This is a genomic window from Streptomyces sp. NPDC029956 (assembly GCF_055574655.1).
Map to the genome: position 1 here is coordinate 1 of NZ_JBVHZJ010000036.1, position 54,981 is coordinate 54,981.

The window sequence follows — 54,981 nt, forward strand, 5'->3', positions numbered from 1 at the left end:
TGCAGGGGGGACCCTGTGGGAGAGTAGGACGCCGCCGAACAATTTTTAGCCTCAACCCCCGGACCTTGTCCGGGGGTTGAGGCATTTTTGCGTTCTAAGCTGGGTTCATGCGCTACGACCTGGTCATCTTCGACAACGACGGTGTGCTCGTGGACAGCGAGCCGATTTCCAACACGCTGCTGGCCGGCTATCTGACGGAGCTCGGGCATCCCACCACGTACGAGGAATCCGTGCGCGACTACATGGGATCCGCCATGCACCGCATTCACGAGCTCGTCGAAGAGCGGAGCGGTCAGCGGCTGCCGGCCGGGTTCGACGAGACGTTCCACGCGCGGGTCTTCGCCGCCTTCCAGGCCGAACTCGAGGCCGTGCCCGGGGCCGGGGAGGTGCTCAAGCAGCTGGTCGAGGCGGGAGTTCCGTACTGTGTGGCCTCGTCGGGAAGCCATGAGCGGATCAGGGTGGGGCACCGGAAGACCGGGCTCGACGCCTGGTTCCCGGACGAGCTCGTCTTCAGTGCCGAGGACGTCGGCCGGGGAAAGCCGGCACCCGATCTGTTCCTCCACGCCGCGTCGCGGATGGGGGTGTCGCCCGAGCGGTGCGTCGTCGTCGAGGACAGCCGGCTCGGAGTGGAGGCGGCCGTGGCTGCAGGGATGGACGTGTACGGGTTCACCGCGATGACCCCCGAGGAGAAGCTCGCAGGCGCCAAGGGGTTCTTCGGGGCCATGGACGAGCTGCCGGCGATATTGGGACTGTGATCCATCTACCCCCGGGTAGGTTCCGGCCGTACGCTGTGCCGCCATGACGGATGCGCGGTTGCGGCGTGGGCGGGGATCCCTGGCGGTCAGCTTCTTTGTGCAGGGGGTGACCTTCGCCCTGCTCGTGACCCGGATACCGGCGATCCAGGACCGGTACGGGATCTCGGACGCGCTGCTGCCGGCCTTCCTCGCGGCCGTGCCGATCCTGGCCGGTGTCGCGAGCGTGATGACGGAGAAGGTCGTCGCGCGGGTGGGGCCCGCGGTGGTGCTGCGATGGGCCCAGCCGTTCGTGCTCCTCGCGCTGCTTGCCGTGGGAGTGGGCGACCAGCTGTGGCACGCGGCCCTGGCCCTCGGGCTCTTCGGGCTCGCGGTCGGCGCGCTCGACGCGTCCATGAACATGCTGGGGGTGAGCCTCCAGCGGGCGTACGGGCGGAGCATCATGCTCGGCTTCCACGCCTCGTACAGCCTCGGCGGGATCGTGGGGGCCTCGCTGGCCTGGGTGGGGGCCCACTGGGATCTGTCGCTCTTCGTGTCCTACCTGCCGGTGGTGGCGGTGCTGCTGCCCCTCGCCTTCGTCGGGAGCCGGTGGTACGTGGCCGGGGGCGACGGGACCGACGCCGCGGCTGAGGCGGGAGAGGCCAAGGGGAGCGGTGTCGCCTTCAAGCTGCTGCTGCCGCTCTGCCTGGTGATGACCTTCGCGTACATCGGGGACTCGACGGTCTCCAACTGGAGTGCCAAGTACCTCCAGGACGTGCTGGGCAGCTCGGAGGAGCTGGCGACCGTGCCGTACAACGCGTACATGGTGACGACGCTGCTCGGGCGGGCCGTGGGGGACTTCGGGGTGCGGCGGTTCGGGGCCGCGACGGTCGTGCGGGCCGGCGCCGTGCTGGGGGCGCTGGGGTTCGCGGTGGTGGCGGTGTCGCCGGGGGCGTGGGCGGGGATCTTCGGGTTCACGGTGCTGGGGCTCGGGCTGAGCGTGATCGTGCCGCAGACCTTCGCGGCGGCCGGACGGCTGGCCTTCGAACGCCACGGTCCCGGGGCGAGCGACGCGGCTGTGGCGCGGCTCAACGTCTTCAACTACGTCGGGTTCCTGATCGGGTCCCCGCTGGTCGGGGCGCTGGGGGACGCCTGGAGCTACCGGGGGGCCATGCTGGTGCCGATGGTGCTGGTCCTGGTGACGGTGGTGTATGCCACGTCGTTCGGTTCGCGACCGGCCCGATACGGTGGCGGGCATGAGCGGCCGCGCACTGTTGATGTGGGATGAAGCTGTCACGCAGTACGACTTCGGGTCCGAGCATCCGATGGATCCGGTACGGCTCGCGCTGACGATGTCGTTGGTACGGGCGTACGGGCTCGACCGGGCCGTGGACGTGGTCGCGGCGAAGCCGGCCGGGGACTCGACGCTGCGTCTCGTCCACCGTGAGGACTATGTGGCGGCGGTGCGGGCGGCGTCGGCCGACCCGCGGCACGCCGACCAGTCGTACGGGCTCGGCACGGTCGACGATCCGGCGTTCGCCGGGATGCACGAGGCGTCGGCGCTGATCGCCGGGCAGTCGGTGGGTGCGGCGGAGGCGGTGTGGCGCGGGGAGGCCGCGCACGCGGTGAACTTCGCGGGCGGCCTGCACCACGCGATGCCGGGGGGCGCGTCGGGGTTCTGCATCTACAACGACGCGTCCCTGGCGATCGCGCGGCTCCTCGAGCTGGGCGCGGAGCGGGTCGCGTACGTGGATGTGGACGTGCATCACGGGGACGGGGTGCAGGCGGCGTTCTGGGAGGACCCCCGGGTGCTGACCGTTTCGCTGCACGAGCATCCCCGGACGCTGTTCCCGCAGACGGGCTGGCCGGAGGAGACAGGGGCGGCCGGGCCCGGTGAGGGTGGGGCCGTGAACGTGGCGCTGCCGGCCGGGACGGGGGACGCGGGGTGGCTGCGGGCGTTCCACGCGGTCGTACCGGAGCTGCTCGCGGACTTCCGGCCGCAGGTCCTCGTCACCCAGCACGGGGCGGACACCCACTTCGAGGACCCGCTGGCCCATCTCGCGGTGTCGCTCGACGCGCAGCGGGCGGTGCAGGAGGCCTGTCACGAGCTGGCGCACGAGTACGCCGAGGGGCGCTGGCTGGCCCTGGGCGGTGGCGGATACGCGGTCGTCGACGTCGTCCCGCGGTCGTGGACGCATCTGGTGGGGATCGCCGCGCACGCCCCGGTGGATCCGGAGTCGGTGATCCCGTCGTCCTGGCGGGACGAGGTGTACGCGCGGACCCGGCAGCCGGGGCCCGGGCGGATGACGGACGGGCTGTGGCCGGTGGGCTTCCGGGACTGGTCCGAGGGATACGACCCGGCGGACCGGCTGGACCAGGCGGTCCTCGCGACCCGGAAGGCGGCTTTCCCGCTGCGGGGGATGCTCGCGTAGGCGTCGCCTACGGAACGTTCTGGCGGGCGTTACGCCGACTGTGGGGTGTCCCGGGGGTTTCGGCTCTGGGGAGGGGGCGTTCCGGCAGCATCGGGAGGGTGTTGAGTACCGGGGCGCTGCGGGCGCATCTGTTGGCGGCGGGGTTGGCGGGAACGGTGGCGACGTCGCGGGAGGAGAGCCTGCGGAGCTATCGGCTCTTCGCGGCGCGGGACCCGCGGGTGCTCCTGGGGCTGGATCCCGCCTGGGGGTGGGGTGAGGCCGATCTGCTGCGGCTGATGGCCGACAAGTGCGGGGTGTCCGGCGATCCGGCGCACCGGTCGGGGCCCGACGTCATCGATCCCGAGCGGACGCTGCGGGGGCTCGACGCGTTCGCGGCGCGGTTGGGTGCGGCGGCCGCGCGGCGGGTTCCGGTGCTCCTCGGGACGGGTCATCCGCACCGGCTGCTTGGTTTCTACGTCGCTCTCGCAGACGCCTTGTCGGCGGCGGGATGTCTTGTTCTCACACCGGCGCAGGGGCGATGTGTCGACATAACGACCCGGTTCGGCGTACGCACGTACCTCCTCGACTACGTACGGGGGGTCGCATTGGTGCGAGAACCGGGGCCGTCGGGCGGCGGGCGCGAGCCGGGGGCGCACTCCCACTCTCCGCTGCCGGTTAGGGCCGCTCTGGAGAGTGCGGCCGAGGCCGGCGGGCCGCTGCCCGAGCTCGTCGTCGGCGACCACGGCTGGGTCTGCGGGGCTGGTCAGCTGGGTATCGAGGCCATCGGTCTCGCCGATACGGATGATCCGGCGTTGTTCGTCGGTGAGGCCGAGGGGCAGGTGTCGGTGGCCGTTCCGCTTGATGACGGCGTGCGCTCCGACTACTACCGTCCACTGACGCGCTATGTACTCAATCGAGCGTGTCTGTCACGGTAAACGGCAGGTGGTAGCTCCTCTTCCCCACTCGTACCACCCGCCCCTAGTCTGTTCCGTGAGCGCTCGGCGACGAAGAGTCACCGGAGGGGAAGCCGGTGGGCGTCGCGGCGGAAGGTACAGGTGGGTCATGGCTGCTGGCGAACGACCTCTCAACGAGGTCAAGTTTCTGACCGTGGCGGAAGTCGCCTCGGTGATGCGCGTGTCCAAGATGACCGTGTACCGCTTGGTGCACAGTGGTCATCTGCCGGCGATCCGGGTGGGCAGGTCCTTCCGGGTGCCGGAACAGGCGGTTCACGAGTACCTGCGGGAGTCCTTCGTGGGGGTGGGGACCGCGTAGCGCGAGCGCGGCGACGACGCCGGGAAAGCTCCGTATGTCCCTCGGATTACAAGCGCGGTGCTCGGGACGGTAGGCTAGGCCGACGTAGGTCGTGTGGGCCCAGACGCCCCGCACCGATCCCCGCCGGGAGGCGGGGATGTTCCGAGAAGTGAGCGAGGGTAGTCGTGGGCTCTGTTATCAAGAAGCGGCGTAAGCGGATGGCCAAGAAGAAGCACCGCAAGCTGCTCAAGCGCACGCGCGTTCAGCGTCGCAACAAGAAGTAAGGCGACAGCTGCTTCGCAGCGTCATGTGCGTCAGACGTGGCCCTTCACCGTTCGCGGTGGAGGGCCACGTCTTATTTGCGCGGAAATCTTGAGGCGCTACGGTGGCGACCAACGGAAGACGGACGGAAGGCGCTGATCTTGGGCAAGGTCGTGCTCGTCACCGGTGCCGCCCGGCATCTCGGGGGCCGCTTCGTGCGGCGGATCCAGCGGGACCCGGAGGTGGACCGGGTGATCGCGGTGGACGCGGTCGACCCGGCGCACCAGCTCGGCGCCGCCGAGTTCGTACGGGCGGACATCCGCCGGCCGGAGATCGCGAAGGTTCTCGCCGAGCACGACGTCGACACGGTGGTCCATCTGGACGTCACCGGTACGGCGCTCGGCGGCGGTGGCCGTACGTCGGTCAAGGAGACCAACGTCATCGGCACGATGCAGCTGCTCGGCGCCTGCCAGAAGTCGCCGCGGATCGCCCGCCTCGTGATCAAGTCCAGTACCAGTGTCTACGGCTCCGCTCCCCGCGACCCGGCCGTCTTCACCGAGACGACGGCAGCGAAGTCACTGCCCAGCGGGGGCTTCGCCAAGGACGCCGTCGAGGTCGAGGGATACGTGCGGGGGTTCGCCCGGCGCCGTCCGGACGTGGCCGTGTGCGTGCTGCGGTTCGCGAACATCCTCGGACCCCGGATCGACTCGCCGCTCGCCGAGTACCTCGCGCTGCCGGTGCTGCCGACCGTCCTCGGCTACGACCCGCGGCTGCAGTTCGTCCATGAGGACGACGTCGTCGACGTGCTGCGCCTGGCGGCGCACGAGCCCCGCAGGGCCACCCAGAACAGCGGCACCTTCAACGTCGCCGGCGACGGGGTGCTCCTGCTCTCCCAGTGCGCGCGGCGGCTCGGGCGGCCCACCGTGCCGGTGCTGCTGCCGGCCGTCACCTGGGTGGGGACGGCGCTGCGGACCGTCGGGATCACCGACTTCGCTCCCGAGCAGATCCGGCTGCTCACCCACGGCCGGGTCGTGTCGACGGTGCAGACGCGTGAGGTCCTCGGGTTCTCGCCGCGCTACACCACGGCGGAGGCCCTCGCGGACTTCGCGCGGGGCCGGGGGCCGGGGCTGCTGCCGCCGGAGATGCTGGCGGGGGCGGTGGACCGGATCGCGGGGCGGCTGGGCCCGCCGGCCGCGCGGCCGGGCGACCCCGTTCCCGCCGTACCCCCTGCGCACGAGGTGCGCTCTGTTCACTCTGTTCACGACGGCGCCTGAGGAGACCGGACAGCGATGGCGGACGCCAAGGTCATTCCGTTCGACGACGACCGGTCGCGGGCCCGGCGGCGGCCCGCCGGCCGCGCCGACGGCGAGGCGGCGGCCGTACGGGCCCTGCCGGGGCCGCAGCAGGCCCCCCAGGAGCCGGAGGGGAGCGAGGAGGGCCCGGCTCCCGATACGGCCGGAGAGGCCTCTGGCGACGACACAGGGGCCCACGGTGAGGCCGGTGCCGGTGCCGGTGCCGGTGCCGGTGCCGACGCCGGTGGCTGGGAGCGGCGGCTCGCGGGCGGGCTCGCGTTCCTGCGGCGCCGGATCACCGGCGACTACGAGGTCGACGAGTTCGGCTACGACGAGGAGCTCACCGACCAGGTCCTGATGTCGCTGCTCCGCCCGCTGTACGAGAAGTACTTCCGGGTCGAGGTGAAGGGCGTCGAGAACATCCCGGCCGAGGGCGGGGCGCTCATCGTCGCCAACCACTCGGGAACCCTGCCGCTGGACGGGCTGATGATGCAGGTCGCCGTTCACGACCACCATCCCGCCGGGCGGCATCTGCGACTGCTCGCCGCCGATCTGGTCTTCGTGCTGCCGGTCGTCAACGAGCTGGCCCGCAAGGCGGGGCACACCCTGGCCTGCGCGGAGGACGCGGAGCGGCTGCTGCGCTCCGGCGAGATCGTCGGTGTGATGCCGGAGGGCTTCAAGGGGATCGGGAAGCCCTTCGGGGAGCGGTACAAGCTCCAGCGGTTCGGGCGGGGCGGCTTCGTGTCGACGGCGCTGCGGGCCGGGGTGCCGATCGTGCCCTGCTCGATCGTCGGTGCCGAGGAGATATACCCGATGATCGGGAACGCCAAGACGCTGGCGAGGGTGCTCGGCTTCCCGTACTTCCCGCTCACCCCGACCTTCCCCTGGCTGGGGCCTCTCGGGGCGCTGCCGCTGCCGACGAAGTGGACGATCCAGTTCGGTGAACCGATCCCGACGGACTCGTACGCGCCGGAGGCGGCGGAGGACCCGATGCTGATGTTCAACCTGACGGATCAGGTCCGGGAGCAGATCCAGCACACGCTCTACAAGCTGCTGGTGCAGCGGCGGTCGGTCTTCTTCTGACCCCGGGACGTACGCCGATCCCGGGGTCGTCCGCCCCGCCAGGTTGTCAGTCCGGAGCAAGGAAGAAGGGGCGCCCCCCGTCCGTGGGGGCGCCCCTTCTTCTTGTTAGCGAGCGTCCTCGCTGTCGATGCCGAGGCCTGGAAGCAGGCCCGGCAGGATGGGCGGAATGGTGACGTCCGGCATCTCGGACGGCGCCTGGCCGTCCGTGGGGGCGGTCGGTGTGCCGGTCGGGGAGGCGGGAGGCTTGAGCAGCCCGCCGGTGCCGCCGCCGAGGAGACCGTCGTCCTCCGGCGATTCGGTGCCGGTGTCCGCGCTCGGGCTGGTGCCCGTGCTGGGGCCCGACGGCCGGGGCGATGCGGAGTGGCTGCCCGAGGGCGGGGCCTCCTGGGTGGACGGCGGACGCTGGGTGTCCGTGCCCTGGGAGGTCTGCGGAGTGCTCGGGCGGCCGCTGGGGCTCTCCGTGCCGATCGCGCCCTTCTCCGGGGTGCGGGGGAGCACCGACTGGAGCGGCTCGACCTCTTCGTCCATCGCGTCGAAGACGTGCGTGACCTCGCTGCCCACGTCCGACAACTGGACGGGGAGTCGGTCGCGGATGCCGTTCCAGGTGTCCCGGTGGGCCTGGGCGAAGGAGTTGAGCCGGGCCATCGGGGCGATCTCGCCGTCCCGCTCGTACGCCTGGCGGAGCAGGCGGTGGCCCTCGGTGGCGTCGTGCTTCATCCCGCCCAGGACCCGCCGGATCTCGGTGAGCGACTCGTGGTCGAGGTCGCCCACGCGGCCGCGCTCCATGAGTCTGCGGGCCTCGCTGAGCCGGGTGGACGCCTGGTCGAGGTAGATGCCGCCGCGGTCCGCGTCGTCGTCCGCCATGCCCAGCTTGATGTCTTCCATGCCTCGCTTGAGCCCGTAGAGCGAGTCACCGGGGAGCGCGTCGGAGCTGGCAGCGGCGACGCCGCCGAAGGCACCCGCCGCCACGCCGACCGTGAGGCCGCCGGCGGCGAGGCCCTTGGACCAGCGGGAGCGGGGCCGTAGCTTCCGCAGTGGGGACGCCCGGTGGGCGCCCTTGCCGCCGGCGGTGCGCTGCTCGGGGACCGTGGGGGCCCCTGCCGCGCTCCCTTCCATGAGCATCGCTTCCATGGCGGCGACGAGCTGGGCTCGCTGCACCACCTTGACCTCGGGATCCAGCTGTGGCTTGGGCAGTTCGCCGAGGCCGTTCGCCACGGCCAACAGCCGCCCCTGTTCGGCCGGTTCTACCGGAGTCTCCGGCTGATCGGCCGCCGCGCCCTCGGACTCCCGGTCGTCCAGGGCCTGGGCGAAGGCGTTCGTCCGCCGGTGCGCCGATACGTTCGCGATCACTGGCGGCACCTCCTCTCGTCATGACGGTCGACTCCCCGAGGTGTCCGGAAGGTTGCACACCTTGAGCGCATCCACACGAAAGAGTGAGTGGCTGCGGACATGGCGTGTCCACAGGGAGCCTGCATCCCGCACAACGAGCGGCGCGGCACTTGGGTTACGCGCGAAAGATGATCGGACCAGTGCGTCATCGAGGCGTCACCGACTGTGAGTTGGGCGGGGGCCGTGGGGATGTGGGGGGAACTGCGGGGGTGGGGGCGCGGTCCGGTCCGCGGGGGCGTGTGTGGGGGGAGCGGACCGGTCAGCGGGCGTCGTCCGGGAGGAGGCGGGCCAGGGTGCGGACGGCCCGGTACTGGAGCGTCTTGATCGCTCCCTCGTTCTTCCCCATGACGCGGGCGGTCTCGGCGACCGAGAGGCCCTGGAGGAAGCGCAGGGTGACGCACTCCTGCTGCTGGGGGTTGAGGCGGCGGACCGCGTCGAGGAGTGCGGCGTTGGAGAGTGACTCCAGGACGGAGTCCTCAGGGCTGCGCTCGACCTCGTTGGCGTCGAGCATCTCGCCGGTGGTCACTTCCAGGCGGAAGCGGCTGGACTTGAAGTGGTCGGCGACCAGGTTCCTGGCGATGGTGACGAGCCAGGCGCCGAAGTCGCGGCCCTGCCAGGTGAAGGTGGAGATCCGGCGCAGGGCGCGCAGGAACGTCTCACTTGTGAGGTCCTCCGCCGTCGCCTTCCCGCCGACGCGGTAGTAGATGTAGCGGTAGACGGTGTCGCTGTACTGGTCGTACAGCCGCCCGAAGGCCTCGGCCTCGCCCGCCTGGGCGCGCTCGACCAGGTCCATCATGCGGGCGCTGTCGCTGTCGGCGGTGGGGCGGCGGGGGGTGGTGGTCGAGGTTCCGGACCGGGCTCCGCGTCTGCCCACGGCGGCGCTGCCGTCGGCCAGGGCATAGCAAGGGCCGGCGGGTGCCGGTGCGGCGAAGGCGAAGGCGGGGACAGGGCCGGCGTACGCGGTGGGGACGAAGCCGCGCAAACGGTCGAGGACCGTTGCGCGCAGCGTAGCCAGGCCCGAGGTGTCAACCCCGACGTGTGGGTACACGGGACTCCCAGAGGCAGAGCTTCCATCACGTGCAGTGCGGGACCGTTCACCCGTCGTAGCGACGTGAGGGGTCCTTTGTGCGTCCCAGGAGAATAACGCTTCGTACAGGCAGCGCTACACCCAGTTGCTCAAATCACCGGTTCCGTCGGTTCCGTTACTGCTTGCAGTCGGATTGGGGTGCTATTGGTGACCGATTGTTGATCGATTTGCTTCCGAGTGTGACTGCGCGGGAGTTGCGTTGTGCTCAAGTGCGGGACCGGTGAGTGATCGAGGCCGCTGCGGGGTAAGGAGCCCCGAATGCCTGGGAGTCGACCTGTGCGGTGGTGTTCGACCACGGACGGGTGAGGGCGCCTGGTCCGGGGTTGTCGCAGATGATCGCAGCCGAAACGTATCGGCAGACCGTTCCGGCGTACCGGAGGAGAAGGCGTACCGGGGGAGCCGGCGTACCGGGGGAGAAGGGCGGAGCCGGGCCTCAGTGGCGGCGGCGGTGCAGGGCGACCGCGGCCGCCGTGCCGCCGGCCAGGGCGCCCAGGCCCGCGGCGGCGGGGATGCCGACCTTGGCGGCCTTGCGGCCGGTCCGGTAGTCGCGCAGTCGCCAGTCCCGGGCCTTCGCGTACTTGCGGAGCTTGGTGTCCGGGTTGATCGCGTACGGGTGGCCGACGAGCGAGAGCATCGGGATGTCGTTGTGCGAGTCGCTGTACGCGGCGCAGCGGCTCAGGTCGAGGGCTTCGGCGGCGGCGAGGGCCCGCACCGCCTCGGCCTTCGCCGGGCCGTGCAGGGGCTCGCCGACCAGCCTGCCCGTGTAGACGCCGTCGATGGACTCGGCGACCGTGCCGAGCGCGCCGGTCAGGCCGAGCCTGCGGGCGATGATCGTGGCCGTCTCGACCGGGGCGGCCGTGACCAGCCAGACCTTCTGGCCCGCGTCCAGGTGCGCCTGGGCGAGGTCGCGGGTGCCGGGCCAGATGCGGTCGGCCATGTACTCGTCGTAGATCTCCTCGCCGATCGACATCAGTTCGGAGACGCGGTGGCCCTTGACGATGGACAGGGCGCTGTCGCGGGCCTCCTGGATGTGCTCGGGGTCCTCTACGCCGGCGATCCGGAACCAGGCCTGCGCCCAGGCGAAGCGGGCGAGTTCGCGGCGCTGGAAGAACTTCCGCTTGTAGAGGCCGCGGCCGAAGTGGAAGATCGACGCGCCCTGCATCACGGTGTTGTCGAGATCGAAGAACGCGGCCGCGCGCACGTCTCCGACGACCGGGAACTCGGGCTCGGCCGGGGTCTCGGCCTCCGCGGGTTCCTGGGCCGCCGCCTCCTCCCGCTCCCGTTCCAGCTGGAGCGAGGACTTCCGCGCTGCCTCGGCAGCGGCCTCGCCTGCGAGCACGCTGCGCGCGGTGGCGGAGCGCCTACGGGGGGTGAGCCATCCCAGAGCGGCCATGCGGTGAGCATAGCCAGTCTGTTCGGTACTTCCCGACTTGTGACGATGCCGCGGCGTGAACACTGTGGGGCTCCCCTGTTAATCAGGGACAGAATGGACGTCATGTTCGGACGGACGAAGAAGAAGGCGGACGCCGGGTCGCGCACCGTGACGCTGATCGGCAAGCCCGGCTGTCATCTCTGCGACGACGCCCGCGCGGTGATCGAGGCCGTGTGCGCGGAGACGGGGGCCCGCTGGGAGGAGAAGGACATCACCCAGGACGAGGAGCTCCACCGGGCGTACTGGGAGCAGATTCCCGTCGTCCTGGTCGACGGCGAGCAGCACACCTTCTGGCGCGTCGACGCCTCGCGGCTCCGGCGCGAACTGGGTGGGTGACCGAAAGGCGGCTACCATCGTGGACGTTTTGTTGGGCTTCGGGGGCGGTGTCGTGAGGAGTGTGTGCGGTTTTGCCCCCTTCGGGTTCTCAACGCGCTGACACGCCGCGCGGTTCCGTGACGATACGAACCAGCCGCGTGACCCCGGTCACTTTGGCCGGACAAAACGGACACCATCTTTGTGCACGCGTTCACAAAGACATAGCCTGCATTCGACGGGGCGGTCTTGGGACATATGGCCGCCTGCAGCCCCGCTCATCCCGCAGGAGCACCGTGGCAACTGGCCGAACTCACCGACCGGCGACCCGTAGCCGAGGAATTCCCGAGGCCACCGTCGCCCGGCTTCCGCTGTATCTGCGCGCACTCACCGCGCTCTCGGAGCGCTCCGTACCCACGGTCTCCTCCGAAGAGCTCGCCGCCGCAGCGGGGGTCAACTCCGCGAAGCTGCGCAAGGACTTCAGCTACCTGGGCTCCTACGGCACCCGCGGGGTCGGCTACGACGTCGAGTACCTCGTCTACCAGATCTCCCGTGAGCTGGGGCTCACCCAGGACTGGCCGGTCGTCATCGTCGGCATCGGCAACCTCGGTGCCGCGCTCGCCGGCTACGGCGGGTTCGCCTCCCGTGGCTTCCGGGTCGCCGCGCTGATCGACGCCGACCCCGCGATGACCGGCAAGCCGGTCGCCGGGATCCCCGTCCAGCACAGCGACGAACTCGAGAAGATCATCGAGGAGGACGGCGTCTCCATCGGCGTCATCGCGACCCCGGCCGGCGTCGCCCAGCAGGTCTGCGACCGGCTCGTGGCCGCCGGAGTCACCTCCATCCTGAACTTCGCCCCGACCGTGCTCTCCGTGCCCGACGGCGTGGACGTACGCAAGGTCGACCTCTCCATCGAGCTGCAGATCCTCGCCTTCCACGAGCAGCGCAAGGCCGGCGAGGAGTCGAACGCCGAGGCCGACGCCGAGGCGGAGACCGCCGCGGCCGTCGCGCCGCCGGCCCCCCGTGGCGCCACGGGCGGCAGCCGCAAGGGACCCGACGGGGACGTCCCCGCCGTGATGCCGGCATGAGCCTCCTCGTCGTCGGCCTCAGCCACCGCAGCGCCCCCGTCTCCATCCTGGAGCGGGCGGCACTCGCGGCGGACACCCAGGCCAAGCTCCTCCAGGACACCCTCGCCGCCGAACCGGCCGCCGAGGGCACCGTCCTGGCCACCTGCAACCGCATCGAGCTCTACGCCGACGTGGACAAGTTCCACGCCGGTGTCGCCGAGCTGTCCACGCTCCTCGCGCAGCACAGCGGTGTCGGCCTCGACGAGCTCACCCCCTACCTCTACGTGCACTACGAGGACCGGGCCGTCCACCACCTCTTCTCGGTGGCCTGCGGGCTCGACTCGATGGTCGTCGGAGAGGGCCAGATCCTCGGCCAGATCAAGGACGCCCTCGCCCTCGGCCAAGAGCTGCACACCGCCGGCCGCCTCCTCAACGACCTGTTCCAGCAGGCCCTGAGGGTCGGCAAGCGCGCCCACAGCGAGACCGGGATCGACCGGGCCGGGCAGTCGCTCGTCACCTTCGGCCTCGAGCAGCTCGCCGACGGCACCGACATCGACACCTGGGCCAAGGGCAAGAAGGCGCTCGTCATCGGCGCCGGTTCGATGTCCTCGCTCGCCGCCGCCACGCTCGCGCGTTCCGGCGTCTCCGAGATCGTCATCGCCAACCGCACCCTGGCCCGTGCCGAGCGGCTCGCGCAGATCCTGAACGAGCCCGGGGGCACGGGGGTGGCCGCGCACGCGGTCGAGATGGTTGCCGTCGGCGACGAACTGACACGTGCCGACGTCGTCGTCTCCTGCACCGGCGCCACCGGACTCGTCCTCACCGGCGACGACATCGAGACCGCCGTCCAGGGCCGCCGCACCCCGCTCGCCCTGCTCGACCTCGCCATGCCCCGCGACATCGACGCCGCCGCCCACCGCATCCCCGGTGTCCGGCTCGTCGACATCGAGTCGCTCGCCGAGGCCTCCGCCGACGCGCCGATGGCCGCCGACGTCGACCAGGTGCGCGGCATCGTCTCCGACGAGGTCGCCGCCTTCGGCGCCGCCCAGCGCGCCGCCCACATCACCCCCACCGTCGTCGCCCTGCGCACCATGGCCGCCGACGTGGTGGCCGGCGAGGTCGCCCGGCTCGAGGGCCGGCTGCCCGGCCTCGACGACAAGCAGCGCGCCGAGATCACCCAGACCGTGCGCCGCGTGGTCGACAAGCTCCTGCACGCGCCGACCGTGCGGGTCAAGCAGCTGGCCAGCGAGCCCGGCGGCGCCGGGTACGCGGACGCGCTGCGGACACTCTTCGACCTCGACCCGGAGACGGTGGCTTCTGTCAGCCGGGCCGACCTGAATGACGCCGACGTCAAGAACCGAGGGCGAGTATGACCGAGAGGGCACTGAGGCTCGGGACCAGGCGCAGCAAGCTCGCCATGGCCCAGTCCGGGCACGTGGCCGACGCCGTCCGGCGGCTGACCGGCCGGCCCGTCGAGCTCGTGGAGATCACGACGTACGGGGACACCTCCCGTGAGCACCTCGCGCAGATCGGCGGCACCGGCGTGTTCGTCGCCGCCCTGCGTGACGCGCTGCTCGCGGACGAGGTGGACTTCGCCGTCCACTCCCTGAAGGACCTGCCGACCACGCAGCATCCGGACCTGGTGCTGGCCGCGATCCCGGAGCGCGAGGACCCGCGCGACGTGCTGATCGCCCGCGACGGACTGACGCTGGACCGGCTGCCCAAGGGCGCCCGGGTCGGCACCGGCTCGCCGCGGCGCATGGCCCAGCTCCACGCGTACGCGCGCAACCACGGCCTGGAGATCACCTGCGTCCCGATCCGGGGCAACATCGACACCCGGGTCGGTTACGTACGCAGCGGGGAACTGGACGCGGTGGTTCTCGCCGCGGCAGGCCTCAACCGCATCGGCGGGACGGAGGAGCTCACCGGCTCCCTGTCGCTCGACCGCCTGTCGGTCGACTCCGTCCTGCCCGCCCCCGGCCAGGGGGCCCTGGCGATCGAGTGCCTGGCGTCGAACGCCGAACTCGTCACCGCGCTCGCCGAGCTCGACGACCCGCTCACCCGGGCCGCCGTGACCGCCGAGCGATCCCTGCTCGCCGCCCTGGAGGCCGGCTGTTCCGCACCCGTGGGTGCGCTGGCCGACCTGCTGGCCGACGACCCCGGTCACGGGCAGGTTGTCACCGAGATGCGCCTGCGTGGCGTCGTCGGCACCACCGACGGCTCGACGCTGGTGCAGCTGTCCACCACCGGACCCGTACCCACCTCGCACGACGAGGCCATGGCGCTCGGACGCGAACTCGCGGACGAGATGCTCGCCAAGGGTGCGGCCGGTCTTATGGGGGAGCGAGCACTTTGAACCCCACCAGCCCGACCACCAGCCCGCTGTCCCCGGCCTTCGCGGGCCATGGACACGTCACATTCCTCGGCGCAGGCCCCGGTGACCCCGGACTCCTGACCCTCAGGGCCGTGGAGGCCCTCGCCGGAGCGGATGTCCTGATCGCCGAGCCGGAGGTGCTCGAGGTCGTTCGCGGCCACGCGCGCGCGGGGGTGAGCACGCCGGAGCTGACGATTGTTGACGAGGCGTCAACAACCGCCGGTGTCCCCGTGTTGAGGGACGCGGCCAATCTTGTCATGGAGGCCGCGAGGGGCGGCAGGCGGGTCGTCCGTGCGGTGACCGGCGACCCCGGCCTCGACGGCAACGCGGGAGCGGAGATGCTCGTCTGCGCCGCCGAGGGCATCCCCTTCGAGGTCGTCCCCGGTGTCGCCACGGCCGTCGGCGTACCCGCGTACGCCGGTGTCCCGCTCCGCGACGCCCAGGGCACCGACGTGCGTTTCGTCGACGCCCGCACCGCCGACGAGCGGTGCTGGACCGAGGTCGGCGCCTCCGACGGCACCGTCGTCGTGTCCACCTCGCTCGACTCGGTGGCCGCGGCCGCCGGTGAACTGGTGGCGGCAGGCCGTAAGCCGGACACCCCGCTCACCGTCACCATCGCCGGTACGACCACCCGGCAGCGGACCTGGAACGCCACCCTCGGCACCATCGCCCAGGTCTTCAAGCAGGGCAAGGTCCTCCCCTCGCCCGAGGGCCACCGGCCGGTCATAGCCGTGGTCGGCGAGCGCAGCGCCCCGGCGCAGCGGGACCAGCTGTCGTGGTTCGAGTCGAAGCCGCTCTTCGGGTGGCGGGTGCTCGTGCCGCGCACCAAGGAGCAGGCCGCCTCGCTCTCCGACCAGCTGCGTTCGTACGGTGCGGTGCCGCACGAGGTGCCGACCATCGCCGTCGAGCCGCCGCGCACGCCCCAGCAGATGGAGCGTGCGGTCAAGGGGCTCGTGACCGGGCGCTACGAGTGGATCGCCTTCACCTCGGTCAACGCGGTGAAGGCCGTACGGGAGAAGTTCGAGGAGTACGGGCTCGACGCGCGTGCCTTCGCCGGGATCAAGGTCGCGGCGGTGGGCGAGCAGACGGCCGCGGCGCTGGTCGACTTCGGTGTGAAGCCGGACCTGGTGCCCAGCGGAGAGCAGTCCGCGGCTGGTCTCCTCGAGGACTGGCCGCCGTACGACCCGGTCTTCGACCCGATCGACCGTGTCTTCCTGCCGCGGGCCGACATCGCGACGGAGACGCTGGTCGCGGGCCTGATCGAACTCGGGTGGGAGGTCGACGACGTCACCGCCTACCGGACCGTACGGGCTTCGCCGCCGCCGGCGGACACGCGTGAGGCGATCAAGGGCGGCGGGTTCGACGCCGTGCTCTTCACGTCGTCGTCGACGGTGCGGAACCTGGTCGGCATCGCCGGCAAGCCGCACAACGTGACCGTCATCGCATGCATCGGTCCCGCCACCGCGAAGACCGCCGAGGAGCACGGGCTGCGGGTGGACGTGCTGTCGCCCGAGCCGTCGGTGCACAAGCTGGCGGAGGCGCTGGCGGACTTCGGGCTGCGGCGACGCGAGGCCGCGCTGGAGGCGGGCGATCCTGTGACGCGGCCGAGCGAGCGGCGCCCGGGCGCCAGGCGACGGCGGACCACGTAGCGGGTGCGGTCGGTGCTTCGGGGCGGGGCCTTTCACCGGGCCCCGCCCCTTCTGCTCTGCCGTGCGGGGCGGATCGGGGCGGGCCCTCCACGGGGACCCGCCCCTTCCGCTGTGCGGTGCGGGGCGGATCGCATGCCCACAAGTGGTCGGTAAAAGCACTCTTTGGGCGGGCGTAGCCTCGGGGCTATGAACTCGTACGGATCCTTTCCCGGGGCGCGGCCGCGGCGGCTGCGGACGACGCCCGCCATGCGGCGGATGGTGGCCGAGACGCGGCTGCATCCCGCCGATCTGATCCTTCCCGCGTTCGTGCGCGAGGGGATCACCGAGCCCGTGCCGATCCAGGCCATGCCCGGCGTCGTCCAGCACACCCGCGACACCCTGCGGAAGGCCGCGGCCGAGGCGGTGGAGGCCGGGGTCTCCGGGATCATGCTCTTCGGCGTGCCCGAGGACGAGAAGAAGGACGCGGCCGGGACGGCCGGGACCGACCCCGACGGGATCCTTCAGGTCGCCATCCGGGACGTCCGCGCCGAGATCGGCGACGAACTCGTGATCATGTCGGACCTCTGTCTCGACGAGTACACCGACCACGGCCACTGCGGCGTCCTCGACGCCGACGGCCGCGTCGACAACGACGCCACGCTGGAACGTTACGCCGAGATGGCCCAGGTCCAGGCGGACGCCGGCGTCCACGTCGTCGGCCCCTCCGGGATGATGGACGGCCAGGTCGGCGTCGTCCGGGACGCCCTGGACACCATCGGCAAGGAGGACGTGTCGATCCTCGCGTACACCGCGAAGTACTCCTCCGCCTTCTACGGCCCCTTCCGCGAGGCCGTCGGCTCGTCCCTCCGGGGCGACCGCAAGACCTACCAGCAGGACCCCGCCAACCTCCGCGAGTCGATGCGCGAGCTCGCCCTCGACCTGGAGGAGGGCGCCGACATGGTGATGGTCAAGCCCGCCGGGCCGTACCTCGACGTGCTCGCGAAGGTCGCCGCATCCGTGGACGTGCCCGTCGCCGCGTACCAGATCAGTGGCGAGTACGCGATGGTCGAGGCCGCCGCCGAGAAGGGCTGGATCGACCGCGACCGGGCGATCTTCGAGACCCTCACCGGCATCCGACGGGCCGGCGCGCAGATGATCCTCACCTACTGGGCCACCGAGGTCGCCCAGAAGCTGGCCGACGCCCGCCGGTAGATCCGGTGGGAGCCGGGTCCTAGTCCCACCAGAAGGTCCAGACGGGGCTGTCCAGCAGCCCCGTCCTGGCGTACCCACGCAACCCCCCGCGGCTGCCCTGGTCGACGGTGTCCGGGCAGAACGCGAAGTGCTCCGCCGCCAGCGCCTCGGCCTCCTCCGGTGTCCCGGGCGGGGACGCGACCGAGACCACCAGCTGGTCGAAGGTGAGCGCGACGACACGGGCCCCGAAACGGTCCTCCCAGGACCGCAGCACCGCACACAGCCGGGCCACGTCGTTCTCGTGGTTCAGCGGACCGGTCCAGCCGATCACCGCCGGAATGTCCGCGCTGCGCCGCGCCGGAACCAGGGCCGGGCGGGCGTCCTCCAGCCAGAACCCCGGCTCCGTCAGCATCTCGGCCACGGCGGCCGCCGCCTTGTCCGGGTCCACGTCGCACGGCTGCGCCGGGGCCATGCCGGGCCAGTCGGCGCTGCCGGGTATCTCGTCGGACGCGTTCGCGTCCCAGAACCCGGCGAGGACCTCCTCGGCCTCGTGATCGGCCGGGTCACTCATCCTCTCCGGCATGAGCTCCCACCGGTCCAGGTCCCACGCGCCGCCGAGCAGCACCGGCAGCAGCCCGGCCGTGCGGGCCGCCGGGCGCAGCGCGCTCCAGGCGGAAGGGCCCGCCGCACCGTGCCCCGACCAGATGTACGGGGCGTCCGCCGGGCCGGTGAGGGCGCCGGGCGGCAGATCGAGGCCCAGGGAACGGCCGGTCGGATCGGCTGCGAGCCGGGGCAGCTGGTTCGGGATCATCGCCATGCGGAGAACGTACGGGGCGCCACTGACATCGCCGCGCGGAGAACGCAGGGCGCCACTGACAACGGAGCGAGTGGTGATGCGGCACGCGTCGGCGCACCCTGGAGAGGTAGCCGACAGGTACCTCGCTGGAGGTGGTCCTCATGATGCACACGCTTGTCGGATGGCATGTGGAGATGGAGTTCCAGGAGGAGGGTGACCGGACGCGGGCCGCGGCCATGGTGCGGCTCAGCGACGGCACCGAGTTCCGGGCCCACGGCACGGCCAACCGTCACCCCTCCGACCCGGAACAGCTCAGAGTGGGGGAGGAGATCGCCGGCGCACGCGCGCTGATGGACCTCGCCTCCCAGCTGCTCCAGAAGGCCCATACGGAGATCGACCAGGTCTCGGGCCGGACCTCGCACACCATCCGTTGACGACGGAACCCCCGGCACGGTGATCCGTACCGGGGGCTCCGTGGGCGGATGTCGCTCCGGGACCGTCAGAGGCGCTCGGGCGTCCTGATGCCGAGCAGCGCCATGCCCTGGTGCAGGGTGCGGGCGGTCAGGTCGGAGAGGAAGAGGCGGTTCTCCGCGACGTCCTGCGCCGGCGCCGGCTTGATGACCGGGCACTCCGAGTAGAACGTCGTGAACAGCGACGCCAGCTGGTACAGGTACGCGGCCAGCTTGTGCGGGGCGTGCTCCGCGGCCGTCTCGGAGATCACCTCGCCGAACTGGTCCAGGTGCAGACCGAGCGCGCGCTCGGCCGGGGCCAGCTCCAGCTCCGGGTGGGCGAGCGGGGTGCGGTCGCCGGCCTTCCCGAAGATCGACCTGACCCGCGCGTACGCGTACTGCAGGTACACCGAGGTGTCGCCGTTCAGCGAGACCATCTGGTCCAGGTCGAACTTGTAGTCACGCGCGGCCGACGTCGACAGGTCGGCGTACTTCACCGCGCCGATGCCCACGTACTGGCCGTTCTCGACGATCTCCGACTCGGTCAGGAGCGTCTCGCCGGTCTTCGCGAGGTAGTCGTCCGCCTTCTCGCGCACGACCGACGTCGCCCGGTCCACCGCCTCGTCCAGCAGGTCCACCAGCCTGACCGTCTCGCCCTCACGGGTCTTGAACGGCTTGCCGTCCTTGCCGAGGACCGTGCCGAAGGCCAGCTGGACGGCCTTCACGTCCTCGTTCAGCCAGCCGGCCCGGCGGGCCGTCTCGAAGACCATCTTGAAGTGCAGCGACTGACGGGCGTCGACCACGTACAGCAGGGTCGTCGCCTTCAGGTTCTGCACGCGGTCGCGGATCGCGGACAGGTCCGTCGCCGCGTACCCGAAGCCGCCGTCGGACTTCTGGACGATCAGCGGGGTCGGGTTGCCGTCCGGACCCTTCACGTCGTCGAAGAACACGCACAGCGCGCCCTCGGAGCGGACGGCGACGCCCGAGTCCTCGAGGATGCGGCAGGTCTCCACCAGCATGTCGTTGTAGCCGGACTCGCCGACGACGTCGCCGTCCCGGATGTCCATGTCGAGCTTGTCGAAGACCGAGTAGAAGTAGATCTTCGACTCGTCGACGAACCGCTGCCAGAGGGCGAGGGTCTGCTCGTCGCCGGCCTGCAGGTCGACGACGCGCGCGCGGGCCCTCGTCTTGAACTCCTCGTCGGAGTCGAAGAGCGCACGCGAGGCCTTGTACAGCCGGTTCAGGTTCGACATGGCCTCCTCACCGGAGACCTCGGCGCCGTCCTCGGCCTTGTGGTCCAGCTCGTGCGGGTGCTCGATCAGGTACTGGATGAGCATGCCGAACTGGGTGCCCCAGTCGCCGATGTGGTGACGACGGACCACGGTCTCGCCCGTGAACTCGAGGATCTCGACCATCGCGGCGCCGATCACGGCGGAGCGCAGGTGACCGACGTGCATCTCCTTCGCCACGTTCGGCTGGGCGTAGTCGATGACCGTCGTGCCCGCCGACTCGTTGAACGGCACGCCGAGCCTGGCGTCGGCGGCGCGGGCCGCGAGGGTCCGCACGATCGCCGCGTCCGTGACCGTGATGTTCAGGAAGCCGGGGCCCGAGACCTCGATCTCCTTCAGGACGTCGTTCTCCGGGATCGCGGCGACGACCCGGGTGGCCAGCTCACGCGGGTTGCCCTTGAGCTGCTTGGCGAGCGCCAGGATGCCGTTGGCCTGGAAGTCGGCCCGGTCGCTTCGTCGCAGCAGCGGGTCGGCGGACGCGGCGTCCGGCAGAGCTGCCGAGAGGCCGTCCGCGAGGCGCTGCTGCACGGTCGAAGCGAGGGAAGGGACCGAGGCCATGAGCTTCCGTTCCTGTTGAGTTCGGGGAGTTCTGTGCGTCTAAATCGCTTGTCAAGTGTCCCATGGGAGCGCAACGTGATTTCCCCGCCTGTGGACAACCACGGGACGCGGCCCGTGTCCGCCTGTGGACAACCTCGAGGAGCACTCTTCCGTCTGGGAGAATGGCTCACGTAGCGCCCTCAGGCAGAACCCCACCCAGGAAGAAGGACGTACCGACCGTGGCTCAGAGCAGCACCGAGACCGACTGGGTCTCCCGTTTCGCGGACGAGGTCATCGCCGAGTCGGAGCGACGTGCGCCTGGCAAACCGGTCGTCGTCGCCTCCGGCCTCTCCCCCTCCGGCCCGATCCACCTGGGCAACCTCCGCGAGGTCATGACCCCGCACCTGGTCGCCGACGAGATCCGCCGCCGCGGGCACGAGGTCAGGCACCTGATCTCCTGGGACGACTACGACCGCTACCGCAAGGTGCCGAACGGCATCGAGGGCATCGACGCGTCCTGGGCCGAACACATCGGCAAGCCCCTGACCTCGGTCCCCGCCCCCGCCGGCTCGCCGCACCCCAACTGGGCCGAGCACTTCAAGGCGGCCATGGTCGAGTCGCTGGCCGAGCTCGGCGTCGAGTACGACCCGATCAGCCAGACCGAGCAGTACACCGCGGGCACCTACCGCGAGCAGATCCTGCACGCCATGAAGCACCGCGGCGACATCGACGCCATCCTCGACCAGTACCGGACGAAGAAGGCCCCGAAGAAGCAGTCGCAGAAGGCCCTCGACGAGGCCGAGCTGGAGGCCGAGGAGGGCTCCGGCGCGGCGAGCGAGGACGACGGCTCCGGCGGCTCCTCGGGCTACTTCCCGTACAAGCCGTACTGCGGGCAGTGCGAGAAGGACCTGACCACGGTCACCTCGTACGACGACGACACCACCGAGCTCGCCTACACCTGCACCAACTGCGGCTTCGCCGAGACGGTGAAGCTCAGCGAGTTCAACCGCGGCAAGCTGGTCTGGAAGGTCGACTGGCCGATGCGCTGGGCCTACGAGGGCGTCATCTTCGAGCCCTCCGGCGTCGACCACTCCTCGCCCGGCTCGTCCTTCGTCGTCGGCGGCCAGATCGTCCGCGACATCTTCGACGGCGTCCAGCCCATCGGACCGATGTACGCCTTCGTCGGCATCAGCGGCATGGCCAAGATGTCCTCCTCGCGCGGTGGCGTCCCGACCGCCGCCGACGCGCTGAAGATCATGGAAGCTCCGCTGCTGCGCTGGCTGTACGCCCGCCGCCGCCCCAACCAGTCCTTCAAGATCGCCTTCGACCAGGAGATCCAGCGGCTCTACGACGAGTGGGACAAGCTGGAGGCCAAGGTCGCCGACGGCAGCGTGCTGCCCGCAGACGCCGCCGCCCACACCCGCGCCGCCCGCACGGCCGCCGGTGAGCTCCCGCGCACCCCGCGCCCGCTCCCGTACCGCACGCTCGCCTCGGTCATGGACATCACCGCCGGCCACGACGAGCAGACCCTGCGGATCCTGACCGAACTCGACCCCGAGAACCCGGTCGCCTCCCTCGACGAGGTCCGGCCGCGCCTCGACCGCGCCGAGAACTGGATCACCAACCAGGTCCCCGCCGACCAGCGCACCATCGTCCGCGAGGAGCCCGACACCGAGCTCCTCGGCTCCCTGGACGACGAGGGCCGCGAGTCGCTCCGCCTGCTCCTGGAGGGCCTCGACAGCCACTGGTCGCTCGACGGGCTCACCACCCTCGTCTACGGCGTCCCGAAGGTCATGGCCGGTCTCGACGCCGAGGCCAAGCCGACGCCCGAGCTGAAGCTCGCGCAGCGCGCGTTCTTCGCCCTGCTCTACAAGCTCCTCGTCAGCCGCGAGACCGGGCCGCGACTGCCCACGCTGCTGCTCGCCGTGGGCGCGGACCGGGTGAGGAAGCTGCTCGGCGCGTGAGCACGCCGGTGAGCTGAGTACGGGGAAGGGCCGCCACCCGGATGCCGGGTGGCGGCCCTTTCACGTACTCCCGTGCGGTCAGGGATCGGTCTCCCGAACGGTCTCCCGTCTCCGGTGCCGTCAGGGAGTGCGGTACTCCTGCATGTCCTGCTGGATCTGCTGCTGGACCTCGGGGATCATCCGGTGGAGCAGCTCGGGATTGCGGAGCTGCTCGACGCCGTAGTGATCGGCCACCAGCCGTTCGAGCTCCTGGGTCTCCGGGAAGCGGTCGTTCTCCACCGCATACGCCCAGGTCTGCTTGTAGACGACCTCGCGGAACTCCTCGACCTCCTGCGGTTCCGGCTGCTCCTCCACGTACTCCGGGTACTCGACGAACTCCTCCGGCCCCGGCGCGGGAACGTCCTCCGGGCCGAGCGGCACCGGCACCGGGATCGGCTCGAGGCCGTCGACGATCTGGGGGTTGTACGAGCCCTGGTAGCCGTCCGGCCGCGCCTGGCCCGCGAACCACGGGCTGCCCTCGGCATCCTCCGCCGCGTCCGGAAGCGGCTGCGGCGCGGGCGCGAGCTGCACCGGCTGGGACTGCTGGGCCGCCTGAAGCGGCTGAGGCTGCTGAGGCAGCAGCGGCGACGTGCCCTGCGGCTGCGGCGGCAGCACGGCCGGCTCGATGCCGGCCGCCGCGAGACCCGCGGCCGCCGTCTCCGCGAGCGGCACCCCGTACCGCGCCAGACGCAGCGGCATCAGCGCCTCCACCGGCGCCTTGCGGCGCCAGCTCCGGCCGAAACGGGCCTGAAGACGCGCCTGGTAGATCAGCCGCTCCTGCTCCAGCTTGATCACCTGCTCGTAGGAGCGGAGCTCCCACAGCTTCATCCGGCGCCACAGCCGGAACGTCGGCACCGGGGAGAGCAGCCAGCGGGTCAGCCGCACGCCCTCCATGTGCTTGTCCGCGGTGATGTCCGCGATCCGGCCCACCGCGTGCCGCGCGGCCTCGACCGCCACGACGAACAGGATCGGGATCACGGCGTGCATCCCGACACCCAGCGGGTCGGGCCAGGCGGCCGCGCCGTTGAACGCGATCGTCGCCGCCGTCAGCACCCACGCGGTCTGCCGCAGCAGCGGGAACGGGATCCGCAGCCATGTCAGCAGCAGATCCAGAGCGAGCAGCACACAGATGCCCGCGTCGATGCCGATCGGGAAGAAGTACGAGAAGGTGCCGAAGCCCTTCTGCACGGCGAGCTCGCGCACGGCGGCGTACGAACCCGCGAAGCCGATCCCCGCGATGATCAGCGCACCGGCGATGACGAGGCCGATGAGTATCCGGTGTGTGCGTGTCAGCTGCATCGCGGCCACCCGCGATCCCCTCCCCGTCAATCGACATCTCGCGCGCACAGACTGGCACATGTGCACGAAGCCCGGCCCCCGGGGGAGGGACGGGCTCCGCATCGACACGCCACTCTGCGCCGTTTTGCGCCTAGTTGTCGGCCTTCATTCGCGTCTACTTGTTGGCGGCGGCGACCGCGGCGACAGCCTCCTTGGCCGCCTTCACCGCGCCACTCATGATCGTCTTGTCCGACGGGGTGTCCGCACCCGCGTACCCGGCGCCGTTGTACGAGAGCAGCACCAGCACATTGCCCGTACGCGCCACGACGGAGCCGTAGACGAAGTCCTCGTTCGTCTTGCGCAGCCGGTACGCGACGGACTTCGCCTCGTCGCCGATGCCCGTGGCCGTATTGGTGCTGAGCTTCTTCGCGCCCGGAGTCTCCTCGATCTTGGCGAGCTCCTTCGCCAGGTTCTCCTGCGCGCGCTCCTGGCCGCTGCCGAGCGCGGCGTCCGACTCGTACCGGTAGAAGGACACGTCCAGCCAGCGGTACTGCGAGCCCTTCACGCCCTTGTCGTCCAGGCCGTTCCACGAGCAGCCGGTGCGGCTCCCGAGGTCACTGGAGACGGCCGGCGTGCCGTTCTTCGTCTTCGCCTTCGGCACGAGCGAGGACGTCGTCTTCGCGACGACCGCCTTGCACGCCTCCGGCAGCTTCGCGAACTTCGCCGGCTCGACCGTCTTCGTCGTCTGCGACGGCGAGGGAGTGGCGGAGGCCGACGGGGCCCCCTTGTCCTTCGAGCCCGACGCCCCCGAGCCACTGCCGCCGGAGTCCGAGGAGCAGCCTGCGACGACGAGCATCACCGGGACGGCGGCGCAGGCGAGTATGCGGGTGAGTCGCGGGGCTGTTCGCTGCATGGTTCCTTCAGTCGCTTGTCGTACGGTCCGGCCGGTACGCCGACACGTTACGTGGTGTCCCTCCGCTCACGGAGCGGATGCGAGCGGCTACTCCTCCAGGCGCTCGGCGAGCAGCCGGGCCAGGTTCCGGGCCTTTTCCTGCAGTTCCATGCTGTCGGGGGCCTCGGCGGAGCCGGTCGTCTGCTCCCGGTAGGAGACGGTCACGATGACGTTGGATGTGCGGAACACCACGCTGACGGCACGCTGATGACCGTTAGCGCCGACCGTGCTCAGGGCGTCGTCGAGATACGCGACGTTCCCGAGACCGTCGAGCACGCGGGGTTCGAGGCCGGTCGGGGAAGGGCCCGAGGCGGTGGCTCCGGAGGAGGGCGGGGTGGTGCCGGCAGGCGGCTTGCCCGACGGGGCGTCGGCCGCGTCGCCGGCCTGGGTGGCACCCGCCGTCGTGGCGCCCGCGCTCGTGCCGTCCGGCGACGCCGCGCCCTGGGTCGTCCCCGGGGGCCGGTCCGTCGAGGGGGTGCCCGGGGGCGGCGCCGTGACCGACGGCGTCGTCGTCGCGGGCGGGGCGGTGGTCGGCGGCGCGGTCGGCGGCAGCGGAATGCCCGCCGCGAGCTGCTTGCGGACGTACACCTCCTGCGCCCGGTCGTCGTCGCTGACGGCGGTGTCGTACGAGACCACCCGCTCGATGTCGAGCGTCAGCCGGTGCGAGATGTCCGGGGTGTCGGCCTTCCACGTGCAGCCGACCCGCCGGTCGGTGTCGTACGTCACGGACGCGACGCCGCGGTACGCCTTGTCGCGCTCGGCGTCGGCGAGGGCGGCGGCGCCCGGGAGCAGGTCCTTGAGCGTCGCCTGGGGGACGGCACCGCAGGGCTCGAAGAGCGTGCGGTAGCGGCCCGGCGGTGCGGCGGGCACGGCGGGGCCGGCCTTGGCGTCGACGGCGATGTCGTCGGCCGGGGTGCCGGACGAGCAGCCGGTGAGGCCGATTCCGAGGCCGAGGCCGAGTGTGAGGACGACGGCGGTGCGTGCCGTGGACCCGGTGCGGCCGGGGGTGTACCTCTTTCGCTGCACGCTCCCAGGCTCCCTTCTCCCGAGGTCTTTCCCGAAAACTGTTTGCCGCGCGAACCCGGCCGATGGACACAATGTCTATCGCACACGCAGCTGTTGATGCCGGTCCGCTGTCACCTGTACGGGCTTTGGCGCCGGTTTTTGCGTTATCAGACTTTTCGGGGGAATCGAGGGAGTATGTCGTACGTAGAGGTGCCCGGGGCGAAAGTGCCCATTCGGATGTGGGCCGACCCCGCCACGGTGGAGGGCGGTGCCATGCAGCAGCTGCAGAACGTGGCGACGCTGCCGTGGATCAAGGGCCTCGCCGTGATGCCGGACGTGCATTACGGCAAGGGTGCGACGGTCGGTTCGGTGATCGCGATGCAGGGCGCGGTCTGCCCCGCGGCGGTCGGTGTGGACATCGGCTGCGGCATGTCGGCGGTCAAGTCCTCGCTGACGGCGAACGACCTGCCGGGTGACCTGTCGAGGCTCCGCTCGAAGATCGAGCAGGCGATTCCGGTGGGCCGGGGTCTGCACCGGTCGGAGGTGGACCCGGGGCGGCTCTACCAGTTCCCGACGTCGGGCTGGGACGACTTCTGGTCGCGGTTCGACGGGGTGGCCGACGCCGTCAAGTTCCGTCGCGAGCGGGCTGCTCTGCAGATGGGGACGCTCGGCGGAGGGAATCATTATGCAGAAGTATGCATAGATATGCAGGGCGGGGTGTGGCTCGTTCTTCACTCCGGATCGCGCAACATCGGCAAGGAGCTTGCCGAGTACCACATCGGCGAGGCGCAGAAGCTGCCGCACAATCAGGGCTTGGTGGACAGGGACCTCGCGGTATTCGTCGCTGACACCCCACAGATGGCGGCCTATCGGAACGACCTCCACTGGGCTCAGGAGTACGCGAAGTACAACCGGGCCGTCATGATGGCGCTCTTTCAAGAGGTCCTTCGTCGGGAGTTCCGCAAGGCGAAGGTGACCTTCGACCAGGTGATCTCCTGCCATCACAACTACGTGGCGGAGGAGCGATACGAGGGCATGGACCTGCTGGTCACGCGGAAGGGTGCGATCCGGGCCGGCTCCGGGGAACTCGGAATCATCCCGGGTTCCATGGGCACCAGCTCGTTCATCGTGAAGGGGCTCGGCAACGAGGCGGCCTTCAACTCGGCGTCGCACGGTGCCGGCCGGCGGATGAGCCGGAGTGAGGCGAAGCGGCGCTTCTCGACGCGCGACCTGGAGGAGCAGACTCGGGGCGTGGAGTGCCGTAAGGACTCCGGCGTCGTGGATGAGATCCCGGGCGCGTACAAGTCGATCGAGCGGGTGATGGAGCAGCAGCGGGACCTGGTCGAGGTGGTCGCGCAGCTGAAGCAGGTCGTCTGTGTGAAGGGCTGAGAGCGCAACCGGAACGGGGTGCCGCAACTGCGGCACCCCGTCTGTGCTCCCCTGTGCTCGGCTACTGGGCAGGCGTCGAGGTCCGACCGGTACGCAGCCGCCACAGGCGCATCGAGCAGCTCTGCTCGGTACGGTCGAGTGCGATGGCTGCGGCGGCGGGGTCGTTGAGCCGCAGCAGTTCGCGGTCGTCGGTCTCGGTCCAGCGCCGACGAGGGGGTGCGAACCTCATGTCTGCTGGGCGCACCCACGTCTGGATCGATGCCGCGTTGGCTTTCTTGTGGTCCAAGGCGAGGCAGCCGGGGTAGTAGAGGTGCTCGGCGAGCCGCTGGGCCTGCTCCTTGTAGTACGTGATGACGTAGACCTGGTCACGGGCATTGCGCCGGGCGATGCGCTCGGCGCCCGTGACCTTCTTCGCGTAGTGGCACAGGTACACGGCCAGGGCCGTGCTGGCTGATGTGAAGGAGAGGAAGGGGATGCCCTCGGCGGTCCAGCCGAGCGATCCGTCGGCATCGATGACGCCGCGGAGATAGTCCGGCCGGGAGAATTCGAAGCGGGGTGGCCGGATGACTCGCGACTTCTTGCCGTAGGGGATTCCGAGGTCGTTGATGATGGTCCTGGCCTCGAGTGCGCACAGGGTCCATGTGGCCGAGTGGGCCTGCTCGGCGAAGTTGGTGGTGCGTACCCGCTCCCTCACGGAGCTGTAGTACGGGGTCAAGCGCTGGAACTCGCGGAGGATCTGGATGTCCCGCACGTTGATCTCGGCGGTCAGCTTGCCTTTCTGGCCGGTCCCGCGAGCCAGGTGCCCGTCGGCCTGCAGGAAGCCGAACATGTAGGCGTACTCGGGGTCCTGGAGGTCCATGAACCTCGGCGTGAGGGCGCTCAAGTCGAAGAGAGCCTGCGCGGTAGGGTCCTGTTCAGCCATGGGAAGTCGTCTCTTCCTTCTGGTGAGGCCCTCGGTCGGGACTGCAATCCCGGCCGAGGGCCGTTCTGTATGGAGTTGTCTTCGACGCTAGAGCGGGAGTGCGGGCGTCGTGCGGGTGATCCAGGTGGTTCACCCGCACGTGTCGCCGTGTTGTCAGAGCTCGCGGTGGACCTTGGTGTTGGAGGCCTGGGCGCGGGGGCGGACGACCAGGAGGTCGATGTTGACGTGCGGGGGGCGGGTGCAGGCCCAGGTGATGGTGTCGGCCACGTCGTCCGCGGTGAGGGGTTCGGCCACGCCGGCGTAGACCTTGGCGGCCTTCTCGGTGTCGCCGCGGAAGCGGGTGGTGGCGAACTCGTCCGTCTTGACCATGCCGGGGGCGATCTCGATGACGCGGACCGGGGTGCCGACGATCTCCAGGCGGAGGGTCTCGGCGAGGACGCGGGCGCCGTTCTTCGCGACGACGTAGCCGGCGCCGCCCTCGTAGGTGGAGTGGCCGGCGGTCGAGGAGAGGACGACGACGGTGCCGTCGCCGCTCGCGGTGAGGGCCGGGAGCAGGGCCTGGGTCATGTTCAGGGTGCCGATGACGTTGACCTCGTACATCTGGCGCCAGTCGGCCGGGTCGCCGGTGGCGACGGGGTCGGCGCCGAGGGCGCCGCCGGCGTTGTTGATCAGGACGGCGAGGGTCTGGAAGGCCGTGGCGAACTCGTCGACGGCGGCGCGGTCGGTGACGTCGAGGGCGTAGGCGGCGGCCTGGTGGCCGGCCTCGTTGATCTCGGCGGCCAGTTCTTCGATGCGGTCCTTGCGCCGGGCGGTGAGGACCACGCGGTAGCCGGCGGCGGCGAGCTGCCTGGCCGTGGCGGCGCCGATTCCGCTGCTCGCTCCGGTGATGACGGCGATGGGGGTACCGGGGGCAGTCATGACGTCGTGCTCCTCGCGCAGATGGTCGATTACGTCGATCGCCCGGCCAGGATAGGCGGCGCCGATCTCGGAGGGCGCGGTGCGTGTGGGGGGTGGCCTGTGCGGGAGGGACACGCTGACTGATGAGTTGTCAGAGGATCGGATGATCTGTGGTTATTTTGGCCTTATGTATGGATTGCGAAAGGGTGTGCTCGGGGTCGCTCTCGCGGCCGCGGTGGTGATGGGTGCGGGCGCGAGTGCCGGTGCCGTGGGGCCGGTGGTGGGGCCCGAGGCGGATCTGTCCCATCACGGTCATGTCTCTCTCTGGGACGGGAGGGTCGGGGTCTGGCTGGTCAGTGAGAACTTCGGTCCCACGGATCTCTCCCAGGCGACGGTCCGGCTCGCGTTCTCCGTGCCGATGGCGGGTGGCCAGGAGCTGCCGGAGGCCTGTCTGTGGAGCAGTGACCGGGTGGTCTCGTGCCGCACGGGTGAGCTGCCGGCCGCGGGGGGTGCCGGTGAGCTGGCGCTCGACCTGCGGACGGCGGGTCTTCCGGACGAGCTGACGGTGGAGGTCACCACCGCCTGGCGGGACGGGGTGGCCGACCGGAATCCGCGGAACGATCAGCATCGGGTTCTTGTGTTCGCCACCGGTGATCCTTACGTCTTCTGAGGGGCTGTCGGCGTCGTCCGGTGCTGTCCGTGTGGGGGGCGGTCGGGTTCAGTTGCTGGTCCAGTGGATGTAGCCGTCGGGGCGGACCAGTACCGCGGTCGTTCGCGTCGGGTCCGTCCAGGTGGCTCGTACGAGGTGCTCGGGGGAGACCGGCGCGGTCGGGGGCAGGGCGGCCGGGACGCCGTCCCGCGGGGTGATCAGTAGGAACTCGCCCGCTCGCAGCAGTTCGTAGAGACGGCCTTCGCGCAGCCGCGCATCCGGTGCGCGGCGGCCCGCGGGGCGTTTGGAGCCCGCCGGGGGCGCGTACGCGATACCGAGTCCGCTGATCATGCCCATGGCGCGGGCGGAGGCGGGCCGTAGTGCGCTCAGGAGTCGGGCGGCGAGGGAGCGGGCGGCGCGGGTGGGCGGGGTGTGGGCCATCGCGAGGCGCACGAGTGCGCCGCTGGTGCGGAGCACGGCGGCGCCGACGGGGTGGCGCTCGGACTGGTAGCTGTCGAGGAGGGTTTCGGGGGCGGGTGCGTCGCCGCGCAGGACGGCGGTGAGTTTCCAGGAGAGGTTGGCGGCGTCCTGGAGGCCGGTGTTCATGCCCTGGCCGCCGGCGGGGGAGTGGACGTGGGCGGCGTCGCCGGCGAGGAAGACCCGGCCCACGCGGTAGGAGGGGACCTGGCGCTCGTCGCTGTGGAAGCGGGAGATCCAGCGGGGGTCGTGCATGCCGAGGTCGGTGCCGAGTGCGCGGCGGGTGATCTCGCGGACCTCGTCCAGGTCGACGGGTTCGGTGTCGGGTACCTGGCGGGTGCGGCTCCAGCCCATCACCCGGTACCAGCCGTCGCCGAAGGGGGCGAGGAAGGCGAAGGTGTCGCCGGAGCCGTTGACGCTGAACGCGTCGGCGGGCTCCTCCGTGAGGCGGACGTCGGCGAGGACCAGGGACCGGATCACGGATCCGCCGGGGAAGGGCAGGCCCAGGGCGGTGCGGACGGCGCTGCGGACGCCGTCCGTGCCGACCAGGTGGCGGGCGGTGAGGGTGAGGGGGGTTCCGTCGGGGTCGGTGAGGTCCGCTGTCACCGTGTCGGTGTCCTGGCGCAGGCCGCGCAGCTCCGTGCCGTACCGGAAGGTGACCCCGGCGGCCACGGCCCGGCGTTCGAGGAGGCGCTCGACCTCGTACTGCGGGGTGACGAGCAGGTGGTTGAAGCGGCTGGGCAGTCGGGTGAGGTCGAGGTCGAGCCGGCCGAAGAGCCGTGCGGTGGCGAGGGTCGTGCCGGTGGCGACGAGCTCGTCCGCGAGTCCGCGGGCGTCGAGCTGCTCCAGGGTGCGGGCGTGGACGCCGAAGGCGCGGGTCATGTTGGCGAGGCCGTGCGGGCGGCGCTCGACGAGGGTGACGTCGACGCCGGCGGTGGCGAGGTCGCCGGCGAGGAGCAGGCCGGTGGGGCCGGCGCCGATGACGAGGACCTGGGTGTCGGTCGGGTCGGTGGTCTTGGCGCTCTTCGGTGTCTCCGCGGTGCTCATGGCGTGCCTCCAGGGTGCCCACGACCGTTTGCCAACGACTGTTGGTCAACGCTTGTTGGCAACTGTAGGGGCGACTTCGATGAGGTGTCAACGCCTGTTGGCCTACACTTGTTGGTATGACGACCGCCCGCCGTTCCGACGCCACCAGAGCCGCCATCCTGGAGGCCGCCCGCGAGCGCTTCGCCTCCGACGGATACGACCGCGCCACCATCCGGGCCATCGCCCGGGACGCCGGGATCGATCCGTCGATGGTCATGCGCTACTACGGCAACAAGGAGGGCCTGTTCGCCGCCGCCTCGGAGATCGACCTGAACCTCCCCGAGCTGGGCGGCCTGCCCGCGCGGCACATCGGGGCCGTTCTGGTGACCCACTTCCTGGAGCGCTGGGAGCGGGACGACGTCCTCACCGGGCTCCTGCGGGTGGGGGTCACCAACGAGGCCGGGGCGGAGCGGATGCGGGCGATCTTCGCCCAGCAGCTCGGGCCCGTCACCCGGGGCGTCTGCCCCGACCCGGCGGAGGCGCCGCAGCGGGCGGCGCTCGTCGCTTCCCAGATCCTCGGCATGGCGCTCACCCGCTATGTGCTGCGGCTGGCGCCGGTCGTCGAGATGACGCCCGAGGAGATCGTGGCCTGGCTGGGCCCGACCGTGCAGCGCTATCTGACCGCCGAGGCGCCCTGAGGGGGGCGGCGGTGCGCGCGGGTCCGACCGGTGCGGGCCGGTGTCCGGTTCGTACAATCTCTGCATGACGCAGAAGAGTTCAGGCCGGCGCGCGACGCTGATGACCGAGCTGTACGGGGAGGCCCGCCGCTACATGGCGGCGTACGCCCTGTTCAACCAGGCCGTCGCCGACCATCTGGGGCTCCACCCGACCGATGTGCAGTGCCTGAACCTGCTCAGCGTGGAGGAGGGCCCGGTGACCACCGGGCGGGTCGCCGAGCTGACCGGGCTCACCACCGGCTCCGCGACCCGGCTCGTCGACCGCCTCGAACGGTCCGGCTACGTCACGCGCGAACGGGACACCGAGGACCGGCGCCGGGTGCTGGTGGCCCTCGTGCCCGAGCGCATCGCGGAACTCGGCGACCTGTGGCGCAAGCTCAACAGCACCTGGGGCACGATGTTCGACGTCTACAGCGACGCCGAGCTCGCCCTGCTCATCGCCCATATGCGGCGTACCGTCGAGATCAGTGCCACGCAGATCGAGCGCCTGCGCGGCGGCGACCTGGGCTGACCGGGGCGGGGTCGCGATCCGGACCGGCCGGGCGGGGCGGGCCTCAGCCGGCCGTCGCGCCGCCGAACTCGCGCACGGCGTCGGAGACGATCGCCTCGAGGCGGGCGTGGTGGGCGCCGCGCCAGTAGACCCGGCCGCACTCCACGCACTCGGCGAACACGTCGTACGACTTCTCCGTGCCCTGCTCCAGGCGCTCGCGCACCGTGTCCTTGTCGGCGTCGCTCAGCCGCCCGTTGCACGCCGTGCATCGCGTCCAGGGGATGAGCGGCGGCGCGAAGCGCTCCAGGACGTCGCGCAGCTGGTCGTCCGGGCGGTCGCTGTAGATGTAGGCCCCCGCCCACAGTTCGCGGCGGCGGAGCAGGCCGCGGTCGCGCGAGAGCATGACGCGCCGCTCGCGCGCGGACAGCGCGGCCAGGGCGGGGTCACCGATGTCCTCGCTCTCGTAGGCCGCGTCCACGCCGAGCAGCCGCAGCCGCCGGGCCAGCGTGCCGAGGTGCACGTCGAGCAGGAACCGGAGGGGCGCGCCGGGGCGCACCGGCTGCGGGCGGGCGACGCCCTCCACCTCGACGGTCTCGCCCGCCGCGGGGACGTACGAGACGTCGACGGGTCGTCCGTCGACCAGCAGCCGGCCGGCCTCGGTGAGCGGCACGCCGAGGGACTCCACGACGTGGCCGAGCGAGGAGGCGCCGTCGGTGGTCACGGGCGTGCGGCCCGAGCGGCGGTCGGCCGCGACGAAGAGCCCCAGGTCGGGGGCGAAGCTGATGTGGATCTCCGGTCCGTTCACGGGGACAGGATCGCACCGGGGCGGGGCGGGCGGCCAGGGAATTCGGCGCCGTCAGGGGCGGAAGTCCGCCTCGTGGTCGGCGGCCCAGGTGGCGAACGTGCGGGCCGGGTGGCCGGTCAGTTCCTCGACCGTGCGGGTCGGTGGTGTCGGGCGGCCGTCGTGCGTGGCCCAGTGGGAGAGCAGGGCGTCGGCGAAGAGCTCCGGCATGAAGCCGGTGACCGACTCCTTCCACTCCTCGGGGGTCACGACGGTGTGGGGTGCGGGCCGGCCGGTCACCTCGGCGAGTATCGCCAGCTGCTCGACGAAGGTGAGCGACTCGGGGCCCGTCAGGAGGTACGAGGAGCCGCGCAGCCGGGGTTCGGTGAGGACGGCGAAGGCCGCCTCGGCGACATCGCGCTCATGGATCGGGTCGCCGTACGAGTCCGGGTGCGGCAGGGCGGGTCCCCGCCCGTCCCGGAGGGCCCGGGCCCACTGCAGGGCGTTGGTGGCGAAGGCGCCCGGCTGGAGGTGGGTGGCCTCGAAGGCACCGGCGTCCGCGGCGGCCGAGAGGGCACGCTCGGCGGCGAGGTGGGAGGCGGCGATCGGGTTCTCGGCGGCCTCCGGGGCGAGGACGGAGCTGGAGGAGAGCAGGACGACGTGCTCGACGCCGGCGGTGCGGGCCCGGTCGGCGAAGGCCTCGGCGTGCGTGGCCTCGGCGTAGAGGAAGACGGAGTCGACGCCGGTCAGGGCGGTGTCGAAGGTGGCCGGGTCGGTGAGATCGCAGCGAACGGTGTCGACTCCGGGCGGTGGTGAGAGGTCCGTGGGGTTCTTGGAGGCGGCTTTCGCCTTGATGCCGGCGGAGTCGAGGAGGCCGAGCAGGGTGGAGGCGACGCGGCCGCGGCTGCCGGTGACGAGAACGGTCATGAGGGGTTCCTTCCAGGGCGAGGCGAGATTTCCTTCGTGGCGCATCATCTGCGTCACGCAGATAAATATCCAGGGTCGTGCCGTGCGCGTCAACCCGTGAAAGACCCTGAGGTACCGTCCCGGCATGAAGATCATCGACCTTGAGCCCGGCGATCCCCGGCTGGAGAACGACCTCCTGCCCGTCCTCTCCGAACTCCGCCCCCACCTCACCCCGGAGCTCTTCCGCGAGGTGTACGAGACCGGGCACGCCCAGGGACTGCGCTTCAGCGCCGCCTACACCGCCGAGGGCCGCTGCGTCGGCGCGGCCGGCTGGCGGATCGTCATCAACACCAGCTCCCTGCGCAAGCTCTACGTCGACGACCTCGTGACCACCGCCGCCACCCGCTCCACCGGGGTCGGCCACGCGCTCATCGCCCACCTGGACGGCCACGCCCGCGCGGCCGGCTGCCACGAGCTCAACCTGGACTCCGGCACCCACCGCACCGGAGCCCACCGCTTCTACCTGCGTGAGCGCTTCGACATCGTGGCCTTCCACTTCACCCGGCCGCTCACCCCTGCGCAAGACGCCTCCTGAGCGCCCCTGAGACGCCTCCCGGGCCGGCGCCTCCGAGCGTCCCTAAGGCGCCTCTCGGACCTGCTCCTCCAGGTCGAGGCGCCAGTCGTTGCAGCGCATCGCGTGCCCCGGCGGGTACTCGAAGTCCCGCTCGCCCAGCAGCTCGAACCCCGCCTTGCGGCACACCGCGTTCGACGCGGCGTTCTCCGTCGACGGGAACGCGTGGAGGAAGCGATGGAGGCCCGCCGCCCGGGCCTCCACGACCACCGCGCGCGTGGCGGCGCTCGCCACGCCCCGGCCCTGGAAGCCCGGCAGCACGGCCCACCCCGTCTCGTACACCGGCTCTCCGTCGCCGGTCCGCACCCAGAAGCCGATGCTGCCGACCGCGGCCTCCTCGGGCGCCAGCACGATCCGGTACATGCGCCCCGAACCCGGCTCGTCGGCGCTCAGCTCCACGTACCGCCGGTGGCGCCGGACGAGCTGCTCCTCCGTCTCAGGGCCGCCGAGGTGATCCATCAACTCCGGTGCGTTCAGGGCGCGCAGCAGGCCCGCGTCGGCCTCGGACCAGGGCTCGAGCCGTACGGGCGAGGTGGTGTCGGTGTCCATCTCCGTACGGTAGGTCAAGGCGCTGACACCCCCCGGGCGTACGCCGTCGGCGACACCCCGATCGTCGCAGTGAACTCGCGTACGAGATGGGCCTGGTCGCTGTAGCCCAGCTCCACCGCCAGGGCCGCCCAGTCAGGGCCGCCCGCTGCGCCCGCGGCCTCGGCGCGCTCCAGGGCCTCGTGGATGCGGTAGCGCAGGATCACCCACTTCGGGCCGACGCCGACGTGGCTCGCGAAGAGGCGCTGGAGCGAGCGCGCGGACAGGCCTGTCGCCGTGACCAGCTGGGCCACCTTGCGGACCGTGCGGTCCCCTCGGATCAGGTCCACCAGCTCCATGGCCCGGTCGGCGGCAGGATCGGGCGCGGGGCCGTGGGCGAGCAGGAAGGCGTCGAGCGCCGCCACGCGCGCGTGGTCGGCGTCGGGGGAGAGGACGGCGGACAGGAGGCCTGCGTCCGTGCCCGCGTGCCCCGCCTCCGCGTCCGTGCCCGCGTGCCCCGCCTCCGCCCCGATACCCGCCTCCGCGCCCCTCCCGATACCCGCCGCCGTGCCCGTGTCGGGGAAGACCTCGGACAGGGGGACCCGGCGGCCGGTCCAGGCCGACACCGGCCACGCGGGCGCGAAGGGACGGAAGCCGCCGGGGCGGAACTGGATCCCGCAGACCCGGCCCGCCTCCGTCAGCTTCTGGGTGAACAGGCCGAGCCCGATCCCGGAGACCTCGGCGGACGCGCGCGCGTCCGCCGCCGGGGCGCCGAGTGCCCCGTACCGCTGGAAGACGATGTTCATCGACGGGTGCGGGACGACATGGGTCGCGTACGGCTCCGGCAGCTCCCAGTCGATCAGCCAGTAGTGCTCCAGGTAGGGCCGCAGCTCCGGCGCCGGGGTGTGGCGGCGGAAGCGGACGCGGGAGAGCAGTTCGGCGGGGTCGACGATGCCGCGGGTGTCCTCGCGGGGAGCGGAGTCGGACATGCTCCGATGCTAGGTCGGGACGTCTCCGGCCTGGCGTGTTTCTTCAAGACGGGCGTGGGCAGCCTCTTCTAACGTCGCCCCCATGACGAACGAGGACCTGCTCCGCACCGGTGGCCCGGCTCCCATGGGTGATCTGCTCCGTAGCGCCGCCGCTCAGGCCACGCCCCTGGTCCGCGGCATCGACGACGCCTCGCTCGGGGCGCCCACGCCCTGCGCCGAGTACGACGTGCGCGCCCTGCTGAACCATCTTCTCGGCGTCGTCGTGCACTTCCAGGCACTCGCCGCCAAGCAGCCCGCCGAACTCTCCGCCACCACGGATCGGCTCGCCGACGCCGACTGGCGGGACCGCTTCGAGGCCGAGACCGGGAAGCTAGTCGAGGCCTGGTCGGCGCCCGGCGCCGAGGAGGGCACCACCGGGGGCATGGCCCTGCCGGCGCGGACCGTCGGGTCCATGGTGCTGCTCGACCTCACCGTGCACGCCTGGGACCTGGCCCGCGCCACCGGGCGGAGCTTCACACCCGACCCGGGCGTGGTCGACGGTCTCGTCGAGGAGGTGGAGCGGATGGCGCCCATGGCCCGGAAGGCGGGCGTCTTCGGGGACGCCGTCGACCTGCCCGGCGACGCCACCGCCTTCGAACGGCTGCTGGCGACGACGGGCCGCGATCCCCGCGGATGGGAAGCCTGAGGCCCGGAAGCCCTCAGCGCAGGCGGCCCGCCGAGCCCGGGGAGAGCCGCGAGACGACCTGGCCGAAGGCATGCTCCTCCGCGGGCGTCAGCGGTATCGACTCCTGCGGGTGCCAGACCCGCTCCAGCGGGGTGCGCGCCCGGTCGCGGCGGTCGCGGGCCCGGGCGCGCAGGCCGACCGACAGCCACACCACCGTCGAGACGGCGAGCAGGCCGAAAAGCGTGATCACACGGGGATCGGAGAACTGGCCGGGCAAGGACATGACTCACTCCAGGGCGGGAGGGCCGCCCGTCGTCGCACGCCCCGGCAGGTGGCGCGCGGGCACGGGGACCCGACGATTCCTACTGCTTCCTCCCGACCTGTTCAGTTAACACCACCCTGGGGGGCTTTCGGCAGGGGGGTACGGGACCTTGGTCCCGGACCCGGCCGCCCCGGTGGCCCGTGCGGTCGACAGGCCCTCTTGTGCGGGCCGGGGAACCGCTCCAAGGTGCTCGGAAGAGGCACATTTCCGGCCGGGGAGGGAGCAGTCGTATGTCCGGGACGCAGGCTTGGGGATTCACGGACGACAGAGGTACGGAGCTGGGGGCGGCCCGCACGCCACGGCGGGTGGTCGCGTACGTGCGGGCCGGGGCCGCGCTCTGCGACCTGGGCGTGACGCCGGTCGCGGTGTACGGCTCCGGGCACGACGGGGACGCCCTCGACCCGGCGAAGGAGGGCGGGCTGACTTCGGCCGCGGTGACGTATCTCGGGCCGGGCCGGGTCCTCGACGAGGGGCTGCTGCGGGAGCTGCGGCCGGACGTGATCGTCGACGTGACCTACGACGGGAAGAGCCCCTACGCGCTCGACGAGGCCGTCGCCGAACGGCTCGGGGTGCCGCTCGTCGCGCTCTCCGTCGGCAACGAGCTCACCCTGCCGGCCATCCTCGACCGGTTCGCCGCGCTCGCGGTGGGTCTGGGGGCCGCGCCGGGCGACGGGGCGACCTCCGAGGGGTCCCCGGCCGGTCTCCGGGCCGCCGAGGACGAGCTCCGGGAGGTCGCCGCGCGGACCGGGCTCGGGGTGCTCGCCCTCTCCGGGGCCGGTCGCGACCAGGTGCACCTCGCCCGGCCGCTCGCCTGGCCCGAGCTGGCGAGGCTCGCCGAGCTCGGTGTACGGCTCGTCGACCCGGGCCCGGGGCCCGGGGCGAACTGGCTCACCGGTGACTGGGGCCGGGCCTCCGAGCTCCGGCCCGACCTGGTTCTCTTCGACAGCAGGGCGCACGCCACGACGCCGGACGGGGCCCTGTCCGGTGTCCGGTTCACGCCGTGGAACCCGGAGACCCCGCCCAGTCCGGCCGCGTACGCGCGCTTCTTCCGCACGCTGGCCGCGGCACTCGCCGACTGAACCGGCGCGTAGCGCGCGCCGCGCGGCGTCGATGCCGGGCCCGGGCCGTCGATGCCGGGCCCGGGCCGCCGCCGGGCCAGAGTGGCCAGGCCGGGTAGAGGCCACGCCGGGTAGGGGCCGAGCCGGGTGGAGGCCGGGCCGTGAGCGGTCAGGCCGGGGTCGCCGTGAGGCGGGTCCTGCGGAGCGAGTCGGCGAACTCCTCCGCGCGGGAGAGCTGGGCCCGCAGCTCGGCGACGCGCTCCGCGGCGGCCTGCTCGTAGCCGCGGACGCGGGCCACGAGCGCGGCCCGCTCGTCCGGGTCGAGCTCGGTGTCCGTGCCCGCGCGCTCGGCGGCCAGCAGGTCCACGGCCCTGAGGAGTTCGCGGGTCTCGTCGAGGGTGAAGCCGAGCGGCTTCATGCGGCGGACGACCATCAGCCGGGACACGTCCGCGTCCGTGTAGAGCGGGAAGCCGCCCGGCGAGGCAGCGGAGGGGACGACCAGGCCGCTGTCCTCGTACTGCCGGATGGTGCGCAGGGACAGCTCGGTCCGTGCGGCGACCTCGCCGATCTGCATGGGCTCGCCGGCCATCCGCACTCCTCGTACTCCGCTCACGCGTCAGGTTCCTTCCTCGTACGGGGTTCCCACCGGGCGTACGGGGTCCCCACAGGGCGCGGCGTCCGCGCATTACATACCATTCGTCCTAACTTCATCACTTATGAGAGCTGGAAGTGCGGCGAAACGCCTGCTCGTAGGTCGTCCGTTGGACAGCGGCCGGCTCGGGGAGACCCTGCTGCCGAAGCGGGTCGCCCTGCCGATCTTCTGCAGCGACCCGCTCTCCTCGGTCGCGTACGCCACCGAGGAGATCCTGCTGATCCTGGCCCTCGGCGGCCTCGCCGTGCTCCATCTGGCCTGGTACGCGGCGGTCGGCATCGTGATCCTGCTCCTGGTCGTCGTCGCCTCCTACCGGCAGACCTGCTACGCCTATCCGGGCGGCGGCGGGGCCTATGTCGTCTCCGCCGAGAACCTCGGGCAGACCGCCGCGCTCACCGCCGCCTCCGCGCTGCTGATCGACTACGTCATGACCGTCGCCGTCTCGGTCGTCTCCGGGGTCGCCGCCATCACCTCGGCCGTCCCCTCGCTCGACGGGCACGCCGTGGCCATGTCGGTGTTCTTCGTGGCCGTGCTGGCCTGGCTGAACCTGCGCGGGGTGCGGGAGTCGGGGCGCTGGTTCGCCGTTCCGACGTACGCCTTCATCGCGGTCATCTATCTGATGTTCGCGGTGGCCGCGGTGCGGATGGCCACCGGTGCGACGATCCGGGCCGAGTCCGCCGACCTGCCCGTCGAGGCGGTCTCCACCTACTCGGGGATCGCGCTCGTGCTGCTCGCGCTGCGCGCCTTCGCCTCCGGCTGCACCGCGCTGACCGGTGTGGAGGCCGTCAGCAACGGCGTACCGGCGTTCGCCAAGCCCAAGAGCCGCAACGCGGCGATGACGCTCGCGATCATGGGCGGGCTGTCCGTGACCATGTTCTTCGGGATCACCGTGCTCGCGATGGTCTACGAGGTGCATGTCGCCGAGGACCCCACCGAACTCGGGCTCGCGCCCGGCACCCCGATGTCCACCGCGCTCGCGCAGATCGGACGGGCCACCTTCGGCGACTGGCACGTCCTCTTCTACGCGCTTCAGGCCGTCACCGCGGGCGTCCTGATCCTGGCGGCCAACACCGCCTTCAACGGCTTCCCGATGCTCGCCTCGGTCCTGGGCCGCGACCGCTACGCGCCCCGCCAGCTCTTCCACCGCGGCGACCGGCTCGTCTACTCCAACGGCATCGTCCTCCTCGCGCTCGCCGCGATCGTCCTCATCGTCGCCTTCGACGCACAGCTGACCCGCCTCATCCAGCTGTACATCCTCGGCGTCTTCGTCTCCTTCACCCTGTCCCAGGCCGGCATGGTCAAGCACTGGCGGCGAGAACTCGCCACACCCGCGGGCCGCGCCGACCGGCACGCCATCCACCGCCGTCTCGCGATCAACGCCTTCGGCGCCTGTCTGACGGCGGTCGTCCTCGTCATCGTCCTCATCACCAAGTTCACCCACGGCGCCTGGATCGTCGTCATCGCGATGCCGGTGCTCTTCGCCGGGATGAAGGGGGTGCGGCGGCACTACGACGCCGTCGCCGCCGAGGTGGCCGTCGCCCCGGGGCAGCGGCCCCGCGTCCTCGCCGGGAACCACGTCCTCGTCCTGGTGGCCTCGGTGAACGCGCCCAGCCTCCGGGCCCTGTCGTACGCGAAGGCCCTGCGTCCCGCCTCGCTCACGGCGGTCACCGTCGCCGAGGACCCGGCCGAGGCGGAAGTGCTCCGCGCGACCTGGGAGGCCCATGGCATCGACGTGCCGCTGCGGGTGCTCAGCTCCCCGTACCGCTCGATCGTCCAGCCGGTCCTGCGGCACGTCAGGGAGGCGCCCGAGCGGACGGGGGACGCGGTGATCTCGGTGGTGATCCCCGAGTACGTGGTGGGCCACTGGTGGGAGCAGCCGCTCCACAACCAGAGCGCGCTGCGGCTCAAGACCCGGCTGCTGTTCATGAAGAACGTCGTCGTCATCGACGTGCCGTACCGCCTCGCCTCCGCCCGCGAGCTGGCCGCCGAGCGCGCGAAGGCGGCGGACGCCGCGAAGGCGGCCGAGGACCGGACCTGACCGCGGGCCGGACGGCGTGCCCTCCTACCGGAGCCGCGGGCCGTTCCTCCCGGAGCTACCGGCCCTGACCGCGCCGCCGTTCCTCCCGGGGCTACCGGCCCTGACCGCGCCGCCGTTCCTCCCGGGGCTACCGGCCCTGACCGCGCCGCCGTTCCTCCCGGGGCTGCCGGACCCCTACGGCCACACCAGGCAGTACGGCTGGTGGCCCGCCTCGTGGAGGCGGACCGAGAAGTCCTGCCACTCGTGGAGCAGCTGGTAGACGTCGAAGGCGTCGCGCGGGCCGCCGCGGTCCGGGACCGTGGACCAGATGAAGGCGGCCGCGCCGACCGACTCCTCGCCGATCGCGCGCAGCGGGTCGACCACGGTCATCGGCAGCTTCACCACGGCGTAGTCCGGGTGCAGGACCACCAGCTCGAGCGGCGGCACCTTGTTCAGGGGCATGCCCTGGATGCCGGTCAGGACCATGGCCGCTATGGTCTCCGGCTTGATCTTGGTGAACATGCCGCCCATGCCGAGCTCGTCGCCGCCGAGCTCCTCCGGGCGCATCGAGATCGGGACGCGGGCCGCCGTGGCGCCGTCGGGCGCGCCGAAGTACTTGTACGTCACCCCCAACCGGCCACTCCCGCTCGCGCCTCCGCCGACCGGATCTCCCGGAGGGCCCGATGTGCCGGGGACGCCGGGAATGCCTGGACTGCTCGGAGCGCCCGGGGTTCCCGAGGTCGAGTCCTCGCCCCGCCGGCGCCGGTGCTTCCCCCGGCGGGCAGACTCCGGACCCATGTCGTCCGTCCCCTCGCCCGGTCCGCCACCGCGATGCATATCTCCACCCGACTGCTTTTTCTCGGCAACACGACCCCGCCGCGCAACCCGATCATCGTGTCAGTGACCTCCCCCGCGTTCGTACGGTGAAACACCTGTCCGCAAGAACGCCGTGGCCTCTGACACCATGGATTCCGTGAGCCATCCCTATGACGCCCCAGTTTCGCAGACGCGGACGGCGAACGCCCCGGCGTAATACTCAGGAAGTTCACACCCTCTCTCCGTCCCCGATGTCGTGCCCGAAGTCGTTCTCGCAGGTCAGGATCACAGTGCCGTATTCATACGAAGCCCCAGTCTCACAGACGCTTTTCGACCGCGCTTCCCTCGTGACGCCCGGCGGCGTGAACTCACCGGTACGTGCCTTCCGGGCCGTGGGCGGAACGCCCCGGTTCATGGTGTCCGGTTCCGGTCCCTACCTCACCGACGCGGACGGTCGTGAGTACGTCGACCTGGTGTGCTCGTGGGGGCCGATGATCCTCGGCCACGCGCACCCGGAGGTCACCGCCGCGGTGCAGCAGGCCGTCGCCCGCGGCACCTCCTTCGGTACGCCGGGCGAGGGCGAGGTCGCGCTCGCCGAGGAGATCGTGGCGCGCGTCGAGCCCGTCGAGCAGGTACGGCTCGTCTCCTCGGGCACCGAGGCGACGATGTCCGCGATCCGGCTCGCCCGCGGGTTCACCGGGCGCGCGAAGGTCGTCAAGTTCGCGGGCTGCTACCACGGCCACGTGGACGCGCTGCTCGCCGCGGCCGGTTCCGGTGTCGCCACCCTGGGGCTTCCCGACACGCCCGGCGTGACCGGCGCGCAGGCCGGGGACACGATCGTGCTCCCCTACAACGACCTGGAGGCCGTGCGGGCCGCGTTCGCCGCGCACCCCGGCGAGATCGCCTGTGTCATCACGGAGGCCTCGCCGGGCAACATGGGCGTCGTGCCGCCGGCCGCGGGCTTCAACCAGGGCCTGGCGGACCTGTGCCGGGAGAACGGCGCGCTGTACATCTCCGACGAGGTGATGACCGGTTTCCGTACGTCGAAGGCCGGCTGGTACGGCGTCGACGGCGTCAAGGCCGATCTGCTGACCTTCGGCAAGGTCATGGGCGGCGGCTTCCCGGCCGCCGCGTTCGGTGGCCGCGCCGACGTCATGGGGCACCTCGCCCCGGCCGGTCCGGTCTACCAGGCGGGCACCCTCTCCGGTAACCCGATCGCGACGGCCGCCGGACTCGCGCAGCTGCGGCTGCTCGACGACGCGGCGTACGCGAAGGTGAACGCGGTCTCGGCGGAGATCCAGGGCCTGGTCACGGGCGCGCTCGCCAAGGAGGGCGTGGCGCACCGGCTGCAGACCGCGTCCAACATGTTCTCGGTCTTCTTCACCGCCGACGAGGTGCGGAACTACGACGAGGCGAAGCAGCAGGAGGCCTTCCGCTTCAACGCCTTCTTCCACTCGATGCTGGCCGACGGCGTGTACCTGCCGCCGTCCGCCTTCGAGTCCTGGTTCGTGTCGGCCGCGCACGACGAGCGGGCGGTCGAGCGGATCGCCGCCGCCCTGCCGGCCGCCGCCCGTGCCGCCGCGGAGGCCACGGCATGAGCGACAGCACGCAGGGCGCTCACGGCGCCGGCCAGGACATCACCGTCGTCCATCTGATGCGGCACGGCGAGGTGCACAACCCCGACGGTGTCCTCTACGGGCGCCGCGCCGGCTACCACCTCTCCGAGCTCGGCCGGCAGATGGCGGACCGGGTCGCCGAGCACCTGGCCGAGCGGGACATCACGTACGTCGTCGCCTCCCCGCTGGAGCGGGCGCAGGAGACGGCGACGCCGGTCGCCAAGGCGCACGGTCTGGATCTGGCCACGGACGAGCGGCTCATCGAGGCGGCGAACGTCTTCGAGGGCAAGACGTTCGGCGTCGGTGACGGGGCGCTGCGCAAGCCGGCGAACTGGAAGCACCTGACGAACCCGTTCCAGCCGTCCTGGGGCGAGCCGTACGTCGAGCAGGTCGTCCGCATGATGGGGGCGCTCGACGCGGCGAAGGACGCGGCCCGCGGGCACGAGGCGGTCCTGGTCAGTCATCAGCTGCCGATCTGGATCGTCCGCAGCTTCGTGGAGAAGCGCCGGCTCTGGCACGATCCGCGGCGGCGCCAGTGCACGCTGGCCTCGCTGACCTCGTTCACGTACAAGGGCGACAGGATCGTCTCGGTCGGATACAGCGAGCCGGCGCGGGATCTCGTTCCGGCGCATCTTCTCGCCGGCGCGAAGCCGGTGAAGGGGAAGTCGAAGGCCTTCGGAGCGTAAGCCTTCTTGAGCGGGGCGTAGTTCTTCCGAAGCGTGCGGTGGCTCTTCCGGAGTCGCGTGTAGTCCTTCGGTGAAGGATTGTGTTCCCGCTGGACAGCGCGGGAGTCGGCGGTCCACAGTTCAGGGCGATCGGGTGGTGTTCATGCCAACCGGTCGCCCTGAAATTTTTGTGCGATTTCCCGGAACCTCCGTGTTCCTCCCGGCATCTCACTCATTGTCGGTTTGGATGACGTTTCGTTAATACGTCAGCGCGAATGGGGATGTCATGCGCGGGATCAGTGGGATCAGTCGAAGGGGGCTGCTCGGGGCGGGCGTTGGCGCCGCGGCGGCGATGGGTGTCGCCGCGTGCAGCAACGGCAATCAGGGCAAGTCGGGGCGTTCCGGGCCTGGCAAGGGGGGTGACGTCTCGGCGGAGCCGAGCACGAGCACCCCGACCAAGGACGACGCCAGGCTCATCGGCGACGGTTCCACCGCCGACACCGGCAAGCAGCCGCACCAGCCCGACACCCCGGTCCCGCTCGAACCCGGCCAGACCCCGCCCCAGTTCGTGATCTTCTCCTGGGACGGTGCCGGCGAGGTCGGCAACGGCCTCTTCCCGCGCTTCCTCGAACTCGCCAAGAACCACGACGCGGCGATGACCTTCTTCCTCTCCGGGATCTACCTCCTCCCCGAGTCGAAGAAGAACCTCTACCGCCCGCCGAACAACCGCGTCGGCGCCTCGGACATCGGCTACCTCACCGACGGCCACATCAAGGACACCCTGAAGTACGTCCGGCAGGCCTGGCTCGAAGGCCACGAGATCGGCACCCACTTCAACGGGCACTTCTGCGGCGGCTCCGGCTCCGTCGGCAACTGGACCCCGGCCCAGTGGCAGAGCGAGATCGACCAGGCCACGAAGTTCGTCACCGAGTGGAAGACGAACAGCGGCTGGACCGACCTCGACCCGCTGCCCTTCGACTACTCGAAGGAGCTCGTCGGCGGCCGTACGCCCTGCCTCCTCGGCCAGGACAACCTGCTGCCCACCGCCAAGCGGCTCAACTGGCGCTACGACGCCAGCTCGCCCGGCGGCCGGCAGGTGTGGCCCACCAGGCGCCAGGGCATCTGGGACCTCCCGCTGCAGGCCGTGCCCTTCCCCGGGCACTCCTTCGAGGTCCTGTCGATGGACTACAACATGCTCGCCAACCAGTCGAAGAACACGACGAAGGGCATGCCCTCCCGCTACCCGGGCTGGCGCAAGCAGGCCACCGAAGCGCTCCTCGGCGGCTTCACGCGCGCGTACGAGTCGAACCGGGCGCCCTTCTTCATCGGCAACCACTTCGAGCAGTGGAACGGCGGCATCTACATGGACGCCGTCGAGGACGCGCTCAAGGGCATGGCCGGCAAGAAGGACGTCCGGCTCGTCTCCTTCAGGCAGTTCGTCGACTGGCTCGACGTCCAGGACCCGAAGATCCTCCAGAAGCTGCGCTCGCTGGAGGTGGGACAGAAGCCGGCCGGCGGCTGGAATACTTTCCTCAAGCCCGCGACGGACGGCGCGACGGCCTCGTCGACCCCGTCCGCATAGTCGCCCGCCCTGTCCGCTTAGGTGATCTTGACAAGGGGCTTTCCGGGCACGTAGGGGGGTGCCCAAGATCCCCCAAACGCCCATGCGAAACTTTTCACATGAGCCTTAGCCGTGCCCCTCGACGCACCCTGCTCGCCGTCGGAGTGCTGTCCGCCGCCCTCACGCTTTCGGCCTGCAGCGACGACAGCAGCGGCAAGTCCGGCGGCGGTGGCAACACCAACTTCGTGACCAACACGGGTGGTATCGCCACCGCGCCCAAGGGCGAGCGCGCGGCCACCGGAGAGCTCGCGGGCGAGACGCTCGACGGGAAGCAGCTCGACGTCGCCGACCTCAAGGGCAAGGTCGTCGTCCTCAACGTGTGGGGCTCCTGGTGCGCCCCGTGCCGCGCCGAGGCCCCGCACTTCGCGAAGGTCGCCAAGGACATGGAGGGCAAGGGCGTCGAGTTCGTCGGACTCAACACCCGCGACCCCAACAAGCAGCCCGCCCTCGCCTTCGAGGAGGACTACGGGGTCACCTACCCGAGCCTCTACGACCCGCAGGGGAAGCTCATCCTCTTCGGCTTCCCCAAGGGCACGCTCTCCCCGCAGTCCATCCCCTCCACCGTCGTCCTCGACAAGGAGGGCCGGATCGCGGCCCGCTCGCTCATGGCGCTCAACGAGGAGAAGCTGCGGTCGATGATCGACCCCCTCCTCAAGGAGAAGTGAGCCGGTGAACGAGACCGTCACCAGCGGAGCCCTGCTCCTCGCGCTTCCGGTCGCCCTCCTCGCCGGCCTGGTCTCCTTCTTCTCGCCCTGCGTCCTCCCGCTGGTCCCCGGCTACCTCTCGTACGTGACCGGCGTCTCCGGCACCGACCTCGCCGACAGCCGCCGCGGCCGGATGACCGCCGGGGCCGTCCTCTTCGTCCTCGGCTTCACCGCCGTCTTCGTGTCCGGCGGGGCGCTCTTCGGCTACTTCGGGTCGACCCTCCAGGAGTACCGCGAGACGCTCACCACGATCCTCGGCGTGCTCATGATCCTCATGGGCGTGTTCTTCCTCGGTCTGATGCCCTGGTTCACCCAGCGCGAGTTCCGCTTCCACCGGAAGCCCGTCGCAGGCCTGGTCGGCGCGCCGCTGCTCGGCGCGCTGTTCGGCATCGGCTGGACCCCGTGCATCGGCCCGACGCTCGCCTCCGTCAACGCGCTCGCCCTGGAGCAGGCGAGCGCCGGCCGCGGCGCGCTGCTCGCCTTCGCGTACTGCCTCGGCCTCGGCGTGCCGTTCGTGCTCGCCGCCATAGCCTTCCGCAAGGCGCTCGGGGCGTTCGGGTGGGTCAAGAAGCACTATGTGTGGGTCATGCGGATCGGTGGCGGCATGATGCTCGTCACCGGTGTCCTGCTCCTCACGGGCGCGTGGGACAGCATGGTCGCCACGATGCAGGGCTGGTCCAGCGGTTTCACGGTGGGGATCTGAGTTCGATGAGCAAGACCGATACGACGGAGACCGAGCGCAAGGCCGACGAAGCGGCCGGCGCCCAGCTCTCCACCGCCCCCGTCGAGGAGCGGAGCGAGAGCGTCATCGGCGGTCCCACCCTCGGGATCGTCGGCTGGGTCCGCTGGTTCTGGCGGCAGCTGACCTCCATGCGGGTCGCGCTGATCCTGCTCTTCATGCTCTCGCTCGGTGCCGTCCCCGGCTCCCTCATCCCGCAGACCAGCGCGGACGAGATGAAGGCGCAGGCCTTCAAGGACGCCCACAAGACGCTGACGCCGCTGTACGAGAAGCTCCAGTTCTTCGACGTCTACAGCTCGGTGTGGTTCTCCGCGATCTACATACTGCTGTTCGTCTCCCTCATCGGCTGCATCGTGCCGCGCAGCTGGCAGTTCGTCGGCCAGCTCCGCAGCCGCCCGCCGGGTGCGCCGAAGCGCCTCGACCGGCTCCCCGCGTACACCACCTGGCGCACCGCGGCCGAGCCCGAGCAGGTCCACGAGGCCGCGCTCACCCTCCTCAAGGGCCGCCGCTTCCGCGCGCACACGGCGGGGAACGCGATCGCCGCGGAGAAGGGCTATCTGCGCGAGGCCGGGAACCTGGCCTTCCACGTCGCCCTGATCGTGATGCTCGTCGCCTTCGCCTGGGGCCAGCTCTTCAAGTCCGAGGGCGGCAAGCTGATCGTCGAGGGCGACGGCTTCTCCAACACCCTCACCCAGTACGACGACTTCAAGTCCGGCTCGCAGTTCGGCATCGACGAGCTGGAGCCGTTCAGCTTCAAGCTCGACGCCTTCGACGGCACGTACGAGAAGAACGGCCCGCAGCGCGGCACCCCGCGCACCTTCGAGGCGAAGGTCTCCTACTCGCAGGGCGGCGCCGACAAGAAGGCCGTCATCCGGGTCAACGAGCCGCTGAAGGTGGGCGACGCCAAGGTCTATCTGATCGCCCACGGCTACGCGCCCGTCGTCACCGTCAAGGACGGCAGGGGCAAGACCGTCTTCCACGGCGCCGTGCCGCTGCTGCCCATCGACAACAACGTCACGTCCACCGGCGCCGTCAAGGTGATGGACGGCTACCGCGACAAGAACGGAAAGAAGGAGCAGCTGGGCTTCAGCGCCCTCTTCGTGCCGACCTTCGCGGGCGAGGGCAAGGGCACGATGTTCTCCCAGTTCCCGGGGCTCGACTACCCGGTCCTCGCGCTCACCGGCTACCACGGCAGCCTGGGCGTGGACTCCGGTCTGCCGCAGAACGTGTACCAGCTCAACACCTCCAAGATGGAGCAGTTCAAGATCGACAAGGGGACCGGGTTCGCCGAGCGGCTGCTGCCCGGCAAGAGCATGGCGCTGCCCGACGGCGCCGGCTCGATCACCTTCGAGAAGGACATCAAGGAGTGGGCGAGCTTCCAGGTCTCGCAGCAGCCGGGCAACGGCCTCGCCCTCGCGGGCGCGATCGCCGCGATCGCCGGTCTGACCGGCTCGCTCTTCATCCAGCGGCGCCGCGTCTGGGTCCGGGCCGTGCGCGGTACGGACGGCGTGACCGTCGTCGAGATGGCCGGTCTGGGCCGCAGCGAGTCCGCGAAGCTGCCGGAGGAGCTCGGCGACCTCGCGGTCGCGCTCACGGCGGACGCGCCGCCGGCACCGGACGCCGATCCCCAAGCCGATCCGGAAGACGTACCGGAACCCGCGGAAGAACCCGCAGAAGACCCTGCCCCTTCTGGAGAGGCCGACAAGTGATCCTCGCCGCCACGACCAACGAGAGCCTGGCGCGGATGAGCGACCTGCTCATCTACTCCTCGATGGCCGTCTACACCCTGGCCTTCTTCGCCCACATCGCCGAGTGGGTGCTGGGCAGTCGCAGCAAGGTCGGCCGTACCGCCGCCGCGCTCACCTCCCGCGCCCCGGCCGCCGGCTCCTCCGTGACCGTCCAGGTCAAGCAGGCGGCCGGTGGCACGGCCGTCCTGGAGAAGCCGAAGGTCGTCACCCGGTCCGCGGCCGGCACGCGTGACGTCCCGGACGGCCCCGGCGCCGCCGGCGGCACCGTCAAGGGCGACCTGTACGGCCGTATCGCCGTCTCGCTCACCGTCCTCGCCTTCCTGGTCGAGGCATCGGGCGTGGTCACCCGGGCGCTCTCCGTGCAGCGGGCCCCCTGGGGCAACATGTACGAGTTCTCCACCACCTTCTCGACGGTGGCGGTCGGCGCGTACCTCGGCTTCCTCGTCGCGAAGAAGAACGTGCGCTGGCTCGGCCTGCCGCTGGTCACCACGGTCCTGCTGGACCTGGGCATGGCCACCACCTGGCTGAAGACCCCCAGTGACCAGCTGGTCCCCGCGCTCGACTCGTACTGGCTGTGGATCCACGTCTCCACCGCGATCTTCTGCGGCGCGGTCTTCTACCTGGGCGCCACCGCCACCCTGCTGTACCTCTTCCGCGACTCGTACGAGAACAAGCTCGCGACCGGCGGGAACCCGGGCGCCTTCGCCCGCTCCGTCATGGAGCGGCTGCCCTCGGCGGCCTCGCTCGACAAGTTCGCGTACCGGGTCAACGCGGCCGTCTTCCCGCTCTGGACCTTCACGATCATCGCGGGCGCGATCTGGGCCGGCGACGCGTGGGGCCGCTACTGGGGCTGGGACGCCAAGGAGGTCTGGTCCTTCATCACCTGGGTCGGTTACGCCGCGTACCTGCACGCGCGCGCGACGGCCGGCTGGAAGGGGCGGAAGGCCGCGTACATCGCGCTCATCGCCTTCGGCTGCTTCCTCTTCAACTACTACGGCGTCAACATCTTCGTCACCAGCAAGCACTCCTACGCGGGCGTGGAGTAGCGAGTGAGGGGCCCCGGGGCCACGCTGGTGGCATGAGCGAGATTCCCCGGGGCAGGTGCGAGACCCACGACGGGGACACGCACCTGCTGCGATTCGCCGTGGACCTGTCCCGCCCGCTGTCCGAGGTCTGGGATGCCGTCGCCACCCCCGAGGGGCTGGCGGGCTGGCTCTGCGCGGCGGACCCGCTGGAACCCCGGCTCGGCGGCCGGGTCACCCTCCGCTGGCTGAACGGCGACACGGTGGTGTCGGGGCGGGTGACCGCCTGGGACCCCGAGTACATGGCCGAGTACACGGTCGATCCGACGCACGGACGCATCCGGTTCCATCTGGAACCGGGGACGTCCGAGGGCGGCGGGTCGACCGTGCTGCGTTTCACGAACGAACTGCGGGCGGACCGGGAGTACCGGCTGGACTGCCTCGCGGGGTGGCACGACCACTTCGAGCGCCTCGCCGCGGCGCTGGACGGGCGCCCGACGGACTGGGCCGCCTGGACGCCCGAGCGGTGGCGGCATCTGCGCGCCCTGTACGAGCGGGACGAGGCGCGCTGGCCCAAGTGGGTGCCGTAGGTCCGACCGGGCCTGGAGCGCCACCGGTCCCGTTACCCGCTACTGGCTACCCCCGCTTCGGCGGGAGGCAGGAGGCGGCCGGGGGCCTGCCCTCCGGCCAGGCGATCTGGACGAAACGCTGGCTGCCGTCCTGGGCCAGTTCCACGATCGGGACCGCCTTGTTGTACGGGTTCCCGTAGTTGTCCAGGCAGATCCAGCCGCTCGCGCCCTGCACCCGCAGCGAGCCCTTGACCTGCGGCCACTGGGTGACCACGTCGGCGAGTTCCGGGTACCGGGAGCCCTGCGGGGTCGCCTGGCGGATCGCGTGCACCGCCGTCGCCATCGCGTCGTACGCGACGATCGCCTGGCCGTCCGCGAGCGGCACCGGCTCCTTCGAGGCGCGGGCGATGTCCGTCACGAAGGTCGAGTACGCCACCACCGAGCCGCCCGTCGCCGGGACCTTCCGCCCCGCCGCCTGCGCCCACGCGTCCGGATGGGCGAGCGCCGCGTACCGCACGGTCAGCTTCGCCTTCAGGGCGTTCCGGTCGAGCTGCTTGTCCGCGCCCAGGTACGAGCCCTCGTCACCGGTCAGGACCGTGAAGGCGCGGTCGAGGCAGCCGCGCGAGCCGAGGGCGTTGATGAACTGGCGCAGCTGGGTGTGGCGGCCCGCGAAGAAGACCGTCTCGGCGCGGGTGTCGCAGATCAGATGGGTGATCTGGCGGAAGGTGTTGGCGGTGGTTCCCTCGTCGGTGGGGTCGGCGGGCGAGGTGAAGAGCTGCGGCTCGTAGGGCGCGCCCTTGAGGGACGCGGCGAAGGCGGACTTGAGGGTGTCGGTGTAGTGGTCGCCGCTGCGGGTGTCCTGGACGAGGAGGGCCTTGGCGGCGTCGACGCGGCCGAAGTTCGCGAGGGCCTTGGCCTCGTCGTTGTTGGTGGGGGAGACGCGGGCGAGGCCGGGGTAGCGGTTGTGGCCGGGGCCGGGGCCGTTGGCGATGTCGTCGGCGGTGATGGTGGTGCCGACGACGGCGATCCCGGCGCCGGTGAGGGCGGTCACCGACTCGCGTACCTCGGTGGAGGAGGTGGCGACCCCGGAGACGGCCCGCAGCCGGTCGGGGGCGCCGGTCATGGCGATCAGCCGGTCGACGGTGCCGCGCCAGTGGGCGTTGCCCTTGCCGGTGTTGGCGAGGACGAGGCGGATCTTCGGGGTCTCGCTGTTGGACTCGTGGTTGGCCCGGTACTGGTAGGCGTACGCGCCCTGGACCTCGTGCAGCACCTTGACCCGCATGCCGCTGTCGGTGGAGGTCAGCGGCAGCAGGACGGCGACGGTGGCGTACTCGCCGGCCTTGAGGGTGGCGTTCTCGGCGCCGATGGCCCGGGCGACCTCGGCGAGTTCGGGTATGCCGAAGGCGTGGCCGTCGCCGTTGACGCCGACGCATTCGCCGCTGCCCTCCGGTCTTTCGACCCCCGCGGCGCAGGAACGGTCCTCCGGGGTGGTGAGCCGGGTGACGGCGTATCCGCCCAGGCCGAGGACGACGGCGGCGGTGACGAGGGACGCGACGAGCTTCTGGCGGGGGGTGCGGACGCGGCGCCGCAGCCGGTCGAGCGGTCGGCCGATGCGCGGAGCGGTCGGGCGGTCGGGCATGGCGTCAGACTCCGTCCTCGCGGCCCGGCGGCAGCGACAGCTCCCGCCAGGCACGGATGTCGCGCGGCCAGTGGGTGGCCGCGTCCCAGAGCGAACCGCTGCCCGTCAGATGACGGCCGGAGAGCCGGCGCAGTTCGTGCGCGAGGCGGTCGGCCACCTCGTCGTCGGGCAGTGCGAGCGGATCGGTGAGCAGCCATACGGCGTGCAGCAGCCGCCGTACGGACAGGTGGAGTTCGGTGGTGTCGACGTCGAGGCCGGGCGGGAGGTCCCCGGTCGGCCCCTGGCCGAGGGCGATCGCCCGGCGCGGGTCCGGACCGCTCCGGCCGTGCTCGCGGGGGTACGGGGCGGAGCCGATGAACCGCAGCCGCCCCAGCCAGCCGAGGACGTCCTGCTCCGGGAAGGTGAGCCGCAGCTGCGTCACGGCCTCCTCGGTGCGGCCGAGGGCCAGGTCGTGATGGAGGCGGTACGGGCCGGGCTCGGGGCCGTAGTGCCGGTGCAGGGTCTCGTGGACGGCGTGCCAGGCCGCGTACCGGGGATGGTCGCCGTCCTCGAAGCGGAGGCGGTGCAGGAGCAGGGCGCGCAGGAGCGGGTCGGCGACGAAGTGCCCGGGGCCCTCCGCCCAGTCCTCGGAACGCAGCTGGTCGCGGACGCGCAGCGCCACGTCCCCGTCCAGGGACTCGCCCTGGAGTCGGGCGTGGGCGAGCATCCGGGCGGACTCCTCGTCGTGGGCGGCGGCGAGCACGGCGTACGGGCCGGGCCGCCGCACCGGGAGGAGTTCGGCGAGGAGGGTGGGGGCGACGGGCACCGGCGGGGTGTCCTCGCGGAGTTCCACGGTCAGGTCGAGCAGCCCGCCCGGAGTGAGGCCCGCCCGCAGACGCTCCGGTGCCTCTCCGGCGGCCCGGCCGAGGAGGGCGACGCCGAGAGGGCGGCCGCCGGTCAACCGGTGCACGGCACGCGCGAGTTCGGTGGGCGTCCGGCCGGCCGGGTCGTGGTGGTCGAAGGCGGAACGGGTCTGGGACGGGGAGAGCGGCGTGAGCTCCACGGCGAGGATGCCGGAGCCGACGCGGGCGTCGCGCGGGCTGGGCGCCCGGTGCGCGGTCTCCGGCAGCCGTGTCCTGGTCGCGTTGCGCAGCCCCTCGTGCTCCCGGATCCGGGAGGCGGCGAGGACGACGACCCGGTCGCGGCGGCCCTCGGCGCGGGCGCGCAGGATCGGTTCGACGAGCTGCCGGCCGAGCGGTTCGTGGGCGTTGTCGAGGAGGACCAGCGGGCGGCCGATCCGCCCGCCGCGCCGGATCCCCACGTACGGGTGGAGGAGGTCCTCGGTCAGCGCGCCGACGAGGAAGCCCTCGGCCTCTGCGCGGCGCCTGCCGCCCTGCTCGAAGTCGATCGCCAGCTGCTGGAGGCCCGCCTTGCCCCGTCCGCCGGCGTTGCGATAGGTGCCGTACCAGCTCTCCGAGGTGCGCTGGAGGCGGCCGAACACCTCCTCGAGGACGGTCTCCACGGTCGCCTCGGCCAGCAGCCCGGCGAGCGGGACGGTGGCCTCGGCGAACGTGGCGGCCAGTTTGGCGAGCACCTTGCCGACCCAGTGGGTGGCCGCGCCCCTGGTCGGGTCGACGGTCGCGAGCAGCGGCCCGAGTCGCTGGAGGTCGTGCCGGGCCCGTTCGTCGTCCTCCTGCGACCAGCCGATCGAGGCGACCGCGACGAGCCCGAGCGACACCCGAGGGAACTTCACCGGCCGTGCGCCGAGCACCTTCGGCGACATCTGCACGGCGAGCTCGGCGAGGGCCCCGGTGAGCGGGGTCCAGCCGGGGCCGTGGTCGGCCGGCGGCTCGATGTGCGCGCAGTCGAGGAGCGCCAGCGGCGTGTACCCCTTGTAGCGGTTGCGGACCTCCTTGAGCAGGGCGGTCTTGCCCGTACCGCGCCCGCCGGTGAAGACGGTGACCGGCGGATCGTCACCGTGCTCGAACGGCACCCGGGAGGTGCCGTGCTTCGTGAGGCCGCTCAGACGCGCGACCAGTCCGGCCTCGTGCAAGGCCGCCTCGCGGCCGTACAGTTCCCTGTCCACGACCCGTCACCCCCGTTGCCCCCGTTACCCCCGTGACATCCAATTCCAGGATATCGACGGCGTGTTGGGAAAGCGGTGGGCTTTTCGAGTCTGCTTTCGAGTCGTTGTGAAGGCGTGTCCTCGGGGGCCCGGGCGGCGCCCGGGGAGCCGTCACTCCGTGGCGATCGCGTCGAGCTGTGCCCTGAGGTACCCGTGCGACTCGATGCCGTGGATCGTCGTCCCGGGCGTGCACTCGTAGAAGTACACGAGTGACATCAGCTCCTCCGTGGGGACGTCGGCCGGTGGCGGCAGTACGCGGTGGCGTCCCGAGCGCCATCGGTCGCCCGTCCAACCCGCCATCAGGTCACCGATGTTGACGGTGAAGGCAGCCGGATCGTACGGAGCGTCCTGCCAGCCGCCGGCATCGGTGAAGACCTGCAGGCCGCCCTTGCCCGCCTCCCGGTCCAGGACGGTGACCGTGCCGAAGTCCGTGTGCGGGCCGATCCGGAACTGGCCCGGCTCCGGCTCGCCCGTGCGCTCCCGCCCCGGGTACCAGTTGACGTTGAAGCCGAAGGTGGGGTGTCCGGTGTGCCGGGTGAAGAAGTCCCGCTCCTCGCCGAGGGCCACGCCGAGCAGGTCCAGGACCCGGTCCGAGAGCGTCTTCATCTGCGCCAGGTACGTCTCCACCAGCGGCTTCAGCTCGGGGACCTCGTCGGGCCAGGTGTTCGGCAGGAACCACTCGGCGTCCACGGCCGGGTCCCCGGTCGGCTCGTCCGCCGCGAAGGACAGCGACTCCTTCAGGTCGGGCGGGGTCGCCGTACCCTCCGCGTATCCGTTGGCCTCCGCGC

53 protein-coding genes (1 of these 53 only partly in view) are annotated in these 54,981 nt (G+C 71.3%); 32 read left to right on the forward strand and 21 right to left on the reverse strand.

The features are described 5' to 3' along the window. Window positions 1-107: 107 nt before the first annotated feature. From ACZ4XX_RS25840 to ACZ4XX_RS25875, 8 genes are all read left to right on the forward strand, one after another. Complete coding sequence (locus ACZ4XX_RS25840) at window positions 108-755, forward strand: HAD family hydrolase (RefSeq protein ID WP_468510251.1); 648 nt, start codon at window positions 108-110, stop codon at window positions 753-755. Between the two features lie 43 nt (window positions 756-798). Then, window positions 799-2,019 carry an MFS transporter gene (locus ACZ4XX_RS25845; RefSeq protein ID WP_468510252.1) on the forward strand — a complete coding sequence of 407 codons (1,221 nt, stop codon included), beginning with the start codon at window positions 799-801 and terminating at the stop codon, window positions 2,017-2,019. Continuing rightward, on the forward strand, window positions 1,988-3,163 hold the full coding sequence (locus ACZ4XX_RS25850; RefSeq protein ID WP_229315204.1) for an acetoin utilization protein AcuC: 1,176 nt from the start codon (window positions 1,988-1,990) through the stop codon (window positions 3,161-3,163). The genes ACZ4XX_RS25845 and ACZ4XX_RS25850 overlap by 32 nt, the downstream gene beginning before the upstream one ends. 98 nt (window positions 3,164-3,261) lie before the next feature. Beyond that, window positions 3,262-4,077, forward strand: a complete 816-nt coding sequence (locus tag ACZ4XX_RS25855) for a phosphatase (RefSeq protein WP_468510253.1) — start codon at window positions 3,262-3,264, stop codon at window positions 4,075-4,077. 127 nt (window positions 4,078-4,204) lie between these two features. Beyond that, window positions 4,205-4,414 (forward strand): helix-turn-helix domain-containing protein, encoded by a 210-nt coding sequence (locus tag ACZ4XX_RS25860; protein ID WP_015034391.1) that lies wholly within the window; start codon window positions 4,205-4,207, stop codon window positions 4,412-4,414. Between the two features lie 164 nt (window positions 4,415-4,578). Beyond that, a complete protein-coding gene (locus ACZ4XX_RS25865) occupies window positions 4,579-4,677 on the forward strand; it encodes a 30S ribosomal protein bS22 (RefSeq protein WP_003948845.1) in 99 nt (32 codons plus the stop codon). A 138-nt stretch (window positions 4,678-4,815) separates the two neighbouring features. Further along, window positions 4,816-5,928, forward strand: coding sequence for an NAD-dependent epimerase/dehydratase family protein (locus tag ACZ4XX_RS25870; protein ID WP_468510254.1), 1,113 nt, complete (start codon window positions 4,816-4,818; stop codon window positions 5,926-5,928). A gap of 15 nt (window positions 5,929-5,943) precedes the next feature. Continuing rightward, window positions 5,944-7,029 (forward strand): lysophospholipid acyltransferase family protein, encoded by a 1,086-nt coding sequence (locus ACZ4XX_RS25875; protein WP_468510255.1) that lies wholly within the window; start codon window positions 5,944-5,946, stop codon window positions 7,027-7,029. Between the two features lie 105 nt (window positions 7,030-7,134). Here the strand turns inward: ACZ4XX_RS25875 and ACZ4XX_RS25880 are convergent, their stop codons facing one another. The 3 genes from ACZ4XX_RS25880 to ACZ4XX_RS25890 form a co-directional block, all read right to left on the reverse strand. Then, window positions 7,135-8,379 carry a DUF5667 domain-containing protein gene (locus ACZ4XX_RS25880; RefSeq protein ID WP_468510256.1) on the reverse strand — a complete coding sequence of 415 codons (1,245 nt, stop codon included), beginning with the start codon at window positions 8,377-8,379 and terminating at the stop codon, window positions 7,135-7,137. A gap of 298 nt (window positions 8,380-8,677) precedes the next feature. Next, the gene (locus tag ACZ4XX_RS25885) at window positions 8,678-9,466 is read right to left on the reverse strand and encodes an ECF subfamily RNA polymerase sigma factor, BldN family (RefSeq protein WP_468510257.1); all 789 of its coding nucleotides are present in this window, start codon (window positions 9,464-9,466) and stop codon (window positions 8,678-8,680) included. 472 nt (window positions 9,467-9,938) lie between these two features. Then, on the reverse strand, window positions 9,939-10,898 hold the full coding sequence (locus ACZ4XX_RS25890; protein WP_389039031.1) for an HAD family hydrolase: 960 nt from the start codon (window positions 10,896-10,898) through the stop codon (window positions 9,939-9,941). 93 nt (window positions 10,899-10,991) lie between these two features. Between ACZ4XX_RS25890 and ACZ4XX_RS25895 the strand changes: the two genes are divergently transcribed. The 6 genes from ACZ4XX_RS25895 to hemB all read left to right on the forward strand — a co-directional run bounded on the left by ACZ4XX_RS25895 (window position 10,992) and on the right by hemB (window position 17,530). Next, window positions 10,992-11,273: a glutaredoxin family protein gene (locus tag ACZ4XX_RS25895; RefSeq protein WP_468510258.1), complete on the forward strand. Its 282-nt coding sequence runs from the start codon at window positions 10,992-10,994 to the stop codon at window positions 11,271-11,273. A gap of 272 nt (window positions 11,274-11,545) precedes the next feature. Further along, entirely contained in the window at window positions 11,546-12,337 is a 792-nt protein-coding gene (locus ACZ4XX_RS25900) for a redox-sensing transcriptional repressor Rex (protein WP_468510259.1), read from the forward strand. After that, complete coding sequence (locus ACZ4XX_RS25905; protein ID WP_467718386.1) at window positions 12,334-13,689, forward strand: glutamyl-tRNA reductase; 1,356 nt, start codon at window positions 12,334-12,336, stop codon at window positions 13,687-13,689. Before ACZ4XX_RS25900 ends, ACZ4XX_RS25905 begins: the two co-directional genes overlap by 4 nt. Then, window positions 13,686-14,672, forward strand: coding sequence for a hydroxymethylbilane synthase (gene hemC / locus ACZ4XX_RS25910; RefSeq protein WP_468510260.1), 987 nt, complete (start codon window positions 13,686-13,688; stop codon window positions 14,670-14,672). Before ACZ4XX_RS25905 ends, hemC begins: the two co-directional genes overlap by 4 nt. After that, window positions 14,669-16,339, forward strand: a complete 1,671-nt coding sequence (locus ACZ4XX_RS25915) for a bifunctional uroporphyrinogen-III C-methyltransferase/uroporphyrinogen-III synthase (protein ID WP_467641495.1) — start codon at window positions 14,669-14,671, stop codon at window positions 16,337-16,339. The genes hemC and ACZ4XX_RS25915 overlap by 4 nt, the downstream gene beginning before the upstream one ends. A 186-nt stretch (window positions 16,340-16,525) precedes the next feature. Next, window positions 16,526-17,530 (forward strand): porphobilinogen synthase, encoded by a 1,005-nt coding sequence (hemB, locus tag ACZ4XX_RS25920; RefSeq protein ID WP_468510261.1) that lies wholly within the window; start codon window positions 16,526-16,528, stop codon window positions 17,528-17,530. A gap of 19 nt (window positions 17,531-17,549) precedes the next feature. On the opposite strand, the gene ACZ4XX_RS25925 is transcribed toward hemB, so the two are convergent. After that, entirely contained in the window at window positions 17,550-18,326 is a 777-nt protein-coding gene (locus ACZ4XX_RS25925; protein ID WP_468510262.1) for a DUF4253 domain-containing protein, read from the reverse strand. Window positions 18,327-18,469: 143 nt separating this feature from the next. On the opposite strand from ACZ4XX_RS25925, the gene ACZ4XX_RS25930 reads away from it, so the two are divergent. Then, a complete protein-coding gene (locus ACZ4XX_RS25930; protein WP_266973581.1) occupies window positions 18,470-18,739 on the forward strand; it encodes a DUF1876 domain-containing protein in 270 nt (89 codons plus the stop codon). A gap of 65 nt (window positions 18,740-18,804) precedes the next feature. On the opposite strand, the gene argS is transcribed toward ACZ4XX_RS25930, so the two are convergent. Beyond that, window positions 18,805-20,601 (reverse strand): arginine--tRNA ligase, encoded by a 1,797-nt coding sequence (gene argS / locus ACZ4XX_RS25935; protein WP_468510263.1) that lies wholly within the window; start codon window positions 20,599-20,601, stop codon window positions 18,805-18,807. 161 nt (window positions 20,602-20,762) lie between these two features. On the opposite strand from argS, the gene lysS reads away from it, so the two are divergent. Continuing rightward, window positions 20,763-22,544, forward strand: coding sequence for a lysine--tRNA ligase (gene lysS, locus ACZ4XX_RS25940; protein WP_468510264.1), 1,782 nt, complete (start codon window positions 20,763-20,765; stop codon window positions 22,542-22,544). A 120-nt stretch (window positions 22,545-22,664) separates the two neighbouring features. On the opposite strand, the gene ACZ4XX_RS25945 is transcribed toward lysS, so the two are convergent. From ACZ4XX_RS25945 to ACZ4XX_RS25955, 3 genes are all read right to left on the reverse strand, one after another. Next, window positions 22,665-23,891, reverse strand: a complete 1,227-nt coding sequence (locus ACZ4XX_RS25945) for a DUF2637 domain-containing protein (protein ID WP_468510265.1) — start codon at window positions 23,889-23,891, stop codon at window positions 22,665-22,667. Window positions 23,892-24,036: 145 nt separating this feature from the next. After that, window positions 24,037-24,774, reverse strand: coding sequence for a DUF3558 domain-containing protein (locus tag ACZ4XX_RS25950; RefSeq protein WP_468510266.1), 738 nt, complete (start codon window positions 24,772-24,774; stop codon window positions 24,037-24,039). A gap of 87 nt (window positions 24,775-24,861) precedes the next feature. Further along, window positions 24,862-25,839 carry a DUF3558 domain-containing protein gene (locus tag ACZ4XX_RS25955; protein WP_468510267.1) on the reverse strand — a complete coding sequence of 326 codons (978 nt, stop codon included), beginning with the start codon at window positions 25,837-25,839 and terminating at the stop codon, window positions 24,862-24,864. Window positions 25,840-26,013: 174 nt separating this feature from the next. On the opposite strand from ACZ4XX_RS25955, the gene ACZ4XX_RS25960 reads away from it, so the two are divergent. Then, a complete protein-coding gene (locus ACZ4XX_RS25960; protein WP_468510321.1) occupies window positions 26,014-27,207 on the forward strand; it encodes an RtcB family protein in 1,194 nt (397 codons plus the stop codon). 61 nt (window positions 27,208-27,268) lie between these two features. On the opposite strand, the gene ACZ4XX_RS25965 is transcribed toward ACZ4XX_RS25960, so the two are convergent. Together ACZ4XX_RS25965 and ACZ4XX_RS25970 are read right to left on the reverse strand one after the other, a co-directional pair. Continuing rightward, window positions 27,269-28,129, reverse strand: coding sequence for an LAGLIDADG family homing endonuclease (locus ACZ4XX_RS25965; protein ID WP_468510268.1), 861 nt, complete (start codon window positions 28,127-28,129; stop codon window positions 27,269-27,271). Window positions 28,130-28,282: 153 nt separating this feature from the next. Further along, window positions 28,283-29,047 carry an SDR family NAD(P)-dependent oxidoreductase gene (locus ACZ4XX_RS25970; protein WP_468510269.1) on the reverse strand — a complete coding sequence of 255 codons (765 nt, stop codon included), beginning with the start codon at window positions 29,045-29,047 and terminating at the stop codon, window positions 28,283-28,285. Window positions 29,048-29,213: 166 nt separating this feature from the next. On the opposite strand from ACZ4XX_RS25970, the gene ACZ4XX_RS25975 reads away from it, so the two are divergent. Beyond that, window positions 29,214-29,696 carry a hypothetical protein gene (locus ACZ4XX_RS25975; RefSeq protein ID WP_468510270.1) on the forward strand — a complete coding sequence of 161 codons (483 nt, stop codon included), beginning with the start codon at window positions 29,214-29,216 and terminating at the stop codon, window positions 29,694-29,696. A gap of 48 nt (window positions 29,697-29,744) precedes the next feature. Here the strand turns inward: ACZ4XX_RS25975 and ACZ4XX_RS25980 are convergent, their stop codons facing one another. Further along, entirely contained in the window at window positions 29,745-31,199 is a 1,455-nt protein-coding gene (locus tag ACZ4XX_RS25980; RefSeq protein WP_468510271.1) for an FAD-dependent monooxygenase, read from the reverse strand. Between the two features lie 116 nt (window positions 31,200-31,315). Between ACZ4XX_RS25980 and ACZ4XX_RS25985 the strand changes: the two genes are divergently transcribed. Together ACZ4XX_RS25985 and ACZ4XX_RS25990 are read left to right on the forward strand one after the other, a co-directional pair. Continuing rightward, window positions 31,316-31,876 carry a TetR/AcrR family transcriptional regulator gene (locus ACZ4XX_RS25985; protein ID WP_468510272.1) on the forward strand — a complete coding sequence of 187 codons (561 nt, stop codon included), beginning with the start codon at window positions 31,316-31,318 and terminating at the stop codon, window positions 31,874-31,876. Between the two features lie 64 nt (window positions 31,877-31,940). Next, window positions 31,941-32,426, forward strand: a complete 486-nt coding sequence (locus ACZ4XX_RS25990; protein WP_468510273.1) for a MarR family winged helix-turn-helix transcriptional regulator — start codon at window positions 31,941-31,943, stop codon at window positions 32,424-32,426. Between the two features lie 43 nt (window positions 32,427-32,469). Here the strand turns inward: ACZ4XX_RS25990 and ACZ4XX_RS25995 are convergent, their stop codons facing one another. Together ACZ4XX_RS25995 and ACZ4XX_RS26000 are read right to left on the reverse strand one after the other, a co-directional pair. Next, window positions 32,470-33,210 carry a Mut7-C RNAse domain-containing protein gene (locus ACZ4XX_RS25995; RefSeq protein ID WP_468510274.1) on the reverse strand — a complete coding sequence of 247 codons (741 nt, stop codon included), beginning with the start codon at window positions 33,208-33,210 and terminating at the stop codon, window positions 32,470-32,472. A gap of 51 nt (window positions 33,211-33,261) precedes the next feature. After that, entirely contained in the window at window positions 33,262-34,113 is an 852-nt protein-coding gene (locus ACZ4XX_RS26000) for an NAD(P)H-binding protein (protein WP_468510275.1), read from the reverse strand. A 124-nt stretch (window positions 34,114-34,237) separates the two neighbouring features. Here ACZ4XX_RS26000 and ACZ4XX_RS26005 point away from each other — a divergent pair, with 124 nt between their 5' ends. Next, complete coding sequence (locus tag ACZ4XX_RS26005; protein ID WP_468510276.1) at window positions 34,238-34,687, forward strand: GNAT family N-acetyltransferase; 450 nt, start codon at window positions 34,238-34,240, stop codon at window positions 34,685-34,687. Window positions 34,688-34,729: 42 nt separating this feature from the next. On the opposite strand, the gene ACZ4XX_RS26010 is transcribed toward ACZ4XX_RS26005, so the two are convergent. Continuing rightward, window positions 34,730-35,272 carry a GNAT family N-acetyltransferase gene (locus ACZ4XX_RS26010; protein WP_468510277.1) on the reverse strand — a complete coding sequence of 181 codons (543 nt, stop codon included), beginning with the start codon at window positions 35,270-35,272 and terminating at the stop codon, window positions 34,730-34,732. Window positions 35,273-35,286: 14 nt separating this feature from the next. Next, window positions 35,287-36,237 carry an AraC family transcriptional regulator gene (locus ACZ4XX_RS26015; RefSeq protein ID WP_468510278.1) on the reverse strand — a complete coding sequence of 317 codons (951 nt, stop codon included), beginning with the start codon at window positions 36,235-36,237 and terminating at the stop codon, window positions 35,287-35,289. Window positions 36,238-36,319: 82 nt separating this feature from the next. On the opposite strand from ACZ4XX_RS26015, the gene ACZ4XX_RS26020 reads away from it, so the two are divergent. Next, entirely contained in the window at window positions 36,320-36,922 is a 603-nt protein-coding gene (locus ACZ4XX_RS26020; protein ID WP_468510279.1) for a TIGR03086 family metal-binding protein, read from the forward strand. 13 nt (window positions 36,923-36,935) lie between these two features. On the opposite strand, the gene ACZ4XX_RS26025 is transcribed toward ACZ4XX_RS26020, so the two are convergent. Further along, complete coding sequence (locus tag ACZ4XX_RS26025; RefSeq protein WP_468510280.1) at window positions 36,936-37,151, reverse strand: hypothetical protein; 216 nt, start codon at window positions 37,149-37,151, stop codon at window positions 36,936-36,938. Window positions 37,152-37,453: 302 nt separating this feature from the next. On the opposite strand from ACZ4XX_RS26025, the gene ACZ4XX_RS26030 reads away from it, so the two are divergent. Further along, on the forward strand, window positions 37,454-38,302 hold the full coding sequence (locus tag ACZ4XX_RS26030; protein ID WP_468510281.1) for an RNA-binding protein: 849 nt from the start codon (window positions 37,454-37,456) through the stop codon (window positions 38,300-38,302). A gap of 148 nt (window positions 38,303-38,450) precedes the next feature. Here the strand turns inward: ACZ4XX_RS26030 and ACZ4XX_RS26035 are convergent, their stop codons facing one another. Further along, the gene (locus ACZ4XX_RS26035) at window positions 38,451-38,870 is read right to left on the reverse strand and encodes a MerR family transcriptional regulator (protein ID WP_468510322.1); all 420 of its coding nucleotides are present in this window, start codon (window positions 38,868-38,870) and stop codon (window positions 38,451-38,453) included. 127 nt (window positions 38,871-38,997) lie between these two features. Between ACZ4XX_RS26035 and ACZ4XX_RS26040 the strand changes: the two genes are divergently transcribed. Further along, window positions 38,998-40,971, forward strand: a complete 1,974-nt coding sequence (locus ACZ4XX_RS26040) for an APC family permease (RefSeq protein ID WP_468510282.1) — start codon at window positions 38,998-39,000, stop codon at window positions 40,969-40,971. 174 nt (window positions 40,972-41,145) lie between these two features. On the opposite strand, the gene ACZ4XX_RS26045 is transcribed toward ACZ4XX_RS26040, so the two are convergent. Beyond that, window positions 41,146-41,787: a hypothetical protein gene (locus ACZ4XX_RS26045; RefSeq protein ID WP_468510283.1), complete on the reverse strand. Its 642-nt coding sequence runs from the start codon at window positions 41,785-41,787 to the stop codon at window positions 41,146-41,148. 230 nt (window positions 41,788-42,017) lie between these two features. Here ACZ4XX_RS26045 and hemL point away from each other — a divergent pair, with 230 nt between their 5' ends. The 8 genes from hemL to ACZ4XX_RS26085 all read left to right on the forward strand — a co-directional run bounded on the left by hemL (window position 42,018) and on the right by ACZ4XX_RS26085 (window position 50,471). Next, window positions 42,018-43,364: a glutamate-1-semialdehyde 2,1-aminomutase gene (hemL, locus tag ACZ4XX_RS26050; RefSeq protein ID WP_468510284.1), complete on the forward strand. Its 1,347-nt coding sequence runs from the start codon at window positions 42,018-42,020 to the stop codon at window positions 43,362-43,364. After that, window positions 43,361-44,068, forward strand: a complete 708-nt coding sequence (locus ACZ4XX_RS26055) for a histidine phosphatase family protein (RefSeq protein ID WP_468510285.1) — start codon at window positions 43,361-43,363, stop codon at window positions 44,066-44,068. Before hemL ends, ACZ4XX_RS26055 begins: the two co-directional genes overlap by 4 nt. Before the next feature lie 265 nt (window positions 44,069-44,333). Further along, on the forward strand, window positions 44,334-45,629 hold the full coding sequence (locus ACZ4XX_RS26060; protein ID WP_468510286.1) for a polysaccharide deacetylase family protein: 1,296 nt from the start codon (window positions 44,334-44,336) through the stop codon (window positions 45,627-45,629). A gap of 98 nt (window positions 45,630-45,727) precedes the next feature. Beyond that, a complete protein-coding gene (locus ACZ4XX_RS26065) occupies window positions 45,728-46,333 on the forward strand; it encodes a TlpA family protein disulfide reductase (RefSeq protein WP_468510287.1) in 606 nt (201 codons plus the stop codon). Between the two features lie 4 nt (window positions 46,334-46,337). Continuing rightward, entirely contained in the window at window positions 46,338-47,075 is a 738-nt protein-coding gene (locus tag ACZ4XX_RS26070; protein WP_468510288.1) for a cytochrome c biogenesis CcdA family protein, read from the forward strand. A gap of 5 nt (window positions 47,076-47,080) precedes the next feature. Next, the gene (gene resB / locus ACZ4XX_RS26075) at window positions 47,081-48,820 is read left to right on the forward strand and encodes a cytochrome c biogenesis protein ResB (protein WP_468510289.1); all 1,740 of its coding nucleotides are present in this window, start codon (window positions 47,081-47,083) and stop codon (window positions 48,818-48,820) included. Continuing rightward, entirely contained in the window at window positions 48,817-49,905 is a 1,089-nt protein-coding gene (gene ccsB, locus ACZ4XX_RS26080) for a c-type cytochrome biogenesis protein CcsB (RefSeq protein ID WP_468510290.1), read from the forward strand. The genes resB and ccsB overlap by 4 nt, the downstream gene beginning before the upstream one ends. Before the next feature lie 32 nt (window positions 49,906-49,937). Then, entirely contained in the window at window positions 49,938-50,471 is a 534-nt protein-coding gene (locus ACZ4XX_RS26085; RefSeq protein WP_468510291.1) for an SRPBCC domain-containing protein, read from the forward strand. 46 nt (window positions 50,472-50,517) lie between these two features. On the opposite strand, the gene ACZ4XX_RS26090 is transcribed toward ACZ4XX_RS26085, so the two are convergent. The 3 genes from ACZ4XX_RS26090 to ACZ4XX_RS26100 all read right to left on the reverse strand — a co-directional run. Next, entirely contained in the window at window positions 50,518-52,089 is a 1,572-nt protein-coding gene (locus tag ACZ4XX_RS26090) for an ABC transporter substrate-binding protein (protein ID WP_468510292.1), read from the reverse strand. Window positions 52,090-52,093: 4 nt separating this feature from the next. After that, window positions 52,094-54,154 carry a hypothetical protein gene (locus ACZ4XX_RS26095; RefSeq protein WP_468510293.1) on the reverse strand — a complete coding sequence of 687 codons (2,061 nt, stop codon included), beginning with the start codon at window positions 54,152-54,154 and terminating at the stop codon, window positions 52,094-52,096. Window positions 54,155-54,304: 150 nt separating this feature from the next. Further along, window positions 54,305-54,981: the 3' portion of an isopenicillin N synthase family dioxygenase gene (locus tag ACZ4XX_RS26100; RefSeq protein WP_468510294.1), read on the reverse strand. 259 nt of this gene lie beyond the right edge of the window; the window shows 677 of its 936 coding nt (coding positions 260-936); the start codon falls outside the window, past its right edge — the gene reads right to left on this strand; the stop codon is at window positions 54,305-54,307.

Excerpts from the sequence above, each read along its gene's own strand:
- ACZ4XX_RS25840 (WP_468510251.1), top strand. The coding sequence starts at position 108 with ATGCGCTACGACCTGGTCATCTTCGACAACGACGGTGTGCTCGTGGAC.
- ACZ4XX_RS25845 (WP_468510252.1), top strand. The coding sequence starts at position 799 with ATGACGGATGCGCGGTTGCGGCGTGGGCGGGGATCCCTGGCGGTCAGC.
- ACZ4XX_RS25850 (WP_229315204.1), top strand. The coding sequence starts at position 1,988 with ATGAGCGGCCGCGCACTGTTGATGTGGGATGAAGCTGTCACGCAGTAC.
- ACZ4XX_RS25860 (WP_015034391.1), top strand. The coding sequence starts at position 4,205 with ATGGCTGCTGGCGAACGACCTCTCAACGAGGTCAAGTTTCTGACCGTG.
- ACZ4XX_RS25875 (WP_468510255.1), top strand. The coding sequence starts at position 5,944 with ATGGCGGACGCCAAGGTCATTCCGTTCGACGACGACCGGTCGCGGGCC.
- ACZ4XX_RS25890 (WP_389039031.1), bottom strand. The coding sequence starts at position 10,898 with ATGGCCGCTCTGGGATGGCTCACCCCCCGTAGGCGCTCCGCCACCGCG.
- ACZ4XX_RS25895 (WP_468510258.1), top strand. The coding sequence starts at position 10,992 with ATGGACGTCATGTTCGGACGGACGAAGAAGAAGGCGGACGCCGGGTCG.
- ACZ4XX_RS25905 (WP_467718386.1), top strand. The coding sequence starts at position 12,334 with ATGAGCCTCCTCGTCGTCGGCCTCAGCCACCGCAGCGCCCCCGTCTCC.
- hemC (WP_468510260.1), top strand. The coding sequence starts at position 13,686 with ATGACCGAGAGGGCACTGAGGCTCGGGACCAGGCGCAGCAAGCTCGCC.
- hemB (WP_468510261.1), top strand. The coding sequence starts at position 16,526 with ATGAACTCGTACGGATCCTTTCCCGGGGCGCGGCCGCGGCGGCTGCGG.
- ACZ4XX_RS25925 (WP_468510262.1), bottom strand. The coding sequence starts at position 18,326 with ATGGCGATGATCCCGAACCAGCTGCCCCGGCTCGCAGCCGATCCGACC.
- ACZ4XX_RS25930 (WP_266973581.1), top strand. The coding sequence starts at position 18,470 with ATGCACACGCTTGTCGGATGGCATGTGGAGATGGAGTTCCAGGAGGAG.
- argS (WP_468510263.1), bottom strand. The coding sequence starts at position 20,601 with ATGGCCTCGGTCCCTTCCCTCGCTTCGACCGTGCAGCAGCGCCTCGCG.
- lysS (WP_468510264.1), top strand. The coding sequence starts at position 20,763 with ATGGCTCACGTAGCGCCCTCAGGCAGAACCCCACCCAGGAAGAAGGAC.
- ACZ4XX_RS25950 (WP_468510266.1), bottom strand. The coding sequence starts at position 24,774 with ATGCAGCGAACAGCCCCGCGACTCACCCGCATACTCGCCTGCGCCGCC.
- ACZ4XX_RS25960 (WP_468510321.1), top strand. The coding sequence starts at position 26,014 with ATGTCGTACGTAGAGGTGCCCGGGGCGAAAGTGCCCATTCGGATGTGG.
- ACZ4XX_RS25965 (WP_468510268.1), bottom strand. The coding sequence starts at position 28,129 with ATGGCTGAACAGGACCCTACCGCGCAGGCTCTCTTCGACTTGAGCGCC.
- ACZ4XX_RS25970 (WP_468510269.1), bottom strand. The coding sequence starts at position 29,047 with ATGACTGCCCCCGGTACCCCCATCGCCGTCATCACCGGAGCGAGCAGC.
- ACZ4XX_RS25975 (WP_468510270.1), top strand. The coding sequence starts at position 29,214 with ATGTATGGATTGCGAAAGGGTGTGCTCGGGGTCGCTCTCGCGGCCGCG.
- ACZ4XX_RS25980 (WP_468510271.1), bottom strand. The coding sequence starts at position 31,199 with ATGAGCACCGCGGAGACACCGAAGAGCGCCAAGACCACCGACCCGACC.
- ACZ4XX_RS25985 (WP_468510272.1), top strand. The coding sequence starts at position 31,316 with ATGACGACCGCCCGCCGTTCCGACGCCACCAGAGCCGCCATCCTGGAG.
- ACZ4XX_RS25990 (WP_468510273.1), top strand. The coding sequence starts at position 31,941 with ATGACGCAGAAGAGTTCAGGCCGGCGCGCGACGCTGATGACCGAGCTG.
- ACZ4XX_RS26000 (WP_468510275.1), bottom strand. The coding sequence starts at position 34,113 with ATGACCGTTCTCGTCACCGGCAGCCGCGGCCGCGTCGCCTCCACCCTG.
- ACZ4XX_RS26005 (WP_468510276.1), top strand. The coding sequence starts at position 34,238 with ATGAAGATCATCGACCTTGAGCCCGGCGATCCCCGGCTGGAGAACGAC.
- ACZ4XX_RS26010 (WP_468510277.1), bottom strand. The coding sequence starts at position 35,272 with ATGGACACCGACACCACCTCGCCCGTACGGCTCGAGCCCTGGTCCGAG.
- ACZ4XX_RS26015 (WP_468510278.1), bottom strand. The coding sequence starts at position 36,237 with ATGTCCGACTCCGCTCCCCGCGAGGACACCCGCGGCATCGTCGACCCC.
- ACZ4XX_RS26020 (WP_468510279.1), top strand. The coding sequence starts at position 36,320 with ATGACGAACGAGGACCTGCTCCGCACCGGTGGCCCGGCTCCCATGGGT.
- ACZ4XX_RS26030 (WP_468510281.1), top strand. The coding sequence starts at position 37,454 with ATGTCCGGGACGCAGGCTTGGGGATTCACGGACGACAGAGGTACGGAG.
- ACZ4XX_RS26035 (WP_468510322.1), bottom strand. The coding sequence starts at position 38,870 with ATGGCCGGCGAGCCCATGCAGATCGGCGAGGTCGCCGCACGGACCGAG.
- ACZ4XX_RS26040 (WP_468510282.1), top strand. The coding sequence starts at position 38,998 with ATGAGAGCTGGAAGTGCGGCGAAACGCCTGCTCGTAGGTCGTCCGTTG.
- ACZ4XX_RS26045 (WP_468510283.1), bottom strand. The coding sequence starts at position 41,787 with ATGCATCGCGGTGGCGGACCGGGCGAGGGGACGGACGACATGGGTCCG.
- hemL (WP_468510284.1), top strand. The coding sequence starts at position 42,018 with ATGTCGTGCCCGAAGTCGTTCTCGCAGGTCAGGATCACAGTGCCGTAT.
- ACZ4XX_RS26055 (WP_468510285.1), top strand. The coding sequence starts at position 43,361 with ATGAGCGACAGCACGCAGGGCGCTCACGGCGCCGGCCAGGACATCACC.
- ACZ4XX_RS26060 (WP_468510286.1), top strand. The coding sequence starts at position 44,334 with ATGCGCGGGATCAGTGGGATCAGTCGAAGGGGGCTGCTCGGGGCGGGC.
- ACZ4XX_RS26065 (WP_468510287.1), top strand. The coding sequence starts at position 45,728 with ATGAGCCTTAGCCGTGCCCCTCGACGCACCCTGCTCGCCGTCGGAGTG.
- resB (WP_468510289.1), top strand. The coding sequence starts at position 47,081 with ATGAGCAAGACCGATACGACGGAGACCGAGCGCAAGGCCGACGAAGCG.
- ACZ4XX_RS26085 (WP_468510291.1), top strand. The coding sequence starts at position 49,938 with ATGAGCGAGATTCCCCGGGGCAGGTGCGAGACCCACGACGGGGACACG.
- ACZ4XX_RS26090 (WP_468510292.1), bottom strand. The coding sequence starts at position 52,089 with ATGCCCGACCGCCCGACCGCTCCGCGCATCGGCCGACCGCTCGACCGG.